This is a genomic window from Caballeronia zhejiangensis, from assembly GCF_000698575.1.
Taxonomy (GTDB): domain Bacteria; phylum Pseudomonadota; class Gammaproteobacteria; order Burkholderiales; family Burkholderiaceae; genus Caballeronia; species Caballeronia zhejiangensis.
The window spans coordinates 57,672-102,665 of the sequence record NZ_JFHD01000021.1; the positions used below are offsets into that span (position 1 = coordinate 57,672).

The window sequence follows — 44,994 nt, forward strand, 5'->3', positions numbered from 1 at the left end:
ATCATCCATGTGCCGAGGCCCGCGCCTTGATGCTCGGGCAGCACGAACACATCTGCGAGATAGGCGAATGTCGTCGTGTCGGTAATCATGCGCGCATAGCCGATCTGCGCGTTGCCGTGAAAGAGCCCGAACGCGAGCGAATGACGCGCGGCGCGCTCGACCTTTTCTCGCGCGATGCCCGGCGACCAGTACGCCACTTCGCTCAAATAGCGATGCACGACATCGAAGTCGAATTCGTCGATGTCCGTGCTCAGCCGATAGCCGTCCCGGGTCCATTGCATCGCGCGCTCCATGAGTTTTTCGAAGCGCCGAGCATAAGCGATCGATGCGTCGCGCTCCATGCACACTTCGCGCGCGCAAGTGTCAGTGGACGGTATAGATGCGCCCCGTCTCCGCGCCCTCGACACTGCGGCTGTACGCCAGCGCCACGCGCGCGCCGCTCGCGGCCTCGAAACCGCGAAAATACGGGCCGAAGCTTTCGCGCGCCTCTTCGAGCATCGTCGGACTCACGACGTTGATGCGCAGGCCGCGAGGCAGTTCGATCGCCGCGCCGCGCACGAAGCCTTCGATCGCGCCGTTGACCGCCGCCGCGCTCGCGCCCTCGCGAATCGGCTCCGCGCCGACGATGCCGCTCGTCAACGTGAACGAGCCGCCGTCGTTCAGGTAATCGCGCGCGGTGAGCACGAGATTGACCTGGCCCATCAGCTTGTCGTTGAGACCGAGACGGAATTGCTCCGGCGTCATCTTCACGAGCGGGCCGAAGTGCACATGACCGGCGGTCGCGACAATCGCATCCACTTTGCCGATGGTTTCGAAGAGCTTTCTGATGCTGTCGAGATCGAGCAGATCGACGCGACGCGCCCCGCGCGTCGCACCGATTTCGATGACTTCGTGACGGGCTTTCAATTCGGCGACGACCGCCTGGCCGACCGTGCCGGTTGCACCAATGACAGCGATTTTCATGATCGGGCTCGCATGGATGACGTTGAAGGTGGTCATGCATTGTGCGAGCGGACGGACGCGCGAAAAAGCCGCGTCCGCTTCAAGGATTGCAAACCGCGAGTTACGAATGGCTAGTGCGTCGCGAGGCGTCCTGGCATCGGCGAAAGAAGATAGAGCGACGCCGCGAACTTGCAGACGAGTCCGACGCCGCAGACGAACGCGGCCGCCGGAAAGATATGCCATTGCAGCGCAAGGGTCGGCGCGACGAGGGTGACGGACACGAATCCGAGCGCGACGGTCAGCCAGCGCGCCCATTGCAGGCGTGATGCAACGCACACATAGAGCAGGCCGACGAGCACCCGCGACGCGACCATCGCGGCGAGCGGATGGCTCGATGCATCGCCTGGAAGCCCGATGGCGAGCGTCAATGCGAACTCGGCCCATGACAGCGCCCAGGCCGCGCCGAGACACGCGATCGCCGATGTAAAGCGCTGCTCGGGCGTAACGGCGTGGCGCGTAGCCGGTTCAAGTTGCGTGGTCTCTTCGGTCTCTTGCGTGTAACCGTCGTATGCGTGGGTCGTCATGTGGTTTCCCCTTTATCGACTCTCGTGCGCCGGCGATGTATGTTGCGCTGCGGCGCTTCGTTCGCCGTGTCCTCGAGCATACGCCGTGCCACGTTCAAGGAACGCGCGTTGCTTCGCATTACGTCGATCAGCAACGAGCAAAGGAGCAGACGATGGGCAATCTGAAGGAACAGAATCCGCATTCGGAACGTGACGACGAAGATCTCGACAAGGCAGTCGAAGACACGTTCCCCGCGAGCGATCCGCCTGCAACGGGCGGCGTGACGCGCATCGAAACCGATGACGAGAAGGAAGAAAAAAAGTAACGCGCGAAGCCACGCAAGTAAAAAGAGCCGCATAGTCCATGCGGCTCTTTGCTTATGCGCGACGGCGGTCGTGCTCATTTCCGTTCGAGCTCGAAGAGCCGCGACGGACGCAGATGATTCAGCGCGTAGTGCTTGCGTCCGCGCAAGGTGTGGCCGTGCGGATCGCGTCCTTCGAAACGCACCTTGTCTTCGACCTCGGGGACCGTCGGCGCGACCATGCCGCGATCGATCAGGCGATAGCCCCGCTCCAGCGCAAGCAACACGCCATTGCGGCCGGGACGGCTGTCGAAGCCGCCGAGACCATCGCCCGGTTCGGGTACGAAGTTCACGGTCGTCGCATTCGAAGTGATGACGGAATCCGGCTCGCGCGCGAGCATTTCCGCTTCGCGTCGCGCATGAATGCTCTTCGCGTCGGCATCGACGGTGTCGTCGAGTCCGTCGTCGTTGGCGACATCGACGCCGCGCGGCGGCTTCTCATAGAGACCTTGCGGGCCGACATGCATGCCTGCCTTCGTCGTCTCCGTCTTCGCACCGGCGCCCGCGCCCGCGTGCGCTTCGCCGCCCGCTGCGGCCTTGTTCGCATCGCTCATCTTCACGTGAGCGGTTTCCGCGCCGGGCGTCTTGATCGGACTGTCGGCGACCTGCGCGTTCTGCTTGTTCTGCGGATCGTTTGATTCAGCGTTGTTCATCGCATTGCTCCGTTGCAGTTGGACCTGAATTGACCAAGCCCTCACGCAAGACTCGTTCCGGATATTTGGCGACGGAACCGCGAGCCTTGCCGGAGAGCGCCTTCGGAGATACTTAAAATTTCAGGCCTTTTTTCGACCCCAAGCCGATTTCCTGCAAGTATTATTTGGAACCTGTCGGCGGCAAAGCGCAATACGCGAAACTCGAGCAATCAGGAGGGCGCGTTACCTTGCCGTCGAAAAAGAGCAATGCGATTCGAACGAGCAGGGCACTTTCACACAGGTGACTCATGCAACACGATGCAGCCTTTTCACATCGAGGCTACCTTCTAAACTGCGCGCCCGCCCGGGCCGGAGATGGCAGCTACCAGCCGTACGTGGTGATCTCGCGATCGAGCGATGGCGAGCTCGTCGCGAACCGATTCTTTCCTTCGGAGCTGCGATTCCGCAACGAAGGCGAAGCCATCGCGCACGCGCGCGACTGGGCCGTGCGCTGGATCGACGCAAGCAACGTCACAGCCTGAGCGATGTTCCGCGCGAGCATCGGGGACGCGGGTGCGCGATCGGCCGGACGGCAGGCTTTCGCAAAACCGGTTACGCTTGTCGTTTAATCCGTCCCTCGCTTCTTGCCCGACATGCAGAACATGCCCACGTTCGGCGCAGTACCGCCGCTCGAAACATCCCGCGACACCGCGCTCGACACGCCTCAGGAATGGGGCCTCGCCCGCATCGTCGCGGACTTGCGCCAGTCGCGCGAAGAGCTTCATCGCACGCGGCATCCGCTCGGCATACGTGAACTGCCTTCACGCGAGGCCATCGTCGGGATCGTCAACGGCCTGCGCTCGGCGCTCTTTCCCACGCATTACGGCGCGCCCGATCTGACCGACGAAAGCGTCGACTACTATGTCGGGCAAACGCTCGAAACCAACTTGCGTCTGTTGCGCGAACAGATTCGCCGCGCGCTGCGCTTCCTGCCCGAACATCGCGAGACGAGCGAAGCCGATCTCTCGGCGCAAGCCTTCGCGATCGCGCGCGAGTTCGGCGCGCAGTTGCCGCATATCCGCGCGCTGCTCGTAAGCGACATACAAGCTGCTTTCACCGGCGATCCGGCGGCGCAGCACATCACCGAGATCCTGCTGTGTTATCCGGGCGTCTGGGCGATGACGCATCATCGTCTCGCGCATGCGTTGCACAAGCTCGGCGTGCCCTTGCTCGCGCGCTTTATCAACGAGATCGCGCATTCGCTGACGGGCATCGACATTCACCCGGGCGCGACCATCGGGCCGAGCTTTTTCATCGATCACGGCACGGGCGTCGTGATCGGCGAGACGGCGGTGATCGGCCAGCATGTGCGCGTCTATCAAGCCGTGACGCTCGGCGCGAAGAGCTTTCCTTCGACGAGCGATGGCGCGCTCGTCAAAGGCAACGCACGGCATCCGATCGTGGAGGACGATGTCGTCATCTACGCGGGCGCGACAATTCTCGGCCGCGTGACCATCGGCAAAGGCTCGGTCATCGGCGGCAATGTGTGGCTCACGCATAGCGTGCCGCCGGGCAGCAACGTATCGCAGGGCAAGATTCGCGAAGGTTCGGGACCGGGCACGCCGGGCAACGGATTCGGCGCATGAAAAAAGGGCCGCGAGGCCCTTTTTTGTTTGCTTGCGTTTGCGTTCGCGCGTGCGCTTTGCTTGCGGCGGCCTTACGTATTCGACACGCTGAACGCGTTCTGATTGCCGACGATGGCAAGAAACTCGCGACGCGTCGATGGATCGTCGCGGAATGAGCCGAGCATGCGCGAGGTGACCATCGACACGCCCGCCTTGTGCACGCCTCGCGTCGACATGCATTGATGCGCGGCTTCCAGAATGACACCGACGCCGAGCGGCTGCAGCACTTCGTTCAGCGTATCGGCGATCTGCGCGGTCATCTTCTCCTGAATCTGCAGACGCTTCGCGAAGGCGTCGACGAGACGCGCGAGCTTCGAAATGCCGACGACGCGTTTGTTCGGCAGATAAGCGACATGCGCGCGGCCGATGATCGGGACCATGTGATGCTCGCAATAGCTCTCGAAACGAATGTCCTTCAGGACGATCATTTCGTCATAGCCTTGCACTTCCGAGAACGTGCGAGCGAGGATGTCATGCGGATTCTGCGTATAGCCCGCAAAAAACTCTTCATATGCGCGCACGACGCGGCCCGGTGTATCGAGCAGGCCTTCGCGGCGCGGATCGTCGCCCGCCCAGCGCAACAGAACACGGACAGCGGCTTCGGCTTCCTCGCGGGTCGGACGATCGGCTCCATCAGCAGGCATGTCCGAACCTGAAAGATTGTTTTTGCGCGGGGCGCTCATCGAAAGCTCCTATGAGTCAAGGTGCAAATAGTACATGCGATATTTTTGGCACCCCGCCATTGTTTCACGTTTCAGAAGGCCGATACGGATGTCAGGTCTTTCCCCCACCGTCGATGCCCGAACCCGTGCGCCACACCTGCTTGCCTTCTTCCGTCAGCACGCCGCTGCTATGGTCCTTGTTGGGCTCCGTGCCGGGTTCGGCCATGTTCCCGCCCGGCTGTTCCTGCGCTGTCTGCTTATTGCCCTTGCGTTGCGCGATACGGTCTTCCTGAGAACGTCCGGCGTAGTTGCTCATGGTGCGCCTCCTTTCGGATTGATGCGATGAAAGGCGCGCAAGCCGCGTTCCAGCCGGACGGTCGTCGCATGCTTATTGCGGCTGACCTTCGACGCCGCCGAGCACCATCCAGTTGACGCCGAATTTGTCCGTCACCATGCCGAAGCGCTTGGCGAAGAAGGTTTGCGTCATCGGCATCTGCACCTGGCCGCCGTTCGATAGCGCGTTGAAGTATTTTTCCGCCTGCTGTTCGTCATCGGCCGTGAGCGAAAGCGATACGCCCTTGAACTCGGTGTTGCCGCTGCACATGCCGTCGGAGCCCATCACCATTGAATCGCCGATGGTGAATGCCGCATGCATGATCTTGTTTTCCGATCCCGACGGCACGCCGCAACCGCTCGCGGCTTCGGCCTTGCCGGCGTCGGGGTTTTCGCTGAAGCGCATCATCATGACGACTTGCGCGCCCAGGTTCTCGCGATAGAACGTGATCGCTTCCTCGCAGCGGCCTTCGAAAAACAGATAGGGTTGCACTTGCATGACTGCTCCTTGAGTTATGACGTTTCGTCAGGGTCCATATCCATCATGAGCGGCACCGATGCGTGCTCGTGCACGACACGCCAGTCGCCATCGATCTTTCTGAAGCACACGGTCGCGCGCACGATGTCCTCCTGTTCGCCCACGGCGACGCGGTTGACGGAGTGCGCGTAAGCCAGATCGCCGCTCGCGGCGACTTCCACTTCCCGCATTTCGAATGAGAGCGGGGCTTTCATGCTGTCGAACCAGCGCCGCCAGTTCTCGCGATAGTGCTCGATGCCCCTGATCGACGCGGGCGGCACGACGTCGAACACGACGACATCCGGCGCGTAGTGGCTGACGAGCGTATCGACGTCTTTCGCCAGCACTGCCTGCCGCCACGCCTCGATCATTTCGCGGATCCGCGCGATATCGTCATGCGGATCCGTACGATCATTTGTATTCGCCATGCGAACCTCCTTTCGCATACGATGCCGCCGCGTCGTGACAATGCAACGGCAAACACCGATGCAGAACTATTTTTTGTGTTGTGTACACCGTCCACAAAAAGTAGCAGAGATAATGGACAGTGTCCACATAATCGAAGTCACACGAATCAAAATGACAAATGGCAAGCCGCGCAGCACCTATCGACATGGCGATTTGCGACGCGCGCTGATCGATGCGGGAATCGAACTCGCGCGCGAAGGCGGCCCCGACGCGATCGTCTTGCGGGAAGCCACGCGCCGGGCGGGCGTCGTCCCGAACGCGGCCTATCGTCACTTCGGGAGCCGTCAGGAATTGCTATCGGCGGTACGCTCGGCGGCGCTGTCATTCGTCGCGCAAGCAATGGAAGAGGAACTCGCGTCGCGCCCGAAGAAGCGCCGCCGTGCCGATGCGGCGCGCGCGGGTTTGCGCGCCATCGGCACGGGATATCTTCGTTTTGCGCAAAAGGAAGCGGGATTGTTTCGCACGGCGTTCGCGGCGCCGCAAACGGAATGGACGGAACACGAGGAAACCTATGGCGCGGGGCCGGGCGGTCTCGATCCGTTCGAGTTGCTGAGCCGCGCGCTGGACGACATGGTCGAGGCGGGCGCGCTCGAAGCGAAACGCCGGCCCGAAGCGGAATATCTAGCATGGAGCGCGGTGCACGGCTTCGCGCTCTTGCTGATCGAAGGCCCTTTGCAGGGGCTGAAGCGCACGCAGATCGAACCGCTTGCCGAGCGGCTTCTCGATATGGTCGAGGGCGGTCTCTGAAAGAAATCGCGCCGCACGGAGCGGCGCGAAGCATCATCGAATCAACTGAATTTCATTTCGCCGGTTCCGATGAGTCGGTTATCGGTTCGACCACGCTGAGCAACAAGAGCAGGCACAGCGTCGCGGTCCCGACCATGTACAGGAAGACCGCGGTCCAGTTATAGCTGTCGAGCAGCAGGCCGACCGCGAGCGGAGCGCAGGCGCCGCCGATTTGTCCGACCGAGTTCACGATGCCGAACGCCGTCGGATAGGTGGCCTTGGTTGCGAGACCCATCGGATACGCGGAGTAGCCTGCGAAGCCGATGCCGAGCATCAGGCCCGCGAGCATCAGCGCCGCGCCGAGATAGGCGACGCTGTCGGGCGCATCGATCAGCAGGAAGGTCATCACCATGGTGCCGAGCGCGCCGAGCATCATCATCGGTTTGCGGCGTCCGCCAAGCAGACGATCGGAGATGATGCCGCCGAGCATGTTGCCCGTCACCGCGCCGATGAAAGGCGCCGATGCAAGGAAGCCCATCTTCACCGAAGCGAAGCCCTTCACTGTCACGAGATAAGTGGGAATCCACGAGATGAAGATGTTGCTGATGCCGATCATGCAGCCATAGCCCAGCGCGATGCCGAAGATATTCCACGAGCCGAAGACCTGGCGAATCGTTTCGAGCTGCGGCACGCGCTTCGTGCGATTGATAGCGTCGAGCCGGGGCATCGGCGTCATGCGCGCGCGCGACAGCGACTTGCCGCCGTTGCTGCCGACGGTCGTTTCATCGGCGATGTAGCGGCGCTCGGCGGGCGAGCAGAAGCGATTCTCGCTGGGCGAGTTCGTCACGAAGAACATCCATACGACGGCGAGCAGAATGCCCGGCACCGCGAACACATAGAAGATCTCGCGCCATCCCCACAACTGGATCACGATGATGCACACCGACGGCACGATCAGCGGCCCGAGCTTCGATGCGGCGATCCACAGGCCGGTGGCCGTGCCTTTTTCCTTTGCGGGGAACCATCGGTTGATGACGTTGGTGCAGCCGATGCCGAGCGGTCCTTCCGACAAGCCGAGACCCACGCGATACGCCATCAGCAGAAACACCGACGATGTCGTGCCCATCAATCCGGTGAATACCGACGTGAGAATCATGAAGACGGAAAACAGCAGGCCGGTGGTCTTTTCGCTGAGTCGCTTGTAGAGGAGGCCGACGGGAATCTGCACAAAGCCATAAGCGAAGGAGAACAGGCTCACGATGAGACCGGCCTCGGTATTGGTGATGTGATATTCCCTCTTCAGATACGGCAGCGCGATGCCGAAGTTGGCGCGATCCGCGCACGCGATCGCCCAGATGCAGAAGATCAGTCCCATCACGACCCAGCGGTGTTTCGTGTGTTTCTCCGCAACAGGTTCCGCTTTCGAGGAAGCGACGATGCCGTCAGCGTTGTTCATTGCGCTGTTGTCTCCGATGTTATGTGCAAGGCTTTATTGTCGATGTGCCTTCCGATGTTTCGAATTGTGGGGAGCGTGGGCAAGAGCGTCCAATCTTTTATTGCTATTACCTGATTCCCGGATTGAATCGATCGAAGCGCGGCATGCAATGCGTCGATTCGTGGATCAATTGATAGCGTTTTGGGATTGGACGTTATCGCCGAAAGCAGACATGATCCGCTCCACATCGCAACGAACACCATGGAGCACGCGAATTGAAGCCGAGCATTCTGCAACTCAATCCCATCCTCGTACCGGCCATCAATGAAAAGCTGAATGCGCTTTATACGATGCATCGGCTGTTCGAGCAGGAAGACAAGGACGCGTATATCCGCGAACACGGCGCTTCGATTCGCGGCGTGATTACCGGCGGACATACGGGCATCGCCAACGATCTCATCGAACGCTTGCCTGCATTGCAGGTGATCGCGGTGAACGGCGTCGGCACCGATGCCGTCGACCTCGAATTCGCGCGCTCGCGCGGTTTGCCGGTGACGGGTACGTTCGGCGCGTTGACCGAAGATGTTGCCGATCTCGCCATCGGTCTCATCCTGACCACGCTGCGCGAGATCTGCCCCGGCAACGATTTCGTGAAGACCGGCAAGTGGGTGAACAACCCGAGCCCGAGCGCGATTCCGTTGTCGCGCCGATTCAGCGGCAAGCGCGTGGGCATCGTGGGCCTCGGCAAGGTGGGCCGCGCGATTGCGCTACGCGCCGCCGCGTTCGGTTGTCCGATCGCTTATACCGATGTACGCGCGATGGACGATATCGACTATCGCTTCGTGCCCGATCTGCTGTCGCTTGCGCGCGAAAGCGACATTCTCGTGCTCGCCGCTGCAGCCGATAAAGCGAAGGGCATCGTTAATGCGGCCGTGCTCGATGCGTTGGGCAAGGACGGTTATCTCATCAACATCGCGCGCGGCAAGCTCGTCGAGGAAAGCGATCTCGTCGAAGCGCTGTCGCGTGGCGTGATCGCGGGCGCGGGCCTGGATGTTTTCGTCGATGAGCCGAATGTGCCGGCCGAATTGTTCGGCATGGATCGCGTCGTGCTGCAGGCGCATCGCGCGAGCGCAACGGTCGAATCGCGCACGGCGATGGGCGAGATGGTGCTCGCGAGTCTCGCTCAGGCTCTTGCGGGACAGCGCCCCGAAGGCAGCCTCACGACCTGACGCACGCGCATGAACGCGTCCGGGGCGAACATATAATGATCGGCCATCACCTCAACGTCGATTACGAATGCTCGATCTCGGACAAGTACGTTGCTTCGTTGCGGCCGCGACGGAACTGAACTTCAGGCGCGCGGCCGCGCTGCTCAACATGACGCAGCCGCCGCTTTCCAGACAGATTCATCTGCTCGAAGAAAACCTCGGCGTGAAGCTGTTCGAGCGCGTCGGGCGCACGGTCAAGCTGACGACCGAAGGGCGCGTGTTTCTCGCCGATGCAACGCGCCTGCTCAATCTTTCCGAGCAAGCCGAAAGCACCGTGAGGCGCGCGAGCAAGGGCAAGACCGGGCGCGTACGCATTGGCTTCACGGGCGCGGCGGGCTATGAGCTGATACCCGAACTGCTCGTCGCTGCGAAGCGCGATTTGCCCGATATCGACGTCGTGCTGCTCGAGATGATTTCCGTCGCGCAGATCGAAGCCTTCGAGGCAAACGCGATCGATCTCGGCTTCATGCGGCCGCTGCCTTCGCGGCAGAAAGTGGAGTTTCTTCTCGTCGACCGCGAGCCGATGATCGTCGCATTGCCTGCGGGACACGCGCTGTGCCGTTTCGACCGGCTCGAACTCACGCAGTTGCACGAGCAGCCCTTCATCATGCATTCGCCCACGCACGGCAAATACTTCTACGACCGCATCATGAGCATGCTCGTCGCCGATGAAGTGAAGCCGCACTTCACGCAATACATCGATCAGACGCCGACCATTCTTTCGCTCGTGCGTGCAGGGCTGGGCGTATCGATTCTGCCCGCATCGTCGCAACGGTTTCATTACGACAGTGTCGAGTTCAGGGAAATTGCGGGCAACGCCGTTCAGGCCGAAATGAGCATGGCGTGGCGTGCCGATCAAGACAATCCCGCCGTCACGGCGTTTAGGCACATGGCGGCGGAATACTTCGCTACGCGGCGTGCGTGATCGCGCGCGCGGTCGCATCGATGGCGGCGCGGGCTTTATCGACGATTTCGTCGATCTCGTCATGCGTGACGACGAGCGGCGGCGAAAGCAACATGCGATCGTGACTCGCGCGCATCACGAGATTGCCCGCGAAACAGAAGTCGCGGCATATCGTGCCGATATCGTCGCCATTGGCAAAGCGCTTTTTCGTCGCGCGATCTTCGGCAAGCTGAATGCCGGCGACGAGCCCCGTGCCCGCAATTTCACCGACGATCGCATGATCGCTTAACGCCTCGCGCAATCGCTTTTGAAAGTACGGCCCCGCATCGTGCTTTACGCGCGCGACGATGCCTTCGTCTCGCAGCAACTTAAGGTTAGCCACGGCCACCGCAGCCGCGACCGGATGCCCCGAATACGTGAAGCCGTGATTGAATTCGCCGCCATTCACGATTGCATTCGCGATGCGATCCGATAGCGCGACGGCGCCCATCGGCACATAGCCGCTCGTAAGACCTTTTGCGATCGTGATGACATCCGGCTCGAAGCCGAAGTGCTCGTGCGCGAACCACTCGCCTGTGCGGCCGAAGCCGCCGATCACTTCATCGGCGATCAAGAGCACGTCATGCTTGCGGCAGATGCGCGCGATCTCCGGCCAATAACTCGATGGCGGAAAGATCACGCCGCCCGCGCCCTGAAACGGCTCGCCGATAAAAGCGGCGACGTTCTCCGCGCCGAGTTCGACGATCATATCTTCGAGCTGACGCGCACGCGCAATGCCGAATTCCTCTTCGTTCATCGCGCCGCCTTCACCGAACCAGTATGGCTGATCGATATGCGCGACATGCTCCATCTTCGATGGCATCTGCTCGTGCATATAGCTCATGCCGCCGAGCGTTGCGCCCGCGATCGTCGAGCCGTGATACGCATTCGCACGCGCGATGACATAGCGTTTTTTCGTTTGTCCTTGCACGGCCCAATAGCGATGCACGGCGCGCAGCGCCGTATCGTTGGCCTCCGATCCGCTGTTGCAATAGAGAAAGCGATTGAACTTCGCGGGCGCGACATCGGCAAGCATCGCCGATAACTCGATGATCGGCGGATGCGTCGTCTTGAAGAAGGTGTTGTAGTAAGGCAGTTCCTGCATCTGTTTCAGTGCGGCATCGGCGAGTTCGCGGCGTCCATAGCCGACGTTCACGCACCACAAGCCCGCCATGCCGTCGATGATGCGCTTTCCCTCCGAATCCCACAGATACACGCCTTCGGCCTTCACGATCACGCGGCTGCCCGCGCGATTGAGCGCGCCCATATCGGAGAACGGATGCAGATGATGCGCGGCGTCGAGCGCGCGGTAATGCGCCGTCGAATCGATTCGATCGTTCATGTTGTCGGCTCCTTCAAACGTGCAATAGCAGATGCTTGCGTTCCCACGAACTGATCACGCGGAAGAACGCTTCGTATTCGGTTTCCTTCAGCGCGAGATAGGCGCGCACGAACTTCTCGCCGAACATTTCGGCAAGCGGCTCGCAAGCGCCCATCAGCGTGAGGCCTTCGTCGAGATTGCGCGGCAATTGATAAGGCTGGCGATAACCATCGCTCGCGAGCGGTTCGGTCGGTTCGAGATGTTGCGTCATGCCGAGATAACCCGCGGCGAGCGTGGCGGCAATCGCGAGATACGGATTGCAATCGACGCCCGGAATGCGATTCTCGATGCGTCGTGCCTGCGGCGACGAGTGCGGCACGCGAAAGCCGACGGTGCGGTTGTCATAGCCCCATTGCACGTTGATCGGCGCGGCCATGAAGCGCGATAGCCTGCGATAAGAGTTGATATACGGCGCGAAGATCGGCATGAGCGCGGGCGTGTATTTCTGCAAGCCCGCGATGTAGCTATAGAAGAGTCCCGTCGGTTCGCCTTCGCGATTGGTGAAGAGATTGCGGCCGGTCTCGTCATCGACGAGGCTCTGATGCACATGCATCGCCGAACCGGGTTCGTTTTCCATCGGCTTCGCCATGAAGGTCGCGTACATCTTGTGGCGCAGCGCGGCCTCGCGCACCGTGCGTTTGAAAAGAAACACGCGGTCCGCGAGATTGAGCGGATCGCCATGCAGAAAGTTGATTTCCATCTGCGCCGCGCCCACTTCGTGAATCAGCGTATCCACTTCGAGCTCCTGCATCTCGCAGTATTCATAGATGTCTTCGAAAAGCGGATCGAACTCGTTGACGGCATCGATCGAGTACGCCTGACGCCCCGTTTCCGCGCGCCCCGTTCTGCCGACCGGCGGTTGCAATGGCAGATCGGGATCGCGATTCATGTCGACGAGAAAGAACTCGAGTTCGGGCGCGACGACAGGCCGCCAGCCCTTGGCGGCGAATTTATGAAGCACTTCGCGCAGCACGCGACGCGGCGAAATGGCGACAGGCGTGCCGTCGAAATGCACGCAATCGTGGATGACTTGCGCGGTCGGATCCGTGGCCCACGGAATCAGGCGGATCGTCGCGGGATCGGGCACGCAGACCATGTCGGGATCGGTGACGCCGGTGAAGCTGCCATCGACGGGATAGTCGCCCGTCACGGTCTGGATCATCACGGCTTGCGGCAGGCGCATCGCTTCGCCCGATTCGAACTTGCTGCGCGGAATGATCTTGCCGCGCGCGGTGCCGGCCATGTCGGGAATGATCGCTTCAACTTCGGTGATGCGATGTTTTCGCAGGAATTCGTCGATGCGTTCCATGTTCGTTCTCACGTTTCGATAGGGCGCACGCGTCCACGGCATTCGCGATGCATCGCGAATGCGCGAAGAAGCAGGACGCGCGCGTTCACGCGTGCGGGCGCACGCGCGCGGACCAACAGCAGCTCGAGAAGAAAACGAGAGGAGGCGCTACGGCAGCAGCGAAGCCGCGCCGACACAATGCACCGCGATGAACGCGCGCGCGGAAATCGCGTTGCGACGCCGCACGCAGCGGCGGGAGAGGACAGTCAGAACCGACAGGAAGCGGCGATCGGGAAGCTTGCCGCAGCGATCGGCGCGGGAGTGATGGCTCCTGCGTGCCAGAGGGCTTTGGACTTTCACGATAAGACTCGTTGGTCGAGTGGATTTGCAGAGCGATTGCCCATGCCGACAATTGCCCTTCAGCGAGCATATACGAGACATAAACGCCGTCAATACGTTTTTTCCAGTGGTTTTCACGCCGGATGTTTCTGTCGCGCCACGAGAAGGTTGCGCAATTCATCGATAATGTCGGCTCTTTCCGCCGAAATGCTCACAGAGCCGATGCTCTCCAACCTGCTCGTTCAACTCGTCAACGGCCTCGCCGATGCTTCTGCGCTCTTTCTCGTCGCTTCGGGACTGTCGCTGATCTTCGGCGTCACGCGCATCGTCAACTTCGCGCACGGCTCGCTCTATATGCTCGGCGTGTATGTCGCGTACAGCCTGACGAGCCGCTTCGGCGAAAGCGTCGCGGGGTTCTGGGCGTCGATCGCGGGCGCCGCGCTATTGGTCGGCGCGATCGGCGCAGTAATAGAAGTGAGCGTGCTGAGGCGCATCTATCGCGCGCCGGAGTTGTTTCATCTGCTTGCCACGTTCGCGCTCGTGCTCATCATTCGCGATGCGGCGCTGTGGCTTTGGGGACCGGAAGATCTGTTCGGCCCGCGCGCACCGCATCTCGAAGGCGCGGTGCAACTGCTCGGTCATGCGTTGCCCACCTATGACCTCGCGCTGATCGTCATCGGCCCGCTTGTGCTGTTCATGCTCTGGTATGCGCTCACGCGCACGCGCTGGGGCACGCTCGTGCGCGCGGCGAGCGCGGATCGCGAGATGCTCGGCGCGCTCGGCGTCAATCAGGCGTGGCTCTTTACCGGCGTGTTCTTCGTCGGCGCGATGCTCGCGGGACTCGGCGGCGCGCTGCAGGTGCCGCGCATGTCGGCGAATCTTTCGCTCGATATCGAGACCATCGGCAATGCGTTCGTCGTCGTCGTGGTCGGCGGCATGGGCTCGATTCCGGGCGCGTTCGTCGCCGCGCTATTGATCGCCGAAATCAAGGCGATGTGCATCGGCATCGGGAACATAACGATCATGGGCGTCGGCTTCTCGCTGTCGAAGTTCACGCTCGTCGCCGAGTTCGTCGTAATGGCGGTCGTGCTCGTGCTGCGTCCGTGGGGACTCTTCGGCCGTCCGCAGACGATCGCACGTTCCGCCGCGCCCGCCGACCGGCCTTTGCTACCCGCCACGCGAAACATGAGGATCGCGGCGTTCATCGCCGTGATCGCGCTTGCGCTCGCGCCGCTCGCCGCCGATGCGTTTCCGTACATGCCCGTGCTGTTCGTCGAGATCATGATCGCGGTGCTGTTCGCCGCGAGCCTGCACTTCATCATGGGACCGGGCGGCATGCACTCGTTCGGTCATGCGGCGTACTTCGGCCTCGGCGCATACGGCGCGGCGCTGTTTCTCAAGGTATTCGCGTTACCAATGGAAGCCGCGCTCGTGCTCGGGCCGCTGATTGCGGGCATCGGCGCGATCGTGTTCGGCTGGTTTTGCGTGCGCTTATCGGGCGTGTATCTCGCGATGCTCACGCTCGCGTTCGCGCAGATCGTCTGGTCCGTCGTCTTTCAATGGGATGCCGTGACGGGCGGCAGCAACGGCATATTGGGCATCTGGCCGTCACCGTGGCTATCGTCTCCCGTCGCGTTCTACTACCTCACGCTCTTCTTCGCCGTCATCGGCGTATGGCTTTTGCGGCGCATGCTTTTCTCGCCGCTCGGTCTCGCGATGCGCGCCGGTCGCGATTCGCCGTTGCGCGCCGAAGCGATCGGCGTGAACGTCGCGCGCGTGCAGTGGGCCGCGTTCATCGTCGCGGCGCTCGTGTGCGGGCTCGCGGGTTCGCTCTATGCGTTCTCGAAGGGCAACATCTCGCCGGAAGCGATCAGCGTGGGCCGCTCCGTCGACGGCCTCGTGATGGTCCTGCTCGGCGGCATCCAGACGCTTGCCGGTCCGATCGTCGGCGCGAGCGTGTTCACCTGGCTGCAGGATGCCGTCGCGCGTCAGACCGACTACTGGCAAGCGCTGCTCGGCGCGGCGATCCTCGTGCTCGTCATCGCGTTTCCGCAAGGCATCGCGGGTTTCGTGCGCGAGCGCTTTTTCAGGGAGGCGCAATGAGCCTGCTATCCGTCGCGCATCTCTCGAAGTCGTTCGACGGTGTGCACGCCGTCGACGACGTTTCATTCGATCTCGAAGCCGGTCAATTGCTCGCGCTCATCGGTCCGAACGGTGCGGGCAAATCGACGTGCTTCAACATGATCAACGGTCAGCTCAAGCCGACTTCCGGCGCGATCCGCTTCGACGGTCACGATATCGCGGGTATGCGTCCGCGCGATATCTGGCGGCGTGGCGTCGCGCGCACGTTTCAGATCGCCGCGACCTTCAATTCGATGACCGTACTCGAAAACGTGCAGATGGCATTGCTGTCGCGCGAGCGGCGCATCTACAGGCTGTTCGGGCGCGTCGAATCGTGGAGGGAAGACGATGCGATGGCGTTGCTCGGTCTCGTCGGCATGGCGATGCATGCGCGCCGCAGTTGCGCGGTGCTCGCATACGGCGACGTGAAGCGCGTCGAGCTTGCTATCGCGCTTGCAAATCATCCGAAGCTCTTGTTGATGGACGAACCGACCGCTGGCATGGCGCCACAGGAACGCAATGAATTGATGACGCTCACCGCGCGTCTAGCGAAAGAGCGCAACATCGGCGTGCTGTTCACGGAGCACAGCATGGACGTGGTCTTTTCACATGCGGACAAGCTGATCGTGCTCGCGCGCGGACGTCTCATCGCACAAGGCGATGCCGAAGCGATCCGCAACGATGCCCGCGTGCGCGAGGTCTATCTCGGCACGGGCGCATCGTATGCGCCGCGTGCGGCGTTGAATGCGGGGGCATCGTCATGACGCTGCTCAAAGTCGATGCGTTGAATGCGTTCCATGGCCGCGCGCAAATACTGTTCGATGTCGGCTTCGAAGTCGGACGAGGCGAAGTGGTCGCGCTGATGGGCCGCAACGGCGCGGGCAAGTCCACGACGATGAAAGCCGTCATGGGTCTTCTGCCGCGCATATCGGGCGCGGTGTCGTTCATGGGCGAAGACATCGCGGGCATGGCGCCGCATCGCATCGCGCGCAAGGGGCTGGGTTACGTGCCCGAAGATCGCCGCGTGTTCGGCGATCTCACGGTGATGGAGAACCTCGACACGGGCCGGCAGCCGCCGCGCGAAGATGCGCCATCGTGGACGCCCGAAAAGCTCTTTCGCGTGTTCCCGAATCTCGGCGAAATGCGCAATCGCCGCGCGAGCCGCATGAGCGGCGGCGAGCAGCAGATGTTGACCGTATCGCGCACACTGATGGGCAATCCGCGCCTCGTGTTGCTCGATGAGCCATCGGAAGGTGTCGCGCCTGTCATCGTCGAACAAATGGCCGATATGATTCTCGAACTGAAGCGCGAAGGGCTCGCCATACTGCTGTCGGAACAGAATCTGCATTTCGCGGAACTCGTCAGCGATCGCGTTTATGTGCTGGAAAAAGGGCAGATTCGCCATGAAGGCCCGATGCACGCATTCGCGCGCGACGATGCCGCGCGCCGCGAGTTGCTCGGCGTTTAAACGATCATTCAAACGGAGAGGAGAAGATTCAATGGCGCCAATGCGCTTCACTATCGCGGCCATCGCAGCGGGCATGGCGTTCGCCGCGCACGCCGACACCATCAAGATCGGCGAGATCAATAGCTATAAGGCGCAGCCCGCGTTTCTCATGCCGTACAAGAACGGCTGGAATCTCGCGCTCGACGAGATCAACGCGGCGGGCGGCATCAACGGCAACAAGCTCGAAGTCGTCTCGCGCGACGACAACGGCAATCCCGGCGATACGGTGCGCGTCGCGCAAGAGCTCGTCGCGCGCGAGCAGGTGAAATTGCTGTTCGGCGGTTATCTGTCGAATACGGGTCTCGCGCTCGCGGACTTCGCCAAGCAACGGCGCATCTTCTTCCTCGCAGCCGAGCCGCTCACCGACAAGATCGTCTGGCAGGACGGCAACAAGTACACATATCGGCTGCGTCCTTCGACTTACATGCAGGTCGCGATGCTCGTGCCCGAAGCCGCGAAACTCGGCAAGAAGCGCTGGGCGCTCGTCTATCCGAACTACGAGTACGGGCAATCGGCGGTGGCCACGTTCAAGCGCTTGCTGAAGGCCGCGCAGCCGGATGTCGAGTTCGTCGCGGAGCAGGCGACGCCGCTCGGCAACATCGATGCCGGCGCGGTCACGCAAGCGCTCGCCGATGCAAAGCCCGACGGCATCTTCAACGTGCTCTTCAGCGCGGACCTCGGCAAGTTCGTGCGTGAAGGCAATACGCGCGGCCTGTTCAAGAATCGCGCGGTCGTATCGCTTTTGACGGGCGAGCCGGATTATCTCGATCCGCTCGGCAAGGAAGCGCCGGTCGGCTGGATCGTGACGGGTTATCCGTGGTATTCGATCGATACGCCGGCGAACAAGAAGTTCGTCGCCGCTTACGAGGCGAAGTATCACGACTATCCGCGCCTCGGATCGGTCGTCGGCTATACGGCGATGATGTCGATTGCGAACGGCCTGAAGAAAGCGGGCTCGCCCGACGCCGACAAGCTCGCGGCCGCATTCAAGGGCTTGCCTGTCGATACGCCGTTCGGTCCGATCACGTATCGCAAGGAGGACAATCAATCGACGATGGGCGCGTATGTCGGCGTAACCGGGCTGAAAGACGGCAAGGGCGTGATGACGTCCTTCCGTTATGTCGATGGCGCGAGCGTGCAGCCATCGGACGATGAAGTGAAGAAGCTGCGTCCGGCTGACTGAAGCGTCAATCCTTCGGAAAGGGCTTGCTGACGAATTTCGAACCGGCAAGCCCGAAACGCCACGGCACGTCCATCGCCTTGCTGATGCCGATGCGCGGTCCTTGAACGATCGCGCATTCTTCCTCGGGCGGCTCGATATGAAACGGCGCTTCGAGCAGCGACATGCCATTGTTCTTGTGCGTGATGCCGAGCGCCTGCGCGACGCGGCCCGGTCCCGAGCACAGCAGTTTGATCGGCGCAAGGCCGCGCCGCTCGCGCATTTCATCGATGCCGACGAGCGGTTCGATGGCGCGAATCAGCACGCCCGCGCCATGACCGGCTTCGCGGCACACGAAATTCATGCACCAGTGAATGCCATAAGAGCGATAGACATAGACATGCGCGGGCGGCCCGAACATGGCTGCATTGCGCGGCGTCGGACCGGAGAAGCTATGCGAGGCCGGATCTTCGCGGTCGTACGCTTCCGTTTCGACGATGCGGCCGCCGATACCGTCGACGGTCACGATCGCGCCGATCAGGCGTTGCGCGACGATCTCGGACGGCGCGTAGAAATCGATGGGTTTGGGCTTCGTGTTCACAAGCGGTATTCTAGCCGCGCCCCGTAGCAGATCCTCAAGCTCAGGAGACGCCGAATGAAGACTTCGTGGTTTCTCAGGTTCTCGAATGCGCTCGCGCAATTAGCGGGCCGCGCATCGACCTTCGTCATCGCCGTGGTGCTCGTGATCGTCTGGGCCGTCTCGGGACCGCTCTTTCACTTCAGCGATACATGGCAGCTCGTCATCAATACGTCGACGACGATCGTCACTTTCCTGATGGTGTTTTTGATCCAGAACACGCAGAACCGCGACACCGCAGCGATGCAGATCAAGCTCGACGAACTGATTCGCGCAATCGACAAGGCGCATAACGCGCTGCTCGATCTCGAAGAGCTCGATGAAAAGGAACTCACGGTTTTTCGCAAGCGTTATGAAAAGCTCGCGCAAGAAGCGCGCGATAATTTCCGCTCGGCAAGCAGCGATATCGACATGCCTTCTTTTCCACAAGACGAGAAGCGCGATGGATAAAGCTTGCATGGAAAGGCATGAAAGAGCGGCCCTGGATAATAATCTTGCGAGTTGCGCAAACTGCGTGACAAAAGCAGGTAATAAAAGGTAATCTTTCGGTTTCGCGGCGGCGCGCTCAGCGCTGCGCCGCGCGCCTGGCTCCGGAATCGCTCAGGTTTTGTCGAGCCGTTTCTTACGAGCGCATTTCGCCATACATCAGTAAACGGTTTCTCTAAAGTTTGCGGGATCTGCTTAAAACGATAGGGCGCCCGTCTTGTCGATTGGTTAAAAATAAAAAAAGAAAAAATCCACTCTCTAAAGTATTTCGGATTGTTGCCGACAAAGGGCGCGCGCATCGTTTTTCTAAACCTCGGAAAGAGGCCATTTCAGGCTTTAATTCGCGAAGTTATTCCTTCCCAAAATGGCTAGGATGGGTCCTGCCCGGTATTCCTTTTGCCGGGTCCACACCTACCTAAACCCTTGAAGGAAAGAAAAATGCGCAAACTGATGAAGGCATTCGTGCGCGACGAGCGCGGCGTTAGCGCGATGGAGTATGCAGTCCTGGCCGGCATCGTCGTGCTGGCGCTCGGCGCGATGGCGAGCACGTTCAGCAACAGTGTCAGCTCGATGTTCTCGAGCCTGTTCAGCAAGGTCTCGTCGGCACAAAGCACCGGTAGCGGCAGCTAAAGGGCTCGCGCCCACACAACAACGAGACCAACGTGCAGCTCTTGTCTCTTGCCATCCGCCTGATCGTGCTCTGCGTGCTGCTCTGGCTCGCGGTCATCGACGTGCGCTCCCGACGCCTGCCGACCAAAATCGTGCTGGTCGTCGGGGCGCTCTTCTTTGCCGACGCGCTGGCGCGCCGCATGCCGGTCGACGATGTCATCGTGCATCTGCTGCTCGCGATTGGCGTATTCCTGGTCTGCGCCGTGCTGTTCGCGGCGAAAATGCTGGGCGGAGGCGATGCGAAACTCGCCTCCGTGATTTTTCTCTGGGCCGGACTCGCTTTGTCCTTGCCCGCCTTAACCCTGATTTCCGTGATCGGGACCGTCGTGTCCCTCATCAGCCTCGCGACGCGCCACATGGACCCCGTGCAACGGTTCATGCCCATGAAAGCGCTCGCGATGTTCTCCGGCGCGCGCGGCGTTCCGTACGGCGTGGCCCTCGCGCTCGGCGGCGGTCTCGTGATCGTGCTGCCGGCGCTCATGCCTTTCTTTGCGATCCGATAGGACGGCGCGCTCATGTCCAACATCATCAAGTTCGCCATGCTTCTGATCGGCGCGCTGCTCATCGCGCTCATCGTGCGCGTCGTGGTCGCGAGCGCTTCGCGCCCGGCCAATCAGCCCGTGACGACCGAGAAGGTGCAGGTGAGCGCCGCCGATCTGCCCCAAGGCCTGCTTCTGCGCGACGAAGACCTCGCGTGGAAGGCGATGCCCGCCAACCAGATTCCGCCCAACGCGATCATTTCGGGCGCGCAGAACGCGCCCGACCTCAAGGGCGCGCTGCTGCGCCATCCGGCCGCGAGCGGCGCGGTGCTGACCGCGGCCGATGTCTTTTTGCCGAACGCACCCGGCTTTCTCGCCGCGACGCTCAAGCCCGACATGCGCGCCGTGTCCGTCGCGGTCGATGACGTCTCCGGCAACGCAGGTCTGATTCAGCCGGGCGATTACGTCGATCTGTTGCTGACGCAGCAAATGGAGCGCCGCACCGATTCGCCGGACATGGCCGTATCGAGCGAAACCGTGGTCGAGCACGTACGCGTGCTGGCCGTCGGCTCGGAGATCAAGCGGCCCAAGAACAACGGCGACAGCAGCGAGCCCATCGCGCGCGCCCGCACCGTGACGCTCGAAGTGACGCCGCGCATGGGCGAGGTCGTCGCCGTGGCGGCGCGCCTCGGTTCCCTTTCGCTCGCGCTGCGCAGCTTCGCGACCGACAAGCGCGATCCGAACGCATCGGCGACTGCGGCGGCGCCTGCATCGTCCGCGCAGCACGCGCCGATCTGGGCCGGCGACATCTCGCGCGCCGTCCGCGATCTGCCGCGCTCGCGCCAGACGCAGGTCAGCGCGCCGGTTCGCGTGGCGGCGCCCGCGCGTCCGGTCACGATCTATCGCGGATCGGAGAAGGGCGAAGCCGGTGCGACGGTCGCGCAGGTCGGCGGATCGTCGGACGCCGCGCCGCCGATTCCGAGCGTGCCGGCCCGATGAGCATCGTCCGCCGCGGCCGAACGCGGCGCCGATATGGAGCAGCAGCATCAAGTCACGGCAGCACAGTGCCAGGATCGAATCTCATGAGAACGCAGTTGGACTTCAGCAGCATCGAAAGACGGAGCGCGCGAACCGTGCGGAACGCACGAATCGCGCTCGCGTGCGCCGGCGCGCTGCTGGCGGGGTCCGTAGCGGCGGCGCAGCCGGTCATGTCCACGAAGCCGGGCGATGACGCCGCGCCCGCCATGCAGCTCGCGCAGCAGACTCGCGTGCGCGCCGCGGCGCCTGCGCGGACCGCGCTCGCCGCCCAGGCGGACGCCGCCGTCACGCTCGGCCCGCTTACGCTCGACGCGGGCAAGGGCACGATGCTGCGCCTGCCCGAGGATGCGACTTCGGTGTTCGTGGCCGACCCGTCGATCGCGGACGTGCATGTGCCTTCGCCCAAGACCGTGTTCGTGCTCGGCAAGAAGAACGGCACGACGACCTTGTATGTGCTCGGGCCGGGCAACAAGACGCTGCTTCAGCGCACCGTGGTCGTCGCGCGCGACATGCTCTCGGTGCGCAACATGCTCGCCGCGCGCTTTCCGAACCTGAACCTGCAGACGAGCTCGGGCCAGGGCTCGCTGCTCGTCTCCGGCCAGGTGCCGACTTCCAGCGATGCCGATGCGATCGTGCAGGCGCTGACGCCGTTTCTCGCCGACAAGGAAGTGCTCATCAACCGCCTGACGGTGGACCGTCCGCTGCAGGTGCAGTTGCGCGTGCGCATCACGGAAGTGGACCGCAACGTGACGCAGCAGCTCGGCATCAACTGGCAGGCGCTCGGCAATTCGGGCAACTGGCTCGGCGGGCTCTTCGCGGGCCGCGCGATCCAGAATCTGAGCCAGCCGATCGTCGGTTCGAACGGCGGCGTCGTGTATCCGATCAACCTGCCGTCCAACAACGCGTTCTCCGTTCTCGCGGGCTTCAAGGCGGGCAATACGGACATTCGCGCGCTCATCGACGCACTGAATCAGGAAGGCCTGCTCACCGTGCTCGCCGAGCCGAATCTCGTCGCGATGTCCGGCCAGACGGCGAGCTTCCTCGCGGGCGGCGAGTTTCCGATTCCCGTCTCGCAGACCAACGGCGCGATCTCGGTCGAATTCAAGCAGTTCGGCGTCAAGCTCGACTTCACGCCGACCGTGCTCAACGAACGCCGCATCAGCCTGAAGGTGCGCCCGGAAGTGAGCCAGATCGATTCGACCGCGAGCGTGACGACCGGCGGCGTGACCGTGCCGGGCCTCTCGGTGCGCCGCGCCGATACGACCGTCGAGCTGGCGAGCGGCCAGAGCTTCGCGATCGGCGGGCTGTTGCAGAGCAATACCACCGACATCGTTTCGCAGATTCCCGGCATCGGCTCGATTCCGGTGCTCGGCAAGCTGTTCTCGTCGTCGAATTACCAGAACAACAAGACCGAGCTGGTCATCATGGTGACGCCGTATCTCGTCGAGCCGACCGATCCCGCGAAGCTGCGTTCGCCGCTCGATTCGCTGATCTCGCCTTCGAGCGACGTCGAATACAGCTTCCAGCGCAAGGCGGGCGCGCAGCCGTCCGCAACCGAACCGCGTCTCGTCGGCGCGGCGGGCTACGTCTACTGAGCGCCCAGCCATGAAACTCGCACTTCGCCCGAGCCGCGTCTCGACCCTCGCCGTGCTGCTCGCGCTCGCGTGCGGCCTGTCCGGGTGTTTCCACCCGCCGCGCAACATGCCCAACGAATCGGTGATCGGCTATGACGGCACCGGCGCCGTGCCGCCCGATTGCGCGGCGCTCTCGCGCCCGCCCGTTCTCTCCGATGCCGGCAGGCAGCGCCCGTCGATGCAATGGGGCTGCGCGACCTACACGAATCTCGCGGCGCAGCTCGCGCATCCGGCCGATATCGTCGCGCCGCAGCCGCTCGGCCCCGCCGACGGCGCGACCGCCGCCAGCGCGATGCGCCGCTACGAAACCGGCCACGTCCTCCAGCTCGACAAGTCGTCGACGCGCGATTCGAACTAGCGCCTTCACGGACCGAGAACATGAGCACCACCGAGATCAGCTTCTTCAAAGGCAAGCAGGGCGTCCGGATCGCCGACTTCATCGCGTTCGTGGCGGACCGCAAGACCGAGCAGGTCCTGAAGAGCTTCGTGCTCGAACAGGCGATGCCGCACGTTCACATCGCCGTCGGCAACGTGGACGACGCCATCGCGCATCTGTCGAAGATCGAGCGATCGCCGCTCTTTCTGCTCGTCGATCTGGAAGGATCGGTGATGCCGCTCTCCGACCTCGGCCGTCTCGCGGAAGTGTGCGAGCCCTCGGTGCAGGTGGTCGCGATCGGGGAGCGCAACGACGTCGGCCTGTTCCGCAGCCTGCTCAAGATCGGCGTGCGCGACTATCTCGTCAAGCCGCTGACGGTCGAGCTGCTCAAGCGCACCGTCAACGTCTCCGAGGGCAAGGTGAGCCCGGTGACGCTCGCGCGCGCCGGCAAGACCATCGCGTTCGCGGGCGCGCGCGGCGGCGTCGGCGTGACGACGCTCGCGCTCAATCTCGCGCGTTATCTCGCCGAGGACACGCATCGCCGCGTGGCGTACGTGGACCTGAAGATGTGCGGCGGCGCCGCCAACAGCATGCTCGGCACGCAGAGCAACAACGGCCTCGTCGACGTGCTGCAGAACGTGCATCGTCTCGATCCGCAATATGTCGAACGCACGCTGGTCTCGAACGGCAGCCGCCTGTTCATCCTGTCGGCGGATATCGACTACGGCACGACGAAGCAGTTCGAGCCGGGCGCGCTGCGCCGCGTCGTCGAGCTTCTGTGCGACAGCTTCCACTACGTGATTCTCGATATCGGCGATCCCAACGGCCCGCTCGCCGCCGAAGCCTTCGATCACGCGTCGCGCGTGTATCTCGTCGCGGACCGCTCGGTGCATGCGACGCGCGAGACGATCCGCATGCTGCGCTACATCGAGGATCGCGACAACAATCCGCCGACTTCCGTGGTGCTCAACAATCCGAACGCGGCGGCCGCAGGGAAGGTGCAGCAAACGGATTTCATGACGGCGATCGGCCGCACCGTGCTGCACGAAGTGCAGTTCGAGCCGAAAGCGCTCGCGACCGCCGAGAACCTTGGCGAAGCGCCGGTCGAGCGCGCGCAGAACGGCTTCACGCAGACTATCGCGCGCATCGCCAATGACCTCACCGGCCAGCACGCGACGGTCGAGCGCTCGTTCCTGAGCAAGTTCAAGCTCCGGAGGGCGTGATGTTCGGGCAAAAGCAGGTGCGCGCGGAGCCGCCGTCCGATTCCCGCGACGGCGCGAACGGACAGCCGCAAGGTGAGGCGCCGCCGCTTTCGCTCGTCGAGAAGCAGGCCGCCGCGCCCGCGCCTGCGCCCGTGCGCTCGCAGCAGCCGGACGGCAACGAAGCGCTCGTGCGCTCCGATCTCTTCAAGACGATCCGCGCGGGCGTCTTCGCGGCGATGAATCCGTCGGCGGCCGTCGGCAAGACGCGCGAGCAGATGAAGCCTGCGGTCGAAACGCTGGTGCTCGATGTCGCGGAGCGCGAGCGCCTGAACGTCACGATCGCGGAGCAGGTGCAGATCGTCGGCGAGCTGCTGAACGACATGTTCGGTCTCGGCCCGATCGAACCCTTGCTCGCCGATGAAACCATCACCGACGTGCTCGTCAACGGTCCCGATCAGGTCTGGGTCGAGCGGCACGGCCGGCTCGAACTGACCAACTGCAAGTTCCGCGACAACGCGCACGTCGTCAACGTCGCGCAGCGCATCGCGGCGGGCGTCGGACGTCGTGTCGACGAAAGCAGTCCGATGGTCGATGCGCGTCTCGCCGACGGCAGCCGGGTAAACGTCGTGCTGCCGCCGCTCGCGATCCACGGCGCGTCGATCTCCATCCGCAAGTTCTCGAAGCGCAACATCACGCTGCATCGCATGGCGACGCAGGGCAACCTGTCCGCGCAAATGGCGACCGTGCTCAAGCTCGCGAGCACATGCCGCCTCAACATCATCGTGTCGGGCGGCACCGGCTCGGGCAAGACGACGCTGCTCAACGCGCTGTCTCATTTCATCGGCCACGGCGAGCGCACGGTGACGATCGAGGATGCGGCCGAACTGCAACTCGTGCAGCCGCACGTCGTGAGTCTGGAGACGCGGCCGGAGAATGCCGAAGGTCTCGGCGCCGTGACGCAGCGCGATCTCGTGCGCAATGCGCTGCGGATGCGCCCGGACCGCATCATCCTCGGCGAAACGCGCGGCCCCGAAGCGTTCGACGTGCTGCAGGCGATGAACACCGGCCACGACGGTTCGATGACCACGATCCACGCGAACACGCCGCGCGACGGCATCACGCGTCTCGAATCGATGGTGATGATGGCGAACGGCAACCTGCCGCTCTTGTCGATCCGCCGGCAGATTGCGAGCGCCGTGCATTTCATCGTGCAGATCGAGCGCATGCGCGACGGCATGCGGCGCGTGACGCGCATCACCGAGCTCGTCGGCATGGAGGGCGACGTCATCATCACGCAGGATCTGTTCACGTTCCGCTACGACGCGAGCGCCTACAGCGAAGAAGTGAAGGGCGTCTTCGAAACCGCCGCCGTGCGTCCGGCCTTCGCGCAGCGCGCCGCGTACTACGGCCTCGAAGATGCGCTTCTGGAAGCGATGAAGCCATGAACCTCGTCAATCTCATCACCGTCGCTTCGTTCGTCTGCGTGATGCTGCTCGGCGTGATGGTCGTCATCGTGCAGGACATGCGCAACAATCAGCCGCCGTCGCGCATCCGCCAACGCATGCAGACATCGTTCGCCGGGCGCGGCGCGAACGTGGCGAAGGCCAGCAAGCACGATCTCGACATCTTCCACGTCAATCGCCACGAGAACGCTTTCACGCGCTGGACCGGGCCGCGCCTCGCGCGCCTGCGCACGGTCGCGGGCGCGAACGGCCTTCGTATCGTGATCGTCGCGACGCTCGCGGGCGAGCTCGTCGCCGTCATCGTCAACCGTTTCGCGCCGATGCCGGATTTTCTGCCGCCGCTCGTGTCGATCGGCCTGCCGGCGCTCGCGCTGACCCAGTCGTACCGCTTTCTCGTCGAGCGTTTTCGCAAGCGCTTTCTCGACGGCTTCCCCGATGTCATCGACATGATCGTGCGCGCGGTGCGTGCGGGCGTGCCCGTGACGCAGGTGATCGGCAGCGCGGCGAGCGAATGCCGCGAGCCGCTCAAGAGCGAGTTCCAATTGATGGCCGACTCGCTGCAGGTCGGCCTCGATCTGGAAGAAGTGCTCGCGGTGGCGATGCGGCGCATCGAGATCGCGGATTTTTCGTTCTTCTGCGTATGTCTGCTGCTGCAGCGCGAAACCGGCGGCCAGCTCGGCGAGACATTGGAAAACCTGTCGGGCATCGTTCGCACGCGCCGCGAGATTCGCCAGAAAACCAAGGCGCTGACGGGCGAGGCGCGCATCACGACGAAGATTCTCGCGGCGATTCCGGTTGTCATCATGGGATCGATGTACGCGCTCAACCGCGACTATCTGATGGTGCTGTTCAACACCGATTCGGGTAACAACGTGCTCACGTTCGGCGTGATTTCCATCGTCGTGGGCCTGATCGTGATCGGCAAGATGTCGAAACTCGATACCTCGCGATGAACCAGAACCAGTTCGAAACGCTCATCAATCTGCTGATGCTGTTCGGCCTGTTCGCCGCGCTCGCCATCTGGTGGATGACCAAGCACGGCGGCACGCGCGGGCGCATCGCGGAGCGCGCGCGCATGGCCGCGGCCACGCACCGCTCCGACAACGTCGCGACGGACGACGGCGGCGATACGATGACGCGCGGCGAGCGCGTGATGCGCCGGCTCGCGCGCATCGGCGACAAGATCCCGTTCTTCGATGCGAAATATCGGCTCAAGCTGCAGAAGGAAATGGTGCGCAGCGGCTATCGCAGCAACCTCGCGGTGTCGATCCTGCTCGCGGTGAAATTCTTCTGCGGGCTCGCCTGCGCGGCGGCCACCGTGATGCTCGGCTCGCGCATTCCGATGGTCGGCGCGTATCCGGCCGCACGCGGCATCGCGATGCTGATGGTGTTCATCGTCGGCATGATCCTGCCGGAGTACGTGGTCGCGTTCCGGGCGTCGCGCCGCCGCAAGATGATGGCCGGCTGCCTGCCCGATGCGCTCGATCTGCTCGTCATTTGCACGAACGCGGGCAACAGCCTGGGCGTGTCGATCCGGCGCGTGGCCAACGAGCTGAAGACGATCTGCCCGCCGCTCTCCGACGAATTCGCGCTCGCCGCCGACGAGCTCAAGCTATCCGGCGACAGCACGCGCGCGCTCAACAATCTCGCCGAGCGCATCGATCTGCCGTCGATTCGCGCGCTCATCTCGACGCTCACGCAGTCGATGCGCTACGGCACGCCCATCACGCAGGCGCTGCGCACGCTGTCGCGCACCGAGCGTCTCGCGCATATCGTCTCGCTCGAAGAGAAGGCCGCGAAGCTCGCGCCGAAGATGGTCGTGCCGATGATGCTGTTCATTCTGCCCGCCATCATCTCGATCGCGGCGGGCCCTGCCGTCATTCAGTTGCTTGCGTTCATCGCGGGAAATAAATGAAGCCATCCTTCCAACGCACCGCGCGTATCGCGGCACTCGCCTCCATGCTCGCACTCGTGCTGGCCGCCACCGGCTGCACGACCACCGTGCGCCAGGTGACCGAAACGCGCCCCGTGCTGCGCAACTCCGCGCCGAGCACGATGAGCGAACTGCGCATCGCCGACACGGCGCTCGAATCGAACAACTTCGAGCTCGCGACTTCGCTGTACGAGAAGATCGTGCAGGCCGATCCGAAGTCCGTGCCCGGCCTGACGGGTCTCGGCAACACGCTGTACGGCGTCGGCGATTTCACGCGCGCGGGCGTCTACTATCAGCGCGCGAGCCAGATCGATCCGAAGGCGACGCCGCCGCTCATCGGCATCGCGCGCGTGGCGATTCATCAACGACGTTTCGCCGACGCCATCGCGACGTATCATCGCGTGCTCGCGATCACGCCGAACGATCCGCTCGCCTGCGCGGGCCTCGGCGCGGCGCTCGATCTCTCCGGCGATCACGCGCGCGCGCAAGCGCTGCTGCGCGAAGCGCTGATCGCGAATCCGGGCGATCCGATGCTGTCGCTGAATCTCGGTCTTTCGCTCACGCTGTCGGGCGATCCGCGTCAGGGCGCGAACGTGCTGCTCGACGTGACGCGCTTTCCCGCCGCGCCGCCGCAAGCGCGCCAGAATCTCGCGCTCGCGTACGGCCTGCTCGGCAACGATGAAGCCGCCGCCGCGATCCTGTCGCGCGATTTGCCGAAGGCGTCGGTGCGCGACAACCTGCGTTACTACGAACTGCAGCGCGAGCGCGACGGACAGACGAGCGCGCAGCCGTCGAAGAGCGTCGCCGTCTCCGCGATCGCGACGCCCAAGGTCCAGACGGCGAGCGTGAAATGATCTTGCGCGCGCGGTCGCTCGGAAACCGCCGCTTCTGGAAGCGCATCGCGCGCGACGAGCGCGGCGTATCGGCGATCGAGTTCGCGATCGTCGCGCCGGTGCTGTTCATCCTGATTCTCGGCACGGTCGAAGTCGCGCTCGACATGATCGTCGACGCCTCCGTGCAATACGCGGCGCAGCAGGCCTCGCGCGCGGGGCTCACGACGACCGATCCGTCGAGCGGCACGCGCAGCCAGGAGGCGGCGCGCATCGTCAACAACATTCTCGGCGGCTGGAAGAACATCAACGGCACCGTCGATATCAAGACCTACGCGTACGACTCGTACAACGATATTTCCGCAGGCAACTACGAGGACACGATGGGCGGCTTCGGCGATGTCGTGCTCTACCAGATCACGGTGACGATGCCGACCTTCTCGGGCATTCCGAAGCTCTTCGGCATCAACTCGATGACCTTCCAACGCAACTATCTCGTGCAAAACGAAAAATGAAGCCCGTCAGCGCAACGATGCGATCCCTGTTCGCGGCGGCCGTCACGCGACGCGTGCGCTCGGTGTCGAAACGGCTCATGCGCTCGGAGCGCGGCGCCGTGACGATCGAATTCGTGATCGTCGTGCCCGTGATGCTGCTGATCCTGCTCGGCTTCACCGAGCTGTATCTGTACATGCGCGCCGTGAGTCTCGTCGAGCATACGGCGTTCACGCTCGCGGATTCGATCGGCCAGATGAGCAACGTCATCGACGACACGTCGGACAAGAACAACGCGACCAACGCGAACAGCCTCACGTCGATCTGGGCGGCGGCGGTCACGCTCGCGCAGCCGAATACGCTCGACAGCAAGGGCGGCGTCATCATCACGGCGATCTGCGACCAGAATGTGAACTGCAATTGCACGCAGATGGGCGGAACGCTCGCGCAGACCAAGGGCACGCCGGCGATCATGTGGAGCGCGAAGCCGAAATGGCAGCCGACGGGCATGACGTCGAGCGTCACGGCGACGAAGGTCGTGCCGAGCAACTGGCCGTTCCGCTACGGCGATTCGGCGGTGGCGATCGAAGTCTTCTACCGTTACACGCCGTTCTCGATGACCGCGCCGTTCTGGCGCAGCGCACCGGGCGAGACGACGATCTACGAGCGTGTCTTCGTTCGTCCGCGCAACGGGCAGGTGCTGGCGCTCTCGAACCCATCCTCGACCTTGTCGACATCGCAATGCGAAAGCAGCACGGCCCTCTGAGCGCGCGCAGCGCGCGCAATCTGGTGTGCGGCGACGAGGGCGCCGTCACGATGATGTTCGCGATCTGCGCGAGCATGATGATCGGCTCGATGTGCATGGCCATCGACTCGATCCACTACGAAATGACGCAGGCGCGCATGCAGATGGCGCTCGACGTCGCGACGCTCTCGGCGGGCGCGGATCTCGCGCACTACGACACCACCAAGCCCGCCGATCTCGCCAACTGGAAGACCGACGCGCGCGCGTTCTACGACGTCAACATGCCGTCCGGCTATCTGGCGCTGAACATGCCCAACGCGAATTTCTCGGCGTCGGTGACGGGCGCGCCCGCGACGGGGCAGACCATCAAGCTCTCGGCATCCGGCTCGATGCCGCTGCTTGCGCCGGTCTTCTTCGGCAAGGCCAAGACGGACACGGGTTCCGACAGCGGCAACAACCAGACCAATCCCGACACGGCGACCGTCAGCGCGAGCAACGCGGCGCTGCGCCTGCCCAAGAGCACGCTCGAACTGGTGATGGTGCTCGACAATACCGGCTCGATGTCCGACTACGCGAACACCAAGGACTACACGGCGGGCACGAAGATCACGGGCTTGCGCGCGGCCGCGCAGAATCTCGTCACCAGCATCTTCCAGTCGTCCACGACCGATTCGTATGTCGGCCTCGTGCCGTTCACGACGATGGTCAACGTGAAGAATGCGTTGCAGCCCACCGGCAAGTGGATCACGCCGCTGTTCGACAACTACAACGCCCAGCATATGTCGATGACCGCCAGCAAGAACTGGAAGGGTTCGGGCTGGGGCGGCTGCGCGGTCGAGCCGCGCGACGCGGGCGGCAACCTGCGCGCGGAGGCCTACGAGCCGGCGTCGTCGCCGAACTTCAGGCCCTTCTTCTGGAACGTGCCGAAGAACAGCTTCTCGGTCTACACGTACACCAAATCGACGAAGAACAAGATCACCACCTGCACGATCAACAGCAACCCGACCGTCACGGTCGGCGCGCCGCTCACGTATCTCACGAGCGGCAGCGTGACGACTTCGTGCGGTACGACATACTCGGGCGCAACGCCGCCCGCGATTTACGACCAGTGGTACGTCAATTCGAGCAGCAATTCGACTTCGACCACGACCTACGATCAGAACGGCAATACCAACTACGGCACCAATGGTCCGTGCAACATCGCGCCTGCGCTCTTCCTCACGAAGAGCCAGAGCGATCTGACGACCGCCATCACCAACATGAAGGCGGCCGGCTCGACGCTGATCCCGACCGGTCTCCTGTGGGGCTGGCGCATGCTGAAGTCGTCGTGGTCGGACAATGTGGCGGGCGCGGGCAACGGCTTCATTTCGACCGACACGTCCTTGCCGCGCCCGGAGACGACGCAGGGCTTGCAGCGCGTGGTCATCGTGCTGACGGACGGCGAGAACGATCCGGGCGGATCGACGGGCTTCATGCCGCCGCAGGCATTCAACGGATTGTCGGGCGTGGGCCGCGCGGATCTGACGTCGAGCACGGTGTTCCCCAAAGGCCCCGGGTCGATGGGCTCCGTCGACGACATCAATACGTACCAGCTCGCGGTGTGCTCGGCGATGAAGCAGGACGGCATCATCATCTATTCGATTACGTTCGGCACTTACGGAACGGATACGGCCAGCGTGAGCGCGCAGACGACGATGCAGAACTGCGCGAGCCCCGGCAACTACTATCACGCGCCGAGCAACACGACGCTCAATCAGATCTTCCAGCAGATCGCGGGCAATCTCGGCGTGCTGCGTCTTACGCAGTAAGGTTTTCGGGCGAGGCGGGCACGCACGTTGCTCGCTTCGTCAGGGCAAGTCCACTTCACCAAGGAGGTCCGACATGCCCGAAAAGAAAACTCTCGAGCGCGCGGCGAAAGCCAAACGCGAAGGCAAGTCCCCGAGCACGCAAGCCGGCGCATTCGTGAAGGAGCAGATCGATCACGTTCGCGAGGGCAAGCACGGCGCGAAATCGGCGAAGCAGGCCATCGCCATCGGTTTGTCCGAGGCGCGTCGCTCAGGCGTGAAGATGAAGCCGCCGAAGAAGGGCACGGCGTCCGAGGCGACACGCAAGAAGGCCGCGCAGGACACCAAGGCCGCGCATCGGACGAAGAAGAGCCCGAGCACGGAGTCGAAGGCGAAGCGCTCGGCAACGTCCACGCGCGTGCTCAAGCGCGAAAGCACCAAGGCCGCTTCGCACAAGTCGCTGTCGCGGCAGACGCATGCAGCCGCGAGCCGGCGCTCGGCGGCGGATCGCTCGGCAGCCGCGAAGAAGGGCTGGGCGACGCGCCGCAGGAACGCGGCCGCGAAGTCCAAAGGCTCGCATGCGCGTCACGCATCGCGTTGAGTCGGCAGCATCCGGGCGTACGACACGGCCATCGTCGCGAGTTCCTGCGCGGCGGGCGTGAGCGGCACGCCCGCGCGGCGCAGCAGGCAGACGGGCGTTCTCCCGGCACGTTCGGCGATCGGCACGATCTCGACGTGCTCGCGAAAGAACGGATGTCCGGTGAGGCTCGCGGGTTCGAGCCCGAGATAATCGCTCGACGCAAGGCAATGCAGCGTGTCGAAGACCGCTTCGGTCGTCGCGGCGATGCGCGGCGGCGCGAGCTTCGCGTGCTCGAAGAGCGCCGATAGCTTGTTGGCCGGCGCGCCGCCGCCGCGCTGGCGTGTGCTGACCCATTCGGCGTTCTGCAAGTCGGCCAGTGCGCGCGAACGTGCGAGCGGATGACCGCGCCGCGCGATCACCGCGACGTCGGAATCGAAGAGCGGCGTCGTTTCCATGTCGTGGATGTCCGCGCCCGGTGCGATCAGCGCGAGCGCGAAATCGAGGCTGCCGTCGCGGACCCACGAAGTCAGCATCCGCGACGTCGCGCTCGTCAGATGCACATCGATGCGCGGACAGCGCTCCCGATAGCTCGCCAGCAGCGCGGGAAAAAGCCGCATGGTCGCTTCGGCCGCGAGTCCGAGCGCGACGCGACCCGTCAGTTCGCCGCGCAACTGGCGCATCTCGTCTTCCGTCTTGCGGCATTCCCCCAGAATCAAGTCGGCGCGTACACGCAAGCGCTCGCCGATCGGCGTGAGCCGCGCGCCGCGCACGTCGCGTTCGAAGAGCGGCCCGCCCGCGATCGCTTCGAGCTTCTGCAACTGCTGCGTGATGCCGCTTGGCGCAACGTCGAGCCGGCGCGCGGCGGCGCGCACGCTGCCCGCATCGGCGACGGCGACGAACATGCGCAACTGCGTGAGAGTCAGATCCACGTTCCGCGTCTCCGTCGGTGATCTCAAAAACTGAACATGATAAGCAAAACGCCTCTTTTTACGAGCGTTTTGGGCCCGTACCATCGGTGGCCACAATCAGGAGGCACCGCGTTCATGCTCAGACTCAGCACGCTTTTTCTCGCCGCCGCGCTCGCCGCCGCCGCGCCGGTTCACGCTAAAGACGCCGACACCTTGCGCCTCGGCATCGATCCCGGTTATCCGCCGATGGACGTGAAGACGCCCGATGGCCACGTCGCGGGCTTCGACGTGGATCTCGGCGATGAAATCTGCCGCCGCATCGCGATGCGCTGCCAGTGGGTCGAACTCGAGTTCTCGGGGATGATTCCCGCGCTGCAGGCCCGCAAGATCGACGGGATCATGTCGTCGATGGCAATCACCGACAAGCGCATGAAGCAGATCGCTTTCTCCACCAAGCTCTTCCAGTTCCGCTCGCGGCTGATCGCGAAGCAGGGCGCGCCGCTCACGGCGAGCGCGCAGGGCTTGCGCGGCAAGCGCATCGGCGTGCAGAGCGGCAGCCAGTTCGAAACCTACGCGATGAAGAACTGGCAGCCGGGCGGCGTCGAAGTGGTCGCGTATCAGAGCATGGACGGCGTGCTCAACGATCTGACCGCGGGACGCATCGATGCCGCGCTGCTCGGCTCCGTCGAAGCGGAGCACGGCTTTCTGAAGACGCCGCGCGGCGCGGGTTTCGCGTTCGTCGGCGAGCCGCTGTCGATGGGCGATCACGGCGTCGGCATGGGTCTGCGGCAGGAGGATGCGGCGCTGAAGGCCCAGGTCGACAAGGCCGTGGGCGACATGCGCGCGGACGGCACGTATCAAAGAATCGCGCGCAAGTATTTCGATTTCGACGTCTACGGCGACTGAACATGCACACTCAACGTCATCCGCTCGTGTCGACGACGCTCGGCACGTCGCGCGAACTCGCCAGCTTTCATTTCGGCGATGCCGCGAACGGCGAAAGCGTTTATCTGCAAGCGTCGCTGCACGCCGACGAAACCCCCGCCATGCTCACCGCGTGGACCTTGAAGCAGCGTCTCGCCGCGCTCGAAGCCGAAGGGCGCATGCGCGGCGAAATCGTGCTGGTGCCGGTGGCGAATCCCATCGGCTTGTCGCAGCATGTGCTCGGGCAATTCCTCGGGCGCTTCGAGGCGAACAGCGGCCACAACTTCAACCGCGATTTTCCGATGCCGTCCGCTGCCGCGCTGATCGAACGCGTGGGCGCGCGCTTATCGTCCGGCGATGCCGCGCACAACGCGCGTCTGCTGCGCGGCGCGCTCGTCGAGATGCTCGGCGAAACGACCGCGAAGAACGAGTTCGAATCGCTGCGGCTTGCGCTGCTCGGGCTGGCGTCGAAAGCGGATGTCGTGCTCGATCTGCATTGCTCGCTCGAAGCGACGATGCACATCTACACGAGTCCCGCGAGCTGGCCCGCGATCGAGCCGCTCGCGCGCTATCTCGGCGCGAACGGCGTGCTGCTGGCGACGGATTCGGGCGGTCAATCTTTCGACGAGGTTCATGCGCTTTTGTGGAACGAGCTGCGCGAGCGCCTCGGCGATGCAACGCCGCTCGGCGCGCCGAACATTGCGGCGACGATCGAGCATCGCGGCCAGCGCGATGTCGATTACGACACGGCGTCGCATGATGCGGAGGCCATCGTCGATTATCTGATCGCGCGCGGCGTGATCGAAGGCGAGGCGAAGGACGCGCCGCCGCTCGCGCAGGCCGCGACGCCGCTCGCGGGCAGCCAGCAACTGACGGCGCCGGCGAGCGGAATCGTCGTGTATCGCGCGAAAGTGGGCGCGCGGCTGCAAGCGGGCGATCCGGTGTTCGATATCGTCGATCCGGTCACCGACTCGGTGACGACCGTCACGACGGCCAACGGCGGCGTGTTCTACATGCGACGCGCGGTCCGCTTCGTGTACGCGGGCGCGCCGATGGGGCGCGTAACGGGTGAGAAGGCGATCAGGAGCGGGGTGTTGATCGGGGCGTGAGCGCGCCGAGCGCGTGTTTTCACTGCTCGCTAGAATGACTCCTCGCTTTCGAGGAGTCTCGCCATGCTGGATTTCGCACGCCACGCGCGCACGCTGACGCTCGATATCTCTTACGCCGATTCCGGTCCCGCCGACGCGCCCGTCGTGCTGCTGATCCACGGATGGCCGGATGCGGCGCGCGCGTGGAATGCCGTGGCCGCGCGGCTCAACGACGCCGGCTATCGAACCGTCGTGCCGGAGTTGCGCGGGGCGGGCGGCACGCGTTTCCTGCGCGACGACGCCGTGCGCGACGGCTCGGGCGTCGCGCTCGCGCGAGACGCCGTCGATCTCGCCGATGCGCTCGGCATCGCCACGTTCGATGTCGTCGGCCACGACTGGGGCGCGCGCGCCGCCTACACGATCGCCACGCTGTTTCCCGAGCGCGTGCGCCGCATGGCCGCGCTCGCGCTGGCGTATCAGCCGCGCGGCGTCTTCGAATTGCCCGACTTCTCGCAGGCGCGGCGCTTTTGGTACCAATGGTTCATGTCGCTCGACGGCGGCCCGGACGCCGTCGCCGCCGATCCCAAAGGCTTCGCGCGCATCCAGTGGGACACATGGTCGCCGCCCGGCTGGTTCGACGAAGCCGAATTCGCGGCGACGGCGCGCGCATTCGACAATCCCGACTGGGTGCCGATCACGCTGAACGCGTATCGCCGGCGCTGGCGGAGCGATCAGCCGTCCGATCCGGCGCTCGCCGATCTGTACGCGCGGCTTGCGACGATCGATCGCATCGGCGTACCGGCCTTGATGATTCAAGGCGGCGCGGACGCCTGCGACGAACCGGCGAGTTCGGAAGGCCAAGCGCGCTACTTCACGGCGGGCTATCGGCGCGTCGTTATCGATGGCGCCGGGCATTTTCCGCTGCGCGAGGCGCCGGATGCCGTCGCGGATGCGGTCATCGAACATCTGAAGTGATCGCCGAGCAGGCGAGCGCCTTGCGCAGTGTCACCGGACACTTCCGACACGTTTGGCGGCAAACACTGTATGCGTGTACAGTACTGATCGCTATGGCGGCCACGCACTTCCGAACACTCGTGCGACCTCGTCGAACACTTCGAGGATGCCGCCTAACTCATTGAACCGGTTGAAAAATTGGCATCGAATAACGCAATCCGCATTCGCGGCGCACGTCAGCACAACCTCAAGAATCTCGATCTCGACCTGCACACCGGCGAGATGACGGTCGTGACCGGCCCGTCCGGTTCCGGCAAGTCGAGCCTCGTGTTCGACACGCTCTACGCGGAAGGCCAGCGGCGCTACGTCGAAACCTTCAGCGCGTATGCGCGCCAGTTTCTCGACCGGATGGACCGTCCGCAGGTCGATCGCGTGGACGGCGTGCCGCCCGCGATCGCCATCGACCAGACGAATCCGGTGCGCAGTTCGCGTTCGACCGTCGGCACGATGACCGAACTGAACGATCATCTGAAGCTCTTCTACGCGCGCGCCGCCGAACTTTTCGACAAGAAGACGTCGCATCGCGTGCGTCACGACACGCCCGAGACGATCTACGCCGAACTGCTCGAACGCACGCGGGCCGATGATCCGCGTCTCGCGATCACGTTTCCGGTCGAATTGCCCGACACCGCGAGCGACGAGGAGGTCGAGCAGTGGCTCTCCGCGAGCGGCTATACGCGCGTGCAGGCGAAACGCCACGTCGAAACCGCAAGCGGCAAACGGCAGATGCTCGATGTCGTCGCGGATCGTTTTCGCTTGCAGAACATCGAGCGTTCGCGTGCGCTGGAGGCGATCGAAAGCGCGTTGCTGCGCGGCACGGGCCGCGTCGACGTCTATGTGCTGAAAGACGAAGGCGAGCCGGAGATCTGGCGTTTTTCCACCGGCCTGCACAGCCCGGAAAGCGATCTGCGCTACGCCGATCCGCAGCCGGCGCTGTTCTCGTTCAACTCCGCGTATGGCGCTTGCGAGACGTGCCGCGGCTTCGGACGCGTGATCGGCGTCGATTACGGTCTCGTCATCCCCGATGAAAAGAAGACGCTGCGCGAAGGCGCGATCAAGACATTGCAGACGCCCGCGTGGAAAGAGAACCAGGACGATCTCGTGCGCTACGGCGCGAAGGCGGGCATTCGCCTCGGCGTGCCGTGGAAGGATCTCACGCAGCAGGAGCGTGACTGGGTCATCAAGGGCTCTCCGGACTGGACGGGCAAGTGGCAGAACCAGTGGTACGGCGTGCAGCGCTTCTTCGATTATCTGGAGTCGAAGGCGTACAAGATGCACATCCGCGTGCTGCTGTCGAAATATCGCAGCTATACGACGTGTCCGGTGTGCGCCGGCGCGCGTCTGAAAACCGAATCGCTGCTGTGGCGTCTCGGCACGAAGGAACAGGCCGACGCAGTGCTTGCGCCGCAAGATCGCTTCATGCCGGAAGGCGTCGACTGGACGCGCGCGCAACTCGAAGCGCTGCCGGGCCTCACGGTGCACGATCTGATGCTGATGCCGATCGAGCGCATCCGCCGCTTCTTCGATTCGCTGACGCTGCCGTCGACCTTGCTCGACGAAGCGCTCAAGCTCTTGCACGCCGAGGTCCGCACGCGTCTGAAATATCTCTGCGATGTCGGTCTCGGTTATCTGACGCTCGATCGCCAGTCGCGCACGCTGTCCGGCGGCGAAGTGCAGCGCATCAATCTGACGACCGCGCTTGGCACGTCGCTCGTGAACACGCTGTTCGTGCTCGATGAACCGAGCATCGGTTTGCATCCGCGCGATCTGAACCGCATCGTCGAAGCGATGCATCGTCTGCGCGACGCGGGCAATACGCTCGTCGTCGTCGAGCACGATCCGTCGGTGATGCTCGCGGCCGATCGTCTCATCGACATGGGACCGGGTCCGGGCGAGCGCGGCGGGCAGATCGTCTATGACGGCGCACCCGACGACATTCAAGTCACCGACACACTCACCGGCGCGTATCTCGGCGGCCGCAAGCATGTCGCGCATGCGTCGAACTGGAATCGCCGCGTCGTCGATGCGAACACGCCGCGCCTCACGCTCGAAGGCGCGAGCGATCACAACCTGCGCGACGTGACGGTCGACATTCCGCTGCAACGTCTCGTGTGCGTGACGGGCGTATCGGGCTCGGGCAAATCGACGCTGATCCAGGACGTGCTCGCGCCCGCGCTGATGCGTCACTTCGGCAAGGCGACGGAAGCGCCCGGCGCGTATCGCGACCTGAAGGGCGCGGAGCATTTGAGCGATGTCGTGTTCGTCGATCAGTCGCCGATCGGCCGCACGGCGCGCTCGAATCCGGCGAGCTATGTCGGCGCGTTCGACGAAATTCGCAAGCTCTATGCGAAGGCGCCGCTCGCGTTGCAGCGCGGCTATAGCGCGAGCATGTTCAGCTTCAACTCGGGCGATGGACGCTGCCCGACGTGCGGCGGCTCGGGCTTCGAGCACGTCGAGATGCAGTTCCTGAGCGATGTCTACTTGCGTTGCCCCGATTGCGACGGACGCCGTTATCGCGCGGAAATCCTCGAAGTGAAGATCGAGCGCGGCGATCGTCAGTTGAGCGTCGCCGATGTGCTCGAGCTGACGGTGAGCGAAGCCGTCGCGCTGTTCGCCGGCGACAAGGAAGTGCTGCGCGTGCTGCAGCCGATCGTCGATGTCGGTCTCGAATACGTGAAGCTCGGCCAGCCCGTGCCGACGCTTTCGGGCGGCGAGGCGCAGCGTCTGAAGCTCGCGGGCTTTCTCGCGGAAACGTCGCAGACCAGCAAGAGCGAAAGCCGTCTCTTCATGTTCGACGAGCCGACGACGGGCCTGCATTTCGACGACATCGCGAAGCTGATGCAGGCACTGCGGCGCCTGCTCGAACGCGGTCATTCGCTGATCGTCATCGAACACAATCTCGATGTGATTCGCGCGGCCGACTGGATCATCGATCTCGGTCCGGAAGGCGGCGATGGCGGCGGGCAGCTCGTATGCGTCGGCACGCCGGACGATGTTTCGGCATGCGAACAATCGCATACGGGCCGCGCGCTGGTCGAATACGAAGAAGCGATGGCGCCCGGCGCGGCTCAAAAGCGCGCGGGCGTGCCGCTGCAACTCGCGGCGGAAGTCGCGAGCGCGCGACGTGCGTTGCAGGGCGAGAACGTGGTGCGGATCGTCAACGCGCGCGAGCACAATCTGAAGTCGCTCGATGTCGATATTCCGCATAACAAGTTCAACGTCGTGACGGGCGTGTCCGGTTCGGGCAAGTCGACGCTCGCGTTCGATATCCTTTTCCACGAAGGTCAGCGCCGTTACCTCGAATCGCTGAACGCATATGCGCGCTCCATCGTGCAGCCGGCGGGCCGTCCGGAAGTCGATGCCGTCTATGGCATTCCGCCGACCGTCGCGATCGAGCAGCGCCTGTCGCGCGGCGGACGCAAATCGACGGTCGCGACGACATCCGAAGTCTGGCACTTCCTGCGCTTGCTGTACGTGAAGCTCGGCATTCAGCATTGCATTCACGATGGCACGCCGGTCCAGTCGCAAAGTTCCGAATCGATCGCCGCGCAGATCATGCGCGATTTCAAGGGGCAGCATGTCGGACTGCTCGCGCCGCTCGTCGTCAATCGCAAGGGCGTCTATACCGATCTCGCGAAATGGGCGAAGGCGCGCGGCAATACGCATCTGCGTGTGGATGGCGAATTTCTGCCCGTGAGTCCGTGGCCGAAGCTCGATCGCTTCCGTGAACATACGATCGAATTGCCGGTTGCGGATCTAGTCGTGTCGGCGGACAACGAAGCGGAACTGCGGCGTTTGCTCGACGACACGCTCGAAATCGGCAAGGGCGTCATGCATCTTTGCGCGCCGCTCGATGAACTGCATGGGTCGTGGCACGACGGCGCGCGTCGCGGCAAGGAAGAAACGCGCGTGTTCTCGACGAAGCGCGCGTGCCCCGTTTGCGGCACGAGTTATCCGGAGCTCGATCCGCGCATGTTCTCGTACAACAGCAAACACGGCTGGTGCAACACATGCGTCGGGACGGGCGTGAAGCTCACGCGCGAACAGCGCGCCGCGTTCGACGACACGCTCTTCGCGCAGGACGATCGCGGACGCGAGCAGAGCATCGGCTCGGTCGATCAGGAACCGGACGATATCGTGGATCAGCCCTGCCCGGAATGCGAAGGCACGCGTCTGAACGATGTTGCGCGCGCCGTCACGTTCGGCAATTATCCGATCACGGAAGTCGGACGATGGACCGTCAGCGATACGCGCGAGTGGATTGCATCGCTCAAGCTCAAGGGCCGCGATGCGGATATCGCGCGTGACGTGGTCAGTGAAATCGAAGGGCGCTTGCAATTCCTCGAAGAAGTCGGGCTCGGCTATTTGAGCCTCGATCGCGCCGCGCCGACGCTTTCCGGCGGCGAAGCGCAGCGCATCCGTCTCGCGGCGCAACTCGGCAGTAATCTGCAAGGCGTGTGTTACGTGCTCGATGAACCGACCATCGGTTTGCATCCGCGCGACAACCTGATCCTGCTCTCCGCGCTCAAGAAGCTGAACGACAAGGGCAATACGCTCGTCGTCGTCGAGCATGACGAAGACACGATTCGCCGCGCGGATCACATCATCGATATCGGGCCGGGCGCGGGCAAGCGCGGCGGTACGGTCGTCGCGCAGGGCAACGTGACGGATCTCGCGGCGCACAAGGCGTCGCTCACGGGCCAGTTCCTCGCGAATCCGATCGTGCATCCGTTGCAGCCGCGCCGCGAAGTGCGCGCGGCGACCGCGAAGCGCGCCGCCGTGCCGGAGCAATGGCTGACGGTCGAAGGTGCGACGCTGCACAACTTGCGCAACGTGACGGCGACGATGCCGCTGAATCGGCTCGTCGCGATTACGGGCGTGTCGGGTTCGGGCAAATCGACGCTCGCGCGCGACGTGCTGATGACGAACCTGCTCGATGCCGTCGGCCGTTCGGTGTTGTCGTCGCCTGCGGTGCGGCGCGCGCGCAAGGCCGCGCAAGCGGACAAGCCCGCTGCCGGGTCGCGCGCCAGCGTGCTCGCGCGCGAAGCGCCGCGTCCGACGTTCGATGTCGCGCATGCGTGGCAGGGCTGCGCGGGCGTAACCGGTTTCGAGGCTATCGATCGCGTGCTCGAAGTCGATCAGACGCCGATCGGCAAGACGCCGCGTTCATGCCCGGCCACCTACATCGGCATGTGGGACACGATCCGCAAGCTCTTCGCCGATACGCTCGAGGCCCGCGCGCGCGGCTACACGCCGTCGCGTTTCTCGTTCAACACGGGCGATGGCCGTTGCCCGGCATGCGAAGGCCAGGGCGTGCGGACCATCGCGATGAGCTTCCTGCCCGATGTCAAAGTGCCGTGCGACGTGTGCCACGGCCAGCGCTTCAATCCGGAAACGCTCGCGGTGACATGGCGCGGCAAAAACATCGGCGAAGTGCTGACGATGGAGATCGACGAAGCCGTCGAGTTCTTCGCGTCGATGCAGAGCATCGCGCATCCGCTGCAATTGCTGCGCGATGTCGGCCTCGGCTATCTGACGCTCGGCCAGCCGTCGCCGACGCTGTCGGGCGGCGAGGCGCAGCGCATCAAGCTCGTCACCGAACTGTCGAAAGTGCGCGACGACGTCACGCGGCGCGGCCAGAAGCCGCCGCACACGCTTTATGTGCTCGATGAGCCGACCGTCGGCCTGCACATGGCGGACGTCGCGAAGCTGATACGCGTGCTGCATCGTCTGGTGGATGGCGGGCATAGCGTGATCGTCATCGAACACGATCTCGATGTGATCGCCGAAGCCGACTGGGTGCTCGATCTCGGCCCGGAAGGCGGCGTGAATGGCGGCACGATCGTCGCGGCGGCGGACCCGGACACGCTCGCGACGCATCCGCGCAGTCATACCGGCGCTGCGCTGCGGCCGGTTTTGGCGCGGACACGGGAGACCGAAAATGCTGCGTGATCTCGATACGCTGATCGCGTCGATGGAGCCCGAACTGCAGCCGGGCGCGTACGTGTTCGCGTCGCTGCCGCACGATGCGGTGGCGAGCGGCGCGGGCATCGTCGCGACGTTCCGCGAGCGCGAGGGATTGACGGTCGTGATGGAAGAAAGCGCGGCGCAGGCGGCCGGCGTCGCGCCGCTCTTTCGCGCGGCCTGGATCACGCTGACCGTTCATTCGGATCTGAACGCGGTCGGCTTGACGGCGGCGTTCGCGCGTGCGCTCGGCGAGGCGAACATCAGTTGCAATGTGATTGCGGCGGCGTATCACGATCACATCTTCGTTCCGGTCGAAGAGGGCGAACGCGCCGTCGAAGTCCTTCGGGATGTGCAACGCGCTGCTGGTAAGCTTTCGGCCTCATCAAAACCATGAAACCGACATAGATGGAAACGCAGGACAAAGCCGTCGCGCTGAGAAGAATGAAATGCTTCGCCGCCGGGCTGCTCGTCGCGGCCGGCGCCTTGTTCGCGCTCGCGAAAAGCCAGCACGATGCGGGCGCGTGGGCGTGGGTGTCGTCGTTCGCGGAAGCCGCGATGGTCGGCGCGCTCGCCGACTGGTTCGCGGTGGTCGCGCTGTTTCGGCATCCGCTTGGCGTGCCGATTCCGCACACCGCGATCCTGCCCGCGAACAAGGCGCGCGTCGCGGACAACCTGGCCGTGTTCGTTCGCGACCGTTTTCTCGGCACCGATGCGCTCGTCGCGCGCGTGAATGCGTTCGATCCGGCGAGCCGTCTGTCGATGTGGCTGGCCGAGCCTGCCAATGCCGAGTTGCTCGGCAAGAAGGCCGTGGGCGCGGTCGGGCAACTGCTGTCTTTCGTCGATGACGAGCGCGTGAAGTCGATGCTCTACGAGACGCTGCGCCGTCGCGCGGAGTCGTTCGATCTGGCGAGCGCGACGGGAAGCGTGCTGTCGACGCTGATATCGGACCGGCGTCATCAGTTGCTGCTCGATGAGGGCCTGAAGCAACTGGCCGGGTGGCTCGACAAGCCCGAAGTGCAGGAGATGCTCGCGACGCGCATCGTCGCGGTGGCGGGCGAGGAGTATCCGAAGCTCGTCGGTATGCTGGGATTCGTCGGACTGAATGCTGAAGACCTTGGCAACAAGTTTGCGGCCGGTCTCGTGCGCGGCGCGAATCAATGGCTGCACGATGTAAGCAGCGATCCCGAGCACGAGCGTCGCAAGGCTTTCGATGCGGCCGTGGAGCGGTTTGTCGAGCGGTTGAAGACGGATCCGGCGTTCAAGGCGCGCATCGACGAGCACAAGCGTGAGTGGCTGGAGCGGCCCGAGTTGCGGACATACGTGAACGGGCTGTGGGACGAGTTCATCGCGTGGCTCGATGCGGATATCAAGCGGCCGGATTCGGCGCTGCATGCGAAGGTCGTCGCGATGGCGGGCGGTTTTGCCGAGGCGCTCGGCAGCGATCCGGCATTGCGCGAGTCGATTAACGAGCATATGCGCGATGCTTTGAAGGCGCTTGCGCCGGAGTTGCGCGATGGCATCGCGAAGCATATTGCCGCCACCGTCAAGCAGTGGGACGATGCGACGCTCGTCAGGGATGTTGAGCTTAATATTGGGCGGGATTTGCAGTTCATTCGCGTGAATGGGACGCTTGTGGGAGGCGCCGTCGGGATTTTGATTCACGCTGTGAGTGCGGTTCTTGGTTGATTTTGTTTCTTCGCTGGATCCCGTGATTGGGTCGGGTCGGGGTTTCGCCGGATCCCGTTTTCGCGTCGGTCTATTAGCGTTGCCCCTGTGCGGGGCGGCACTTACTTTCTTTGCTGCTGCAAAGAAAGTAAGCAAAGAAAGCAGCTTCCGATACGCCCGCGGTCACACGCAATTTGGGTAGTCCTCTCGTCGATCGTGGGCTGCCTAAAGAGTGCCCTCATAGGCCCCATCGGGCTTGGCTCGCGCACGGTCTGAACCATCGCACCACACACCAAACTGGTTCAGCACCAAATAGCTCCAGCCCGCTTCGCGGCCGACCGGTCAATCGGGGATGCATGTGCTTCGCTACTAACGTCTTCATCTCGCCGCCTTCGCCGTACGTCGGTTTCCCTCGCATATCGGGCGGCAGCGCGTAGCGCTGTGCCGGATGTATGATTGCTGGACCCGCGCGTTGTAACTACTAGCTAGTCAGACCGTGCGCGAGCCAAGCCCGGTGATTGTGATGAGGGCACTCTTTAGGCAGCCCACGATGGACGAGAGGACTACCCAAATTGCGTGTGACCGCGGGCGTATCGGAAGCTGCTTTCTTTGGTTACTTTCTTTGCAGCAGCAAAGAAAGTGACTGCCGCCCCGCACAGGGGCAGTGCTAATAGACCGACACGAAACCGGGATCCGGCGAAACCCCGAACCGACACGAAACCGGGATCCGGCGAAACCCCGAACCGACA

45 protein-coding genes (1 of these 45 cut by a window edge) are annotated in these 44,994 nt (G+C 63.5%); 31 read left to right on the forward strand and 14 right to left on the reverse strand.

The window, feature by feature from the left end:
* From BG60_RS23500 to BG60_RS23510, 3 genes are all read right to left on the reverse strand, one after another.
* Positions 1-281, reverse strand: the 5' portion of a protein-coding gene (locus tag BG60_RS23500) for a GNAT family N-acetyltransferase (RefSeq protein ID WP_034473104.1). It extends 145 nt beyond the left edge of the window; the window shows 281 of its 426 coding nt (coding positions 1-281); its start codon is at positions 279-281; its stop codon lies beyond the left edge, outside the window.
* 82 nt (positions 282-363) lie between these two features.
* Positions 364-966, reverse strand: a complete 603-nt coding sequence (locus tag BG60_RS23505; protein ID WP_174447748.1) for a short chain dehydrogenase — start codon at positions 964-966, stop codon at positions 364-366.
* 107 nt (positions 967-1,073) lie between these two features.
* Positions 1,074-1,526, reverse strand: coding sequence for a hypothetical protein (locus tag BG60_RS23510; RefSeq protein ID WP_008352885.1), 453 nt, complete (start codon positions 1,524-1,526; stop codon positions 1,074-1,076).
* A 152-nt stretch (positions 1,527-1,678) separates the two neighbouring features.
* On the opposite strand from BG60_RS23510, the gene BG60_RS39095 reads away from it, so the two are divergent.
* Complete coding sequence (locus BG60_RS39095) at positions 1,679-1,831, forward strand: hypothetical protein (protein WP_008352886.1); 153 nt, start codon at positions 1,679-1,681, stop codon at positions 1,829-1,831.
* A gap of 74 nt (positions 1,832-1,905) precedes the next feature.
* Here the strand turns inward: BG60_RS39095 and BG60_RS23520 are convergent, their stop codons facing one another.
* The gene (locus BG60_RS23520) at positions 1,906-2,520 is read right to left on the reverse strand and encodes a DUF3005 domain-containing protein (RefSeq protein WP_008352887.1); all 615 of its coding nucleotides are present in this window, start codon (positions 2,518-2,520) and stop codon (positions 1,906-1,908) included.
* 287 nt (positions 2,521-2,807) lie between these two features.
* Between BG60_RS23520 and BG60_RS37130 the strand changes: the two genes are divergently transcribed.
* Both BG60_RS37130 and epsC read left to right on the forward strand, forming a co-directional pair.
* Entirely contained in the window at positions 2,808-3,041 is a 234-nt protein-coding gene (locus BG60_RS37130; RefSeq protein WP_008352888.1) for a hypothetical protein, read from the forward strand.
* Between the two features lie 111 nt (positions 3,042-3,152).
* Positions 3,153-4,145: a serine O-acetyltransferase EpsC gene (gene epsC, locus BG60_RS23530; RefSeq protein WP_008352889.1), complete on the forward strand. Its 993-nt coding sequence runs from the start codon at positions 3,153-3,155 to the stop codon at positions 4,143-4,145.
* A 71-nt stretch (positions 4,146-4,216) separates the two neighbouring features.
* Here epsC and folE read toward each other — a convergent pair whose 3' ends face one another.
* The 4 genes from folE to BG60_RS23550 form a co-directional block, all read right to left on the reverse strand.
* Positions 4,217-4,867, reverse strand: a complete 651-nt coding sequence (gene folE, locus BG60_RS23535; protein WP_008352890.1) for a GTP cyclohydrolase I FolE — start codon at positions 4,865-4,867, stop codon at positions 4,217-4,219.
* A gap of 91 nt (positions 4,868-4,958) precedes the next feature.
* On the reverse strand, positions 4,959-5,162 hold the full coding sequence (locus tag BG60_RS23540; protein WP_008352891.1) for a hypothetical protein: 204 nt from the start codon (positions 5,160-5,162) through the stop codon (positions 4,959-4,961).
* A gap of 72 nt (positions 5,163-5,234) precedes the next feature.
* Positions 5,235-5,678: a VOC family protein gene (locus BG60_RS23545; RefSeq protein WP_008352892.1), complete on the reverse strand. Its 444-nt coding sequence runs from the start codon at positions 5,676-5,678 to the stop codon at positions 5,235-5,237.
* A 14-nt stretch (positions 5,679-5,692) separates the two neighbouring features.
* On the reverse strand, positions 5,693-6,124 hold the full coding sequence (locus tag BG60_RS23550; RefSeq protein WP_008352894.1) for a YybH family protein: 432 nt from the start codon (positions 6,122-6,124) through the stop codon (positions 5,693-5,695).
* A gap of 151 nt (positions 6,125-6,275) precedes the next feature.
* On the opposite strand from BG60_RS23550, the gene BG60_RS23555 reads away from it, so the two are divergent.
* Positions 6,276-6,911 carry a TetR/AcrR family transcriptional regulator gene (locus tag BG60_RS23555; protein WP_008352896.1) on the forward strand — a complete coding sequence of 212 codons (636 nt, stop codon included), beginning with the start codon at positions 6,276-6,278 and terminating at the stop codon, positions 6,909-6,911.
* Between the two features lie 52 nt (positions 6,912-6,963).
* Here BG60_RS23555 and BG60_RS23560 read toward each other — a convergent pair whose 3' ends face one another.
* A complete protein-coding gene (locus BG60_RS23560; protein WP_008352897.1) occupies positions 6,964-8,346 on the reverse strand; it encodes an MFS transporter in 1,383 nt (460 codons plus the stop codon).
* 254 nt (positions 8,347-8,600) lie between these two features.
* Between BG60_RS23560 and BG60_RS23565 the strand changes: the two genes are divergently transcribed.
* A complete protein-coding gene (locus BG60_RS23565) occupies positions 8,601-9,554 on the forward strand; it encodes a 2-hydroxyacid dehydrogenase (RefSeq protein ID WP_008352899.1) in 954 nt (317 codons plus the stop codon).
* Between the two features lie 67 nt (positions 9,555-9,621).
* On the forward strand, positions 9,622-10,518 hold the full coding sequence (locus tag BG60_RS23570) for a LysR substrate-binding domain-containing protein (RefSeq protein ID WP_008352900.1): 897 nt from the start codon (positions 9,622-9,624) through the stop codon (positions 10,516-10,518).
* Here BG60_RS23570 and BG60_RS23575 read toward each other — a convergent pair.
* From BG60_RS23575 to BG60_RS23585, 3 genes are all read right to left on the reverse strand, one after another.
* Complete coding sequence (locus tag BG60_RS23575; RefSeq protein WP_008352902.1) at positions 10,502-11,878, reverse strand: aspartate aminotransferase family protein; 1,377 nt, start codon at positions 11,876-11,878, stop codon at positions 10,502-10,504. The genes BG60_RS23570 and BG60_RS23575 overlap by 17 nt on opposite strands.
* A 13-nt stretch (positions 11,879-11,891) precedes the next feature.
* Complete coding sequence (locus tag BG60_RS23580) at positions 11,892-13,226, reverse strand: glutamine synthetase family protein (protein ID WP_008352904.1); 1,335 nt, start codon at positions 13,224-13,226, stop codon at positions 11,892-11,894.
* A gap of 147 nt (positions 13,227-13,373) precedes the next feature.
* The gene (locus BG60_RS23585; RefSeq protein WP_008352906.1) at positions 13,374-13,565 is read right to left on the reverse strand and encodes a hypothetical protein; all 192 of its coding nucleotides are present in this window, start codon (positions 13,563-13,565) and stop codon (positions 13,374-13,376) included.
* A 201-nt stretch (positions 13,566-13,766) separates the two neighbouring features.
* On the opposite strand from BG60_RS23585, the gene BG60_RS23590 reads away from it, so the two are divergent.
* Genes BG60_RS23590 through BG60_RS23605 form a run of 4 tightly spaced genes read left to right on the forward strand, consistent with a single transcriptional unit; the run spans position 13,767 to position 18,355 of the window.
* Positions 13,767-15,647, forward strand: a complete 1,881-nt coding sequence (locus BG60_RS23590) for an ABC transporter permease (protein ID WP_033536721.1) — start codon at positions 13,767-13,769, stop codon at positions 15,645-15,647.
* Positions 15,644-16,429: an ABC transporter ATP-binding protein gene (locus BG60_RS23595; protein ID WP_008352908.1), complete on the forward strand. Its 786-nt coding sequence runs from the start codon at positions 15,644-15,646 to the stop codon at positions 16,427-16,429. The genes BG60_RS23590 and BG60_RS23595 overlap by 4 nt, the downstream gene beginning before the upstream one ends.
* Entirely contained in the window at positions 16,426-17,133 is a 708-nt protein-coding gene (locus tag BG60_RS23600; protein ID WP_008352909.1) for an ABC transporter ATP-binding protein, read from the forward strand. Before BG60_RS23595 ends, BG60_RS23600 begins: the two co-directional genes overlap by 4 nt.
* Positions 17,134-17,164: 31 nt before the next feature.
* Entirely contained in the window at positions 17,165-18,355 is a 1,191-nt protein-coding gene (locus tag BG60_RS23605) for an ABC transporter substrate-binding protein (protein WP_008352910.1), read from the forward strand.
* A gap of 4 nt (positions 18,356-18,359) precedes the next feature.
* Here the strand turns inward: BG60_RS23605 and BG60_RS23610 are convergent, their stop codons facing one another.
* The gene (locus tag BG60_RS23610) at positions 18,360-18,932 is read right to left on the reverse strand and encodes a DNA-3-methyladenine glycosylase (RefSeq protein WP_008352911.1); all 573 of its coding nucleotides are present in this window, start codon (positions 18,930-18,932) and stop codon (positions 18,360-18,362) included.
* A 54-nt stretch (positions 18,933-18,986) separates the two neighbouring features.
* Here BG60_RS23610 and BG60_RS23615 point away from each other — a divergent pair, with 54 nt between their 5' ends.
* From BG60_RS23615 to BG60_RS23685, 15 genes are all read left to right on the forward strand, one after another.
* Positions 18,987-19,418, forward strand: a complete 432-nt coding sequence (locus tag BG60_RS23615; protein WP_008352912.1) for a low affinity iron permease family protein — start codon at positions 18,987-18,989, stop codon at positions 19,416-19,418.
* Positions 19,419-19,892: 474 nt separating this feature from the next.
* Entirely contained in the window at positions 19,893-20,084 is a 192-nt protein-coding gene (locus BG60_RS23620) for a Flp family type IVb pilin (protein ID WP_008352913.1), read from the forward strand.
* Between the two features lie 32 nt (positions 20,085-20,116).
* On the forward strand, positions 20,117-20,626 hold the full coding sequence (locus BG60_RS23625; RefSeq protein WP_008352914.1) for an A24 family peptidase: 510 nt from the start codon (positions 20,117-20,119) through the stop codon (positions 20,624-20,626).
* Positions 20,627-20,638: 12 nt separating this feature from the next.
* On the forward strand, positions 20,639-21,601 hold the full coding sequence (cpaB, locus tag BG60_RS23630; protein WP_008352917.1) for a Flp pilus assembly protein CpaB: 963 nt from the start codon (positions 20,639-20,641) through the stop codon (positions 21,599-21,601).
* A 245-nt stretch (positions 21,602-21,846) separates the two neighbouring features.
* Positions 21,847-23,235, forward strand: a complete 1,389-nt coding sequence (locus BG60_RS23635) for a type II and III secretion system protein family protein (protein ID WP_033536724.1) — start codon at positions 21,847-21,849, stop codon at positions 23,233-23,235.
* A 10-nt stretch (positions 23,236-23,245) separates the two neighbouring features.
* Positions 23,246-23,632: a CpaD family pilus assembly lipoprotein gene (locus BG60_RS23640; protein WP_008352921.1), complete on the forward strand. Its 387-nt coding sequence runs from the start codon at positions 23,246-23,248 to the stop codon at positions 23,630-23,632.
* Between the two features lie 20 nt (positions 23,633-23,652).
* Positions 23,653-24,873, forward strand: coding sequence for a CpaE/TadZ family protein (locus BG60_RS23645; protein ID WP_008352922.1), 1,221 nt, complete (start codon positions 23,653-23,655; stop codon positions 24,871-24,873).
* A complete protein-coding gene (locus tag BG60_RS23650) occupies positions 24,873-26,297 on the forward strand; it encodes a TadA family conjugal transfer-associated ATPase (protein ID WP_008352923.1) in 1,425 nt (474 codons plus the stop codon). The genes BG60_RS23645 and BG60_RS23650 overlap by 1 nt, the downstream gene beginning before the upstream one ends.
* Positions 26,294-27,268 (forward strand): type II secretion system F family protein, encoded by a 975-nt coding sequence (locus BG60_RS23655; protein WP_008352924.1) that lies wholly within the window; start codon positions 26,294-26,296, stop codon positions 27,266-27,268. Before BG60_RS23650 ends, BG60_RS23655 begins: the two co-directional genes overlap by 4 nt.
* Positions 27,265-28,230, forward strand: a complete 966-nt coding sequence (locus BG60_RS23660) for a type II secretion system F family protein (protein WP_008352925.1) — start codon at positions 27,265-27,267, stop codon at positions 28,228-28,230. The genes BG60_RS23655 and BG60_RS23660 overlap by 4 nt, the downstream gene beginning before the upstream one ends.
* Entirely contained in the window at positions 28,227-29,102 is an 876-nt protein-coding gene (locus tag BG60_RS23665; RefSeq protein ID WP_008352926.1) for a tetratricopeptide repeat protein, read from the forward strand. Before BG60_RS23660 ends, BG60_RS23665 begins: the two co-directional genes overlap by 4 nt.
* Positions 29,099-29,593 carry a TadE/TadG family type IV pilus assembly protein gene (locus BG60_RS23670; protein WP_008352927.1) on the forward strand — a complete coding sequence of 165 codons (495 nt, stop codon included), beginning with the start codon at positions 29,099-29,101 and terminating at the stop codon, positions 29,591-29,593. The genes BG60_RS23665 and BG60_RS23670 overlap by 4 nt, the downstream gene beginning before the upstream one ends.
* A complete protein-coding gene (locus tag BG60_RS23675; RefSeq protein ID WP_008352928.1) occupies positions 29,590-30,336 on the forward strand; it encodes a TadE/TadG family type IV pilus assembly protein in 747 nt (248 codons plus the stop codon). Before BG60_RS23670 ends, BG60_RS23675 begins: the two co-directional genes overlap by 4 nt.
* On the forward strand, positions 30,312-32,123 hold the full coding sequence (locus tag BG60_RS23680) for a TadE/TadG family type IV pilus assembly protein (RefSeq protein ID WP_008352929.1): 1,812 nt from the start codon (positions 30,312-30,314) through the stop codon (positions 32,121-32,123). Before BG60_RS23675 ends, BG60_RS23680 begins: the two co-directional genes overlap by 25 nt.
* Positions 32,124-32,196: 73 nt before the next feature.
* A complete protein-coding gene (locus BG60_RS23685) occupies positions 32,197-32,700 on the forward strand; it encodes a DUF6496 domain-containing protein (protein WP_008352931.1) in 504 nt (167 codons plus the stop codon).
* On the opposite strand, the gene BG60_RS23690 is transcribed toward BG60_RS23685, so the two are convergent.
* Positions 32,685-33,608: a LysR family transcriptional regulator gene (locus BG60_RS23690; protein ID WP_008352934.1), complete on the reverse strand. Its 924-nt coding sequence runs from the start codon at positions 33,606-33,608 to the stop codon at positions 32,685-32,687. The two genes, BG60_RS23685 and BG60_RS23690, sit on opposite strands and share 16 nt — an antisense overlap.
* A gap of 114 nt (positions 33,609-33,722) precedes the next feature.
* On the opposite strand from BG60_RS23690, the gene BG60_RS23695 reads away from it, so the two are divergent.
* The 6 genes from BG60_RS23695 to BG60_RS23720 all read left to right on the forward strand — a co-directional run bounded on the left by BG60_RS23695 (position 33,723) and on the right by BG60_RS23720 (position 44,266).
* Positions 33,723-34,493, forward strand: a complete 771-nt coding sequence (locus tag BG60_RS23695) for a transporter substrate-binding domain-containing protein (RefSeq protein ID WP_008352936.1) — start codon at positions 33,723-33,725, stop codon at positions 34,491-34,493.
* Positions 34,494-34,495: 2 nt separating this feature from the next.
* On the forward strand, positions 34,496-35,620 hold the full coding sequence (locus BG60_RS23700) for a succinylglutamate desuccinylase/aspartoacylase family protein (protein ID WP_008352939.1): 1,125 nt from the start codon (positions 34,496-34,498) through the stop codon (positions 35,618-35,620).
* A 63-nt stretch (positions 35,621-35,683) separates the two neighbouring features.
* Positions 35,684-36,574, forward strand: coding sequence for an alpha/beta fold hydrolase (locus tag BG60_RS23705; protein ID WP_008352942.1), 891 nt, complete (start codon positions 35,684-35,686; stop codon positions 36,572-36,574).
* A 177-nt stretch (positions 36,575-36,751) separates the two neighbouring features.
* A complete protein-coding gene (uvrA, locus tag BG60_RS23710; protein WP_034473102.1) occupies positions 36,752-42,565 on the forward strand; it encodes an excinuclease ABC subunit UvrA in 5,814 nt (1,937 codons plus the stop codon).
* Positions 42,555-42,974, forward strand: coding sequence for an ACT domain-containing protein (locus BG60_RS23715; RefSeq protein WP_008352946.1), 420 nt, complete (start codon positions 42,555-42,557; stop codon positions 42,972-42,974). The genes uvrA and BG60_RS23715 overlap by 11 nt, the downstream gene beginning before the upstream one ends.
* A gap of 11 nt (positions 42,975-42,985) precedes the next feature.
* On the forward strand, positions 42,986-44,266 hold the full coding sequence (locus tag BG60_RS23720) for a DUF445 domain-containing protein (RefSeq protein ID WP_008352947.1): 1,281 nt from the start codon (positions 42,986-42,988) through the stop codon (positions 44,264-44,266).
* Positions 44,267-44,994: the final 728 nt, after the last annotated feature.

Coding starts and splice junctions, on each gene's coding strand:
- BG60_RS23605 (WP_008352910.1), top strand. CDS start 17,165: ATGGCGCCAATGCGCTTCACTATCGCGGCCATCGCAGCGGGCATGGCG.
- BG60_RS23675 (WP_008352928.1), top strand. CDS start 29,590: ATGAAGCCCGTCAGCGCAACGATGCGATCCCTGTTCGCGGCGGCCGTC.
- BG60_RS23685 (WP_008352931.1), top strand. CDS start 32,197: ATGCCCGAAAAGAAAACTCTCGAGCGCGCGGCGAAAGCCAAACGCGAA.
- folE (WP_008352890.1), bottom strand. CDS start 4,867: ATGAGCGCCCCGCGCAAAAACAATCTTTCAGGTTCGGACATGCCTGCT.
- epsC (WP_008352889.1), top strand. CDS start 3,153: ATGCAGAACATGCCCACGTTCGGCGCAGTACCGCCGCTCGAAACATCC.
- BG60_RS39095 (WP_008352886.1), top strand. CDS start 1,679: ATGGGCAATCTGAAGGAACAGAATCCGCATTCGGAACGTGACGACGAA.
- BG60_RS23555 (WP_008352896.1), top strand. CDS start 6,276: ATGACAAATGGCAAGCCGCGCAGCACCTATCGACATGGCGATTTGCGA.
- BG60_RS23580 (WP_008352904.1), bottom strand. CDS start 13,226: ATGGAACGCATCGACGAATTCCTGCGAAAACATCGCATCACCGAAGTT.
- BG60_RS23680 (WP_008352929.1), top strand. CDS start 30,312: ATGCGAAAGCAGCACGGCCCTCTGAGCGCGCGCAGCGCGCGCAATCTG.
- BG60_RS23560 (WP_008352897.1), bottom strand. CDS start 8,346: ATGAACAACGCTGACGGCATCGTCGCTTCCTCGAAAGCGGAACCTGTT.
- BG60_RS23715 (WP_008352946.1), top strand. CDS start 42,555: ATGCTGCGTGATCTCGATACGCTGATCGCGTCGATGGAGCCCGAACTG.
- BG60_RS23695 (WP_008352936.1), top strand. CDS start 33,723: ATGCTCAGACTCAGCACGCTTTTTCTCGCCGCCGCGCTCGCCGCCGCC.
- BG60_RS23620 (WP_008352913.1), top strand. CDS start 19,893: ATGCGCAAACTGATGAAGGCATTCGTGCGCGACGAGCGCGGCGTTAGC.
- BG60_RS23720 (WP_008352947.1), top strand. CDS start 42,986: ATGGAAACGCAGGACAAAGCCGTCGCGCTGAGAAGAATGAAATGCTTC.
- BG60_RS23590 (WP_033536721.1), top strand. CDS start 13,767: ATGCTCTCCAACCTGCTCGTTCAACTCGTCAACGGCCTCGCCGATGCT.
- BG60_RS23540 (WP_008352891.1), bottom strand. CDS start 5,162: ATGAGCAACTACGCCGGACGTTCTCAGGAAGACCGTATCGCGCAACGC.
- BG60_RS37130 (WP_008352888.1), top strand. CDS start 2,808: ATGCAACACGATGCAGCCTTTTCACATCGAGGCTACCTTCTAAACTGC.
- BG60_RS23700 (WP_008352939.1), top strand. CDS start 34,496: ATGCACACTCAACGTCATCCGCTCGTGTCGACGACGCTCGGCACGTCG.
- BG60_RS23510 (WP_008352885.1), bottom strand. CDS start 1,526: ATGACGACCCACGCATACGACGGTTACACGCAAGAGACCGAAGAGACC.
- BG60_RS23550 (WP_008352894.1), bottom strand. CDS start 6,124: ATGGCGAATACAAATGATCGTACGGATCCGCATGACGATATCGCGCGG.
- BG60_RS23665 (WP_008352926.1), top strand. CDS start 28,227: ATGAAGCCATCCTTCCAACGCACCGCGCGTATCGCGGCACTCGCCTCC.
- BG60_RS23615 (WP_008352912.1), top strand. CDS start 18,987: ATGAAGACTTCGTGGTTTCTCAGGTTCTCGAATGCGCTCGCGCAATTA.
- BG60_RS23655 (WP_008352924.1), top strand. CDS start 26,294: ATGAACCTCGTCAATCTCATCACCGTCGCTTCGTTCGTCTGCGTGATG.
- BG60_RS23670 (WP_008352927.1), top strand. CDS start 29,099: ATGATCTTGCGCGCGCGGTCGCTCGGAAACCGCCGCTTCTGGAAGCGC.
- BG60_RS23570 (WP_008352900.1), top strand. CDS start 9,622: ATGCTCGATCTCGGACAAGTACGTTGCTTCGTTGCGGCCGCGACGGAA.
- BG60_RS23575 (WP_008352902.1), bottom strand. CDS start 11,878: ATGAACGATCGAATCGATTCGACGGCGCATTACCGCGCGCTCGACGCC.
- BG60_RS23595 (WP_008352908.1), top strand. CDS start 15,644: ATGAGCCTGCTATCCGTCGCGCATCTCTCGAAGTCGTTCGACGGTGTG.
- BG60_RS23545 (WP_008352892.1), bottom strand. CDS start 5,678: ATGCAAGTGCAACCCTATCTGTTTTTCGAAGGCCGCTGCGAGGAAGCG.
- BG60_RS23640 (WP_008352921.1), top strand. CDS start 23,246: ATGAAACTCGCACTTCGCCCGAGCCGCGTCTCGACCCTCGCCGTGCTG.
- BG60_RS23660 (WP_008352925.1), top strand. CDS start 27,265: ATGAACCAGAACCAGTTCGAAACGCTCATCAATCTGCTGATGCTGTTC.
- BG60_RS23650 (WP_008352923.1), top strand. CDS start 24,873: ATGTTCGGGCAAAAGCAGGTGCGCGCGGAGCCGCCGTCCGATTCCCGC.
- BG60_RS23645 (WP_008352922.1), top strand. CDS start 23,653: ATGAGCACCACCGAGATCAGCTTCTTCAAAGGCAAGCAGGGCGTCCGG.
- cpaB (WP_008352917.1), top strand. CDS start 20,639: ATGTCCAACATCATCAAGTTCGCCATGCTTCTGATCGGCGCGCTGCTC.
- BG60_RS23705 (WP_008352942.1), top strand. CDS start 35,684: ATGCTGGATTTCGCACGCCACGCGCGCACGCTGACGCTCGATATCTCT.
- BG60_RS23520 (WP_008352887.1), bottom strand. CDS start 2,520: ATGAACAACGCTGAATCAAACGATCCGCAGAACAAGCAGAACGCGCAG.
- BG60_RS23635 (WP_033536724.1), top strand. CDS start 21,847: ATGCAGCTCGCGCAGCAGACTCGCGTGCGCGCCGCGGCGCCTGCGCGG.
- BG60_RS23600 (WP_008352909.1), top strand. CDS start 16,426: ATGACGCTGCTCAAAGTCGATGCGTTGAATGCGTTCCATGGCCGCGCG.